At 46.2% G+C, this 57,440-nt stretch carries 54 protein-coding genes and 2 pseudogenes (2 of these 56 only partly in view); 39 read left to right on the forward strand and 17 right to left on the reverse strand.

Features of this window, described 5'->3' with window-relative positions:
- Positions 1-432: the start of a signal recognition particle protein gene (gene ffh, locus ICN14_RS07580; RefSeq protein ID WP_216225824.1), read on the reverse strand. It extends 951 nt beyond the left edge of the window; only the first 432 of its 1,383 coding nucleotides appear in the window; it begins with the start codon at positions 430-432; its stop codon lies beyond the left edge, outside the window.
- Between the two features lie 20 nt (positions 433-452).
- On the opposite strand from ffh, the gene ICN14_RS07585 reads away from it, so the two are divergent.
- The 5 genes and pseudogenes from ICN14_RS07585 (at position 453) to ICN14_RS07605 (ending at position 7,367) form a co-directional block, all read left to right on the forward strand.
- Positions 453-1,301: an inner membrane protein YpjD gene (locus tag ICN14_RS07585; RefSeq protein ID WP_216225825.1), complete on the forward strand. Its 849-nt coding sequence runs from the start codon at positions 453-455 to the stop codon at positions 1,299-1,301.
- Positions 1,255-2,121, forward strand: a complete 867-nt coding sequence (ampD, locus tag ICN14_RS07590; RefSeq protein WP_216225826.1) for a 1,6-anhydro-N-acetylmuramyl-L-alanine amidase AmpD — start codon at positions 1,255-1,257, stop codon at positions 2,119-2,121. Before ICN14_RS07585 ends, ampD begins: the two co-directional genes overlap by 47 nt.
- Positions 2,122-2,395: 274 nt before the next feature.
- The gene (locus tag ICN14_RS07595; RefSeq protein WP_216225827.1) at positions 2,396-5,362 is read left to right on the forward strand and encodes a ribonucleoside-diphosphate reductase subunit alpha; all 2,967 of its coding nucleotides are present in this window, start codon (positions 2,396-2,398) and stop codon (positions 5,360-5,362) included.
- A 46-nt stretch (positions 5,363-5,408) separates the two neighbouring features.
- Positions 5,409-6,593 (forward strand): ribonucleotide-diphosphate reductase subunit beta, encoded by a 1,185-nt coding sequence (locus tag ICN14_RS07600; protein WP_216225828.1) that lies wholly within the window; start codon positions 5,409-5,411, stop codon positions 6,591-6,593.
- A 334-nt stretch (positions 6,594-6,927) separates the two neighbouring features.
- Positions 6,928-7,367, forward strand: a pseudogene (locus tag ICN14_RS07605) (histone H1-like DNA-binding protein).
- Between the two features lie 81 nt (positions 7,368-7,448).
- On the opposite strand, the gene ICN14_RS07610 reads toward ICN14_RS07605, so the two are convergent.
- The 7 genes and pseudogenes from ICN14_RS07610 to ICN14_RS07635 form a co-directional block, all read right to left on the reverse strand.
- Complete coding sequence (locus tag ICN14_RS07610; protein ID WP_216225829.1) at positions 7,449-8,408, reverse strand: carbohydrate kinase family protein; 960 nt, start codon at positions 8,406-8,408, stop codon at positions 7,449-7,451.
- 57 nt (positions 8,409-8,465) lie between these two features.
- The gene (locus tag ICN14_RS10375) at positions 8,466-9,038 is read right to left on the reverse strand and encodes a DUF3426 domain-containing protein (RefSeq protein ID WP_370624830.1); all 573 of its coding nucleotides are present in this window, start codon (positions 9,036-9,038) and stop codon (positions 8,466-8,468) included.
- Between the two features lie 45 nt (positions 9,039-9,083).
- Positions 9,084-10,013 (reverse strand): annotated as a pseudogene (gene prmA, locus ICN14_RS10380) (50S ribosomal protein L11 methyltransferase); the annotation flags it as partial.
- A gap of 34 nt (positions 10,014-10,047) precedes the next feature.
- On the reverse strand, positions 10,048-11,412 hold the full coding sequence (gene accC / locus ICN14_RS07620) for an acetyl-CoA carboxylase biotin carboxylase subunit (RefSeq protein ID WP_216225831.1): 1,365 nt from the start codon (positions 11,410-11,412) through the stop codon (positions 10,048-10,050).
- Between the two features lie 52 nt (positions 11,413-11,464).
- A complete protein-coding gene (gene accB, locus ICN14_RS07625; RefSeq protein ID WP_216225832.1) occupies positions 11,465-11,929 on the reverse strand; it encodes an acetyl-CoA carboxylase biotin carboxyl carrier protein in 465 nt (154 codons plus the stop codon).
- A 36-nt stretch (positions 11,930-11,965) separates the two neighbouring features.
- Positions 11,966-12,415, reverse strand: a complete 450-nt coding sequence (gene aroQ / locus ICN14_RS07630; RefSeq protein WP_216225833.1) for a type II 3-dehydroquinate dehydratase — start codon at positions 12,413-12,415, stop codon at positions 11,966-11,968.
- A gap of 249 nt (positions 12,416-12,664) precedes the next feature.
- Positions 12,665-13,192, reverse strand: coding sequence for a TlpA disulfide reductase family protein (locus tag ICN14_RS07635; protein ID WP_216225834.1), 528 nt, complete (start codon positions 13,190-13,192; stop codon positions 12,665-12,667).
- 26 nt (positions 13,193-13,218) lie between these two features.
- Between ICN14_RS07635 and mpl the strand changes: the two genes are divergently transcribed.
- Genes mpl through mtgA form a run of 6 tightly spaced genes read left to right on the forward strand, consistent with a single transcriptional unit; the run spans position 13,219 to position 19,902 of the window.
- Positions 13,219-14,628 carry a UDP-N-acetylmuramate:L-alanyl-gamma-D-glutamyl-meso-diaminopimelate ligase gene (gene mpl, locus ICN14_RS07640; RefSeq protein ID WP_216225835.1) on the forward strand — a complete coding sequence of 470 codons (1,410 nt, stop codon included), beginning with the start codon at positions 13,219-13,221 and terminating at the stop codon, positions 14,626-14,628.
- Between the two features lie 2 nt (positions 14,629-14,630).
- Positions 14,631-15,359 (forward strand): 3-oxoacyl-ACP reductase FabG, encoded by a 729-nt coding sequence (gene fabG, locus ICN14_RS07645; protein ID WP_216179542.1) that lies wholly within the window; start codon positions 14,631-14,633, stop codon positions 15,357-15,359.
- Between the two features lie 2 nt (positions 15,360-15,361).
- Entirely contained in the window at positions 15,362-17,350 is a 1,989-nt protein-coding gene (locus ICN14_RS07650; RefSeq protein WP_216225836.1) for a ribonuclease catalytic domain-containing protein, read from the forward strand.
- Complete coding sequence (locus ICN14_RS07655) at positions 17,334-18,194, forward strand: cell envelope integrity protein TolA (protein WP_216225837.1); 861 nt, start codon at positions 17,334-17,336, stop codon at positions 18,192-18,194. Before ICN14_RS07650 ends, ICN14_RS07655 begins: the two co-directional genes overlap by 17 nt.
- A gap of 41 nt (positions 18,195-18,235) precedes the next feature.
- On the forward strand, positions 18,236-19,144 hold the full coding sequence (aroE, locus tag ICN14_RS07660; protein WP_216225838.1) for a shikimate dehydrogenase: 909 nt from the start codon (positions 18,236-18,238) through the stop codon (positions 19,142-19,144).
- A 17-nt stretch (positions 19,145-19,161) separates the two neighbouring features.
- Positions 19,162-19,902 (forward strand): monofunctional biosynthetic peptidoglycan transglycosylase, encoded by a 741-nt coding sequence (gene mtgA / locus ICN14_RS07665; protein WP_216225839.1) that lies wholly within the window; start codon positions 19,162-19,164, stop codon positions 19,900-19,902.
- Positions 19,903-19,930: 28 nt separating this feature from the next.
- On the opposite strand, the gene pyrF is transcribed toward mtgA, so the two are convergent.
- Positions 19,931-20,776: an orotidine-5'-phosphate decarboxylase gene (pyrF, locus tag ICN14_RS07670; protein ID WP_216225840.1), complete on the reverse strand. Its 846-nt coding sequence runs from the start codon at positions 20,774-20,776 to the stop codon at positions 19,931-19,933.
- A 74-nt stretch (positions 20,777-20,850) separates the two neighbouring features.
- Here pyrF and corA point away from each other — a divergent pair, with 74 nt between their 5' ends.
- Complete coding sequence (gene corA, locus ICN14_RS07675; RefSeq protein WP_015420400.1) at positions 20,851-21,822, forward strand: magnesium/cobalt transporter CorA; 972 nt, start codon at positions 20,851-20,853, stop codon at positions 21,820-21,822.
- An 18-nt stretch (positions 21,823-21,840) separates the two neighbouring features.
- Here corA and ICN14_RS07680 read toward each other — a convergent pair whose 3' ends face one another.
- The 3 genes from ICN14_RS07680 to thiL are packed head-to-tail and all read right to left on the reverse strand — an operon-like array spanning position 21,841 to position 23,962.
- Positions 21,841-22,365: a CinA family protein gene (locus tag ICN14_RS07680; RefSeq protein WP_216225841.1), complete on the reverse strand. Its 525-nt coding sequence runs from the start codon at positions 22,363-22,365 to the stop codon at positions 21,841-21,843.
- On the reverse strand, positions 22,362-22,943 hold the full coding sequence (locus ICN14_RS07685; protein WP_216225842.1) for a phosphatidylglycerophosphatase A: 582 nt from the start codon (positions 22,941-22,943) through the stop codon (positions 22,362-22,364). Before ICN14_RS07685 ends, ICN14_RS07680 begins: the two co-directional genes overlap by 4 nt.
- A complete protein-coding gene (thiL, locus tag ICN14_RS07690; protein WP_216225843.1) occupies positions 22,940-23,962 on the reverse strand; it encodes a thiamine-phosphate kinase in 1,023 nt (340 codons plus the stop codon). The genes ICN14_RS07685 and thiL overlap by 4 nt, the downstream gene beginning before the upstream one ends.
- An 84-nt stretch (positions 23,963-24,046) precedes the next feature.
- Between thiL and ICN14_RS07695 the strand changes: the two genes are divergently transcribed.
- Together ICN14_RS07695 and ICN14_RS07700 are read left to right on the forward strand one after the other, a co-directional pair.
- Complete coding sequence (locus ICN14_RS07695; protein WP_216225844.1) at positions 24,047-26,374, forward strand: NADP-dependent malic enzyme; 2,328 nt, start codon at positions 24,047-24,049, stop codon at positions 26,372-26,374.
- A gap of 138 nt (positions 26,375-26,512) precedes the next feature.
- Positions 26,513-27,133, forward strand: a complete 621-nt coding sequence (locus ICN14_RS07700) for a barstar family protein (RefSeq protein ID WP_015420405.1) — start codon at positions 26,513-26,515, stop codon at positions 27,131-27,133.
- 53 nt (positions 27,134-27,186) lie between these two features.
- On the opposite strand, the gene ICN14_RS07705 is transcribed toward ICN14_RS07700, so the two are convergent.
- A complete protein-coding gene (locus tag ICN14_RS07705; RefSeq protein WP_216225845.1) occupies positions 27,187-27,948 on the reverse strand; it encodes a 16S rRNA (uracil(1498)-N(3))-methyltransferase in 762 nt (253 codons plus the stop codon).
- Positions 27,949-27,991: 43 nt separating this feature from the next.
- Between ICN14_RS07705 and tkt the strand changes: the two genes are divergently transcribed.
- Together tkt and gap are read left to right on the forward strand one after the other, a co-directional pair.
- Positions 27,992-29,986 carry a transketolase gene (tkt, locus tag ICN14_RS07710; RefSeq protein WP_216225846.1) on the forward strand — a complete coding sequence of 665 codons (1,995 nt, stop codon included), beginning with the start codon at positions 27,992-27,994 and terminating at the stop codon, positions 29,984-29,986.
- Positions 29,987-30,042: 56 nt separating this feature from the next.
- Complete coding sequence (gene gap / locus ICN14_RS07715; protein WP_216225847.1) at positions 30,043-31,071, forward strand: type I glyceraldehyde-3-phosphate dehydrogenase; 1,029 nt, start codon at positions 30,043-30,045, stop codon at positions 31,069-31,071.
- A gap of 105 nt (positions 31,072-31,176) precedes the next feature.
- Here the strand turns inward: gap and fur are convergent, their stop codons facing one another.
- Positions 31,177-31,635, reverse strand: coding sequence for a ferric iron uptake transcriptional regulator (gene fur, locus ICN14_RS07720; RefSeq protein ID WP_216225967.1), 459 nt, complete (start codon positions 31,633-31,635; stop codon positions 31,177-31,179).
- Positions 31,636-31,678: 43 nt separating this feature from the next.
- On the opposite strand from fur, the gene ICN14_RS07725 reads away from it, so the two are divergent.
- The 10 genes from ICN14_RS07725 to hemL all read left to right on the forward strand — a co-directional run bounded on the left by ICN14_RS07725 (position 31,679) and on the right by hemL (position 42,545).
- Entirely contained in the window at positions 31,679-32,398 is a 720-nt protein-coding gene (locus ICN14_RS07725; RefSeq protein ID WP_216225848.1) for an outer membrane protein assembly factor BamE, read from the forward strand.
- Positions 32,399-32,465: 67 nt separating this feature from the next.
- The gene (gene dapB, locus ICN14_RS07730) at positions 32,466-33,266 is read left to right on the forward strand and encodes a 4-hydroxy-tetrahydrodipicolinate reductase (RefSeq protein ID WP_216225849.1); all 801 of its coding nucleotides are present in this window, start codon (positions 32,466-32,468) and stop codon (positions 33,264-33,266) included.
- A 64-nt stretch (positions 33,267-33,330) separates the two neighbouring features.
- Complete coding sequence (gene leuS, locus ICN14_RS07735) at positions 33,331-36,003, forward strand: leucine--tRNA ligase (protein WP_216225850.1); 2,673 nt, start codon at positions 33,331-33,333, stop codon at positions 36,001-36,003.
- A 35-nt stretch (positions 36,004-36,038) separates the two neighbouring features.
- A complete protein-coding gene (lptE, locus tag ICN14_RS07740; RefSeq protein ID WP_216225851.1) occupies positions 36,039-36,566 on the forward strand; it encodes an LPS assembly lipoprotein LptE in 528 nt (175 codons plus the stop codon).
- A gap of 19 nt (positions 36,567-36,585) precedes the next feature.
- Positions 36,586-37,647: a DNA polymerase III subunit delta gene (gene holA / locus ICN14_RS07745; RefSeq protein WP_216225852.1), complete on the forward strand. Its 1,062-nt coding sequence runs from the start codon at positions 36,586-36,588 to the stop codon at positions 37,645-37,647.
- 62 nt (positions 37,648-37,709) lie between these two features.
- A complete protein-coding gene (locus tag ICN14_RS07750) occupies positions 37,710-38,996 on the forward strand; it encodes a glutamate-5-semialdehyde dehydrogenase (protein ID WP_216225853.1) in 1,287 nt (428 codons plus the stop codon).
- Between the two features lie 45 nt (positions 38,997-39,041).
- A complete protein-coding gene (locus ICN14_RS07755) occupies positions 39,042-39,467 on the forward strand; it encodes a CopD family protein (protein WP_216225854.1) in 426 nt (141 codons plus the stop codon).
- 71 nt (positions 39,468-39,538) lie between these two features.
- A complete protein-coding gene (locus ICN14_RS07760) occupies positions 39,539-41,005 on the forward strand; it encodes a class I SAM-dependent RNA methyltransferase (protein ID WP_216225855.1) in 1,467 nt (488 codons plus the stop codon).
- A 22-nt stretch (positions 41,006-41,027) separates the two neighbouring features.
- Entirely contained in the window at positions 41,028-41,198 is a 171-nt protein-coding gene (locus ICN14_RS07765; RefSeq protein WP_011902084.1) for a rubredoxin, read from the forward strand.
- A gap of 54 nt (positions 41,199-41,252) precedes the next feature.
- On the forward strand, positions 41,253-42,545 hold the full coding sequence (gene hemL, locus ICN14_RS07770; protein WP_216225856.1) for a glutamate-1-semialdehyde 2,1-aminomutase: 1,293 nt from the start codon (positions 41,253-41,255) through the stop codon (positions 42,543-42,545).
- A 16-nt stretch (positions 42,546-42,561) separates the two neighbouring features.
- Here hemL and ICN14_RS07775 read toward each other — a convergent pair whose 3' ends face one another.
- Together ICN14_RS07775 and ICN14_RS07780 are read right to left on the reverse strand one after the other, a co-directional pair.
- The gene (locus ICN14_RS07775) at positions 42,562-43,401 is read right to left on the reverse strand and encodes a symmetrical bis(5'-nucleosyl)-tetraphosphatase (RefSeq protein ID WP_216225857.1); all 840 of its coding nucleotides are present in this window, start codon (positions 43,399-43,401) and stop codon (positions 42,562-42,564) included.
- A gap of 36 nt (positions 43,402-43,437) precedes the next feature.
- Positions 43,438-44,928, reverse strand: coding sequence for a deoxyribodipyrimidine photo-lyase (locus tag ICN14_RS07780; protein WP_216225858.1), 1,491 nt, complete (start codon positions 44,926-44,928; stop codon positions 43,438-43,440).
- A 79-nt stretch (positions 44,929-45,007) separates the two neighbouring features.
- On the opposite strand from ICN14_RS07780, the gene ICN14_RS07785 reads away from it, so the two are divergent.
- The 8 genes from ICN14_RS07785 to ICN14_RS07820 all read left to right on the forward strand — a co-directional run bounded on the left by ICN14_RS07785 (position 45,008) and on the right by ICN14_RS07820 (position 51,448).
- The gene (locus tag ICN14_RS07785) at positions 45,008-45,826 is read left to right on the forward strand and encodes a YdcF family protein (RefSeq protein ID WP_216225859.1); all 819 of its coding nucleotides are present in this window, start codon (positions 45,008-45,010) and stop codon (positions 45,824-45,826) included.
- Positions 45,827-45,939: 113 nt separating this feature from the next.
- Positions 45,940-46,524, forward strand: a complete 585-nt coding sequence (locus ICN14_RS07790) for a YqgE/AlgH family protein (RefSeq protein ID WP_216225968.1) — start codon at positions 45,940-45,942, stop codon at positions 46,522-46,524.
- Positions 46,517-46,942 carry a Holliday junction resolvase RuvX gene (ruvX, locus tag ICN14_RS07795; protein WP_216225860.1) on the forward strand — a complete coding sequence of 142 codons (426 nt, stop codon included), beginning with the start codon at positions 46,517-46,519 and terminating at the stop codon, positions 46,940-46,942. The genes ICN14_RS07790 and ruvX overlap by 8 nt, the downstream gene beginning before the upstream one ends.
- A 1-nt stretch (position 46,943) precedes the next feature.
- Positions 46,944-47,450 (forward strand): bifunctional pyr operon transcriptional regulator/uracil phosphoribosyltransferase PyrR, encoded by a 507-nt coding sequence (gene pyrR / locus ICN14_RS07800; RefSeq protein WP_216225969.1) that lies wholly within the window; start codon positions 46,944-46,946, stop codon positions 47,448-47,450.
- Between the two features lie 5 nt (positions 47,451-47,455).
- Positions 47,456-48,427 (forward strand): aspartate carbamoyltransferase catalytic subunit, encoded by a 972-nt coding sequence (locus ICN14_RS07805; RefSeq protein WP_216225970.1) that lies wholly within the window; start codon positions 47,456-47,458, stop codon positions 48,425-48,427.
- A gap of 24 nt (positions 48,428-48,451) precedes the next feature.
- Positions 48,452-49,792 (forward strand): hypothetical protein, encoded by a 1,341-nt coding sequence (locus ICN14_RS07810; RefSeq protein ID WP_216225861.1) that lies wholly within the window; start codon positions 48,452-48,454, stop codon positions 49,790-49,792.
- Positions 49,789-50,688 carry a DUF6492 family protein gene (locus ICN14_RS07815; RefSeq protein ID WP_216225862.1) on the forward strand — a complete coding sequence of 300 codons (900 nt, stop codon included), beginning with the start codon at positions 49,789-49,791 and terminating at the stop codon, positions 50,686-50,688. The genes ICN14_RS07810 and ICN14_RS07815 overlap by 4 nt, the downstream gene beginning before the upstream one ends.
- Positions 50,689-50,737: 49 nt before the next feature.
- Entirely contained in the window at positions 50,738-51,448 is a 711-nt protein-coding gene (locus ICN14_RS07820; RefSeq protein WP_216225863.1) for a hypothetical protein, read from the forward strand.
- A gap of 7 nt (positions 51,449-51,455) precedes the next feature.
- Here ICN14_RS07820 and ICN14_RS10440 read toward each other — a convergent pair whose 3' ends face one another.
- On the reverse strand, positions 51,456-52,832 hold the full coding sequence (locus ICN14_RS10440; RefSeq protein ID WP_216225864.1) for an O-antigen ligase family protein: 1,377 nt from the start codon (positions 52,830-52,832) through the stop codon (positions 51,456-51,458).
- A 107-nt stretch (positions 52,833-52,939) separates the two neighbouring features.
- Here ICN14_RS10440 and rfbB point away from each other — a divergent pair, with 107 nt between their 5' ends.
- The 5 genes in view from rfbB to waaC are tightly spaced (at most 40 nt apart) and all read left to right on the forward strand, a layout consistent with a single transcriptional unit that may run on beyond the window.
- Positions 52,940-53,998, forward strand: a complete 1,059-nt coding sequence (gene rfbB / locus ICN14_RS07830) for a dTDP-glucose 4,6-dehydratase (RefSeq protein WP_216225865.1) — start codon at positions 52,940-52,942, stop codon at positions 53,996-53,998.
- Between the two features lie 15 nt (positions 53,999-54,013).
- Positions 54,014-54,976, forward strand: coding sequence for a dTDP-4-dehydrorhamnose reductase (rfbD, locus tag ICN14_RS07835; RefSeq protein WP_216225866.1), 963 nt, complete (start codon positions 54,014-54,016; stop codon positions 54,974-54,976).
- A 25-nt stretch (positions 54,977-55,001) separates the two neighbouring features.
- Entirely contained in the window at positions 55,002-55,925 is a 924-nt protein-coding gene (gene rfbA, locus ICN14_RS07840) for a glucose-1-phosphate thymidylyltransferase RfbA (protein ID WP_216225971.1), read from the forward strand.
- Positions 55,922-56,497, forward strand: coding sequence for a dTDP-4-dehydrorhamnose 3,5-epimerase (rfbC, locus tag ICN14_RS07845; RefSeq protein ID WP_216225867.1), 576 nt, complete (start codon positions 55,922-55,924; stop codon positions 56,495-56,497). The genes rfbA and rfbC overlap by 4 nt, the downstream gene beginning before the upstream one ends.
- Before the next feature lie 40 nt (positions 56,498-56,537).
- On the forward strand, positions 56,538-57,440 hold the 5' portion of the coding sequence (waaC, locus tag ICN14_RS07850; protein ID WP_216225868.1) for a lipopolysaccharide heptosyltransferase I. Its footprint extends 129 nt past the window's final position; 903 of the gene's 1,032 nt are visible here — the first part of the coding sequence; its start codon is at positions 56,538-56,540; its stop codon lies beyond the right edge, outside the window.

The raw sequence follows: 57,440 nt of genomic DNA on the forward strand, positions 1-57,440 counted from the left end.
GCGATAGACGTCACAAGAAACGGTGAGAACTTTCTTTTTCTTCTTCTCTTGCAAAAACTTGGCCAACTTACCAACTGAAGTGGTTTTACCTGCACCCTGCAAGCCAGCCATCAGAATTACCGCTGGGGGTTGGGTGGCTAGATTGAGTTCACCACTTTGAGAAGTATCGCCACGCATGACTTGAGCAATTTCACGCTGCACAACGCCTACTAGCGCTTGGCCGGGGCTGAGGCTACCAACCACTTCTTCGCCAAGGGCTTTAAATTTAATTTGTTCTAGTAAAGATTTAACGACAGGAAGCGCAACGTCAGCCTCCAACAAGGCCAGACGGATCTCCCGCAGCATTTCTGCAGTGTTTTCCTCAGTAAGGCGAGCTTGCCCCCGCATTGTCTTAACAACACGAGATAGGCGGTCGGTGAGATTCTCTAGCATTTATCGATTAGACTTTCCAGATGGATATTTTAGGTTACTCAGGCTCGGGATGGCTCCCATCTGCACTTTATTTGCTTCTTTTGGTCTTTTTAAGTTCGCGGCCGAAGGGAAAAATTGAATCCCCAGCTTTTACAGGCTTGGTTCAGGCATTCATCCTATTGATTTTGCTGGTACACGGAATTCAGTTGCACGATTCGGTCTTTACGCCAGAAGGCTTTGTTTTTGGTTTTGCCCAGGATCTGTCGCTGATCGCTTGGGTTGGTCTCGCTTTTTATTGGTTTCAGTCTTGGTTTTTACCGATCTCGAGTTTGCGCTGGCTGGTTTTGTGTTTTGCGCTGATCTGTTCCGCATTGCCCGCCATTTTTTCTGGCACCCTGATTTCCCCAAAGGCTGTCTCTGACCCTTGGTTTAAGGGGCACTTTATTGTTGCCACTATTTCAGTTGGACTCTTGAGTTTGGCTGCGATGCATGCCATGTTAATGAGTGTTCAGGATCGAGCATTGCATCGTCAGCTGGCCATTATTCCCAATAGCCGGATAGCGCATTGGCTGGAGGATTTGCCTCCCTTAATGACAATGGAAAGCCTGCTGTTTAATTTGCTCTACGTGGGTGTTGCGCTTCTCACCTTGACCGTATTTTCCGGTCTACTCTTTTCGCAAACCTTATTTGGAAAGCCGCTTGTTTTTGATCATAAGACCATTTTTGCATTGATCTCCTGGTTCTTATTCTCTGGCCTTCTGATTGCGCGTTGGCGTGTTGGCTTGCGTGGTCGCGTGGCTGTTCGCTGGGTCTTAAGTGCTTATACCGCCTTGCTCCTAGCCTATGTCGGCAGTAGATTTGTTTTGGAAGTTATTCTTCAGAGAGCATGACGTTGTGATTAAGTGGCTTCTACTATTTGCTGGCGCAGGGGTTTTGTACCTTTGGATCAAAGGAAAAAAACAGGCAAAGCTCAATACGGATCAGGCTGCCAAGATCAAGGCTGAACACAGCAAGGTTGCTGAGCCAGAGGTGATTGTCCAGTGTCAGCAGTGTTCGGTGCACCTTCCAAAATCTGAGGCAACCAAACAAGTGGATCGCTTTTATTGCTCTCAAGAGCACCTGAATAGTTTGGATGCTCAGGGTTGGATAGGTTCTGCCGTTTGGCGAAGCTCACCCAATCAAGATGTTCGACCAGAAGGCCTTGCACCGGATCTGGTTGTGATTCATCACATCAGCTTGCCACCTAGCGGTTTTGTGGATCGTAGTTCCACCCACTTTATCGTTGATTTTTTCCAAAACAAGTTGGATTCTTCGCTACACCCTTATTTTGAAGAAATTGCTGACCAAAAGGTATCTAGTCATTTCTTGATTTCACGTAGTGGTGAGGTTTTTCAGTTTGTCTCCACCCAAAACAAGGCCTGGCATGCTGGTGTTTCATCCTTCATGGGTCGCGAAAAGTGCAATGATTTCTCGATCGGCATTGAGTTAGAGGGTGATAGCAACCATCCTTTTGAAGATATTCAGTATTCGGCCCTCGCCAAATTAAGCTCCCAATTAAGTGCTGTTTACCCCAATCTTCAATTTGCTGGGCATAGTGATATTGCCCCTGGCAGAAAAACAGATCCCGGGATTCAATTTAGTTGGCAAAAGTTTCAAACTAAAAGCAACACTCCAGCCAAAAAACTACCCTTTGGTTTAGACCCCCGCTAGATCTCTAAAGTAGTATGTGAGCACCCGCTCACTTTCTTGCCCTTTAGCTAAAAAGGGCTGAAAATTTCGCACCAAAATAGCCCCTAAATTGTTGGAATACCTAGGAAAAATACTTATAAATATTCGTGAGAAATGTCTTACTAAATTCAGAATATTTCCCTATACTTAGTGTCAAATGCACTTCGAGACACTAGATGTAGTGTTTGAATACAGCAATACCCTATTGTTTTTTAACGATTTTTTATCCTAATAACTATATATAAGCAGGAAAAATATGACATATGCCAACCCCCAGACAGCAGGACAGACTGCCGGCACAAATAACCCAGGAATGACACCCTCCGAAGCCATGAACCAAGCCCCATCTGCTGGCTTTGTAGCTGGTGGGGTAGGTGGCGGCCAGGCCACCCAGTTGTCTGACTACAAAATCATTCGCCGAAATGGCTCAGTAGTAGCATTTGAGCCATCCAAAATTGCCATTGCAGTTACAAAGGCATTTTTAGCTGTGAACGGTGGTCAGGGCGCCGCTTCTGCACGCGTTCGCGAGCAAGTAGAGCAATTAACGCACTCAGTAGTACGCGCTTTGTTGCGCAGCCGCCCAAATGGTGGCACTTTCCATATTGAAGATATTCAAGACCAGGTTGAGTTGGCATTGATGCGTAGCGGTGAGCACAACGTTGCTCGTGCCTATGTTCTTTATCGTGAAAAACGTAATCAAGAACGTGCAACACAACAAGGTATTACTCAAGAGACTCAAGCCGCAACTCAAGCAGGTGAGTCAGGTATCAAGGTAACTGACAACGGTGTAGAAAAGTGGTTGGATATGGCTGCCTTGCGCACCATCATCGAGGCAGCATGTGAAGGTCTCGGCAACAACATTGATGCAACTCCGATCATCACTGAAACCATCAAGAATTTGTATGACGGCGTGCCGATGGCGCAAGTGTATGACTCCGCAATTTTGGCCTCACGTACATTGATCGAAAAAGATCCTGCATACAGTCAAGTAACAGCACGCATCTTGATGCATGTAATCCGTAAAGAAATTTTAGGCCGCGAAGTTTTACAAGGCGATATGCAATCCGAATACAGCACTTATTTTGCTAAGTACATCAACGAAGGTATTTCTGCTGAGCTGTTAGATCCACGCATGCGTGAGTTTGATCTCCCGCGCTTAGCTGCTGCTTTGAATGCCAGCCGCGACTTGCAGTTCAACTACCTCGGTTTGCAAACTTTGTATGACCGCTATTTCTTGCACATTGAAGATCGCCGTATTGAAATGCCACAAGCATTCTTTATGCGCGTTGCAATGGGCTTGTCTTTGAATGAGTTGGATCGTGAGCGTCGTGCTATCGAATTCTATGAAATCCTGTCTACATTTGATTTCATGTCCAGCACACCAACCTTGTTTAACTCAGCGACAACACGTCCACAGTTATCAAGCTGCTACTTAACAACGGTAGATGATGACCTTGACGGCATTTACGAAGCGTTAAAAGAGAATGCACTCTTGTCTAAGTTTGCTGGTGGATTGGGTAATGACTGGACTAACGTTCGCGCCTTGGGTAGCCATATCAAAGGTACTAACGGTAAGTCACAAGGTGTTGTACCTTTCTTAAAAGTAGTGAATGACACAGCGGTTGCCGTGAACCAGGGTGGTAAGCGTAAAGGTGCAGTTTGTGCGTACCTAGAGACATGGCACTTGGATATTGAAGAGTTCCTCGAGTTGCGTAAAAACACTGGTGATGATCGTCGCCGTACGCACGATATGAATACTTCTAACTGGATCCCAGATTTGTTTATGAAGCGCGTGATGGAAGGTGGCGAGTGGACATTATTCTCACCTTCAAATACACCTGACTTGCATGACAAATTCGGTAAGGCCTTTGAAGAGGCATACGTTGCCTATGAGAAAAAAGCAGATGCTGGTGAATTGAAGCCATTCCGTCGCATTCCTGCACAACAATTGTGGCGCAAGATGTTGGGTATGTTGTTTGAAACCGGCCACCCATGGATCACATTTAAAGATCCTTGCAATATTCGTAGCCCGCAACAACACATCGGCGTAGTTCACTCTTCTAACTTGTGTACTGAAATTACTCTGAACACAAACGAAAGTGAAATCGCAGTATGTAACTTAGGTTCTGTGAACTTGACAGCGCATATGACTACCGATGCATCCGGCAAGATGATTTTGGATCACGAGAAGCTCCAGAAAACAATTCGCACTGCAATGCGTATGCTGGATAACGTGATTGATATCAACTACTATGCTGTTGCTAAAGCGCGTAACTCCAACTTGAAGCATCGTCCAGTTGGTATGGGCATCATGGGCTTCCAGGATTGCTTGCATATGCAACGCATTCCTTACGCTAGCGATGAGGCAGTGAAGTTTGCGGATTCATCTATGGAAGCAGTGTGCTACTACGCTTACCAAGCATCTAATGAGTTAGCTGAAGAGCGTGGCGTTTACAGTACATACAAAGGTTCGTTGTGGGATCGCGGCATTCTTCCACAAGACTCAGTAGCCTTGTTGGCGGCAGAGCGCGGTGGCTACCTTGAGGTAGATAGTTCTTCCACAATGAATTGGGATGGTTTACGTGCCCGCATCAAGCAGCACGGTATGCGCAACTCCAACTGTGTAGCGATTGCACCAACTGCAACGATTTCTAATATTATTGGTGTATCAGCTTGTATCGAGCCGACATTCCAGAACTTGTTTGTGAAATCTAACCTTTCAGGTGAGTTCACCGTAGTAAACGAGTACTTGGTACGTGATTTGAAAGATCGCGGCCTTTGGGATGAAGTCATGATTGCAGACTTGAAGTACTTTGACGGTACTTTGTCCAAGATTGATCGTGTTCCGCAAGATTTGCGTGATTTGTACGCCACTGCATTTGAAGTGGAGCCAAGTTGGTTGGTTGAAGCTGCTTCACGTCGTCAGAAGTGGATTGACCAAGCGCAGTCACTCAACATCTACATGGGTGGTGCATCTGGCAAGAAATTGGACGACACATACAAGTTGGCTTGGTTGCGCGGTCTGAAAACTACGTACTACCTCCGCACAATGGCTGCAACGCACGTTGAGAAATCAACTGTTGCTAGTGGGCAGCTGAATGCGGTATCCAGCGGTGGCGGCGTAAATGGTACAGATGCATCAGCAGCGCAAGAATTGGATGGCCCTGCCTGCACAATGCGCCCGGGTGATGCTGGATTTGAAGAATGTGAAGCTTGTCAGTAAGTATTTGCTTGCTGATTTATAAAAGAAAAGAATTTAGGAGATTGTTATGTTGAATTGGGAAGAAGAAGTTGCACCGGCACTAGCGAAAGCAGGTCTCGCACAGCAACCAGTTGTGGCAGCGCCGCAGCGCCCACAAGCAGACGAGGTCGCAATTGCCCCTCAAGTTGCTGCACCTGCAGCAACTGCGAGCGCAGCTTTATCTGGTGGCGCAGCTATGCGCGTCAACGCTGCTGATAAGCGTGTAATTAATGCCAAGACTGACGTGAATCAGTTGGTGCCATTTAAATACAAGTGGGCTTGGGAGAAATATTTAGCTGGTTGTGCAAACCATTGGATGCCACAAGAGATCAATATGAATCGCGATATCGCGCTTTGGAAAGATCCAAATGGCTTAACTGAAGATGAGCGTCGCATCATTAAGCGCAACCTTGGTTTCTTCACAACTGCGGATTCTTTGGCGGCTAACAATATTGTTTTGGGTACTTATCGCCACATTACCGCCCCAGAATGCCGTCAATATCTATTGCGCCAGGCGTTTGAAGAGGCAATTCATACTCACGCATACCAATATATCGTGGAATCTTTGGGTTTAGACCAGAGCGAAATCTTTAATGCGTACAACGAAATTGAGTCTATTCGTGCCAAAGATCAGTTCTTAATTCCATTTATTGATGTCTTGACTGATCCTAATTTCAAAACCGGCACATTAGAAACCGATCAAATGTTGCTCAAATCGTTGATCGTTTTTGCCTGCGTAATGGAAGGTTTGTTCTTTTATGTTGGTTTTACGCAAATACTTGCAATGGGTCGTCAAAACAAAATGACGGGTGCTGCTGAGCAGTATCAATACATCCTTCGCGATGAGTCTATGCACTGCAATTTTGGTATTGATTTAATTAATCAAATCAAGCTGGAGAACCCGCAGTTATGGACTTCTGCGTTCAAAGACGAGATCAAAGCTATCTTCGAAAAAGCAGTTGAATTAGAGTACCGTTATGCAGAGGATACGATGCCTCGCGGAGTGCTTGGATTGAACGCGCCGATGTTCAAAGGGTACCTAAGATACATCTGTAATCGCAGATGTTTGCAAATAGGACTTGACGCGATGTTCCCAAATGAAGAGAATCCATTCCCATGGATGTCAGAAATGATTGATCTGAAAAAAGAGAGAAACTTTTTTGAGACACGCGTTATTGAGTATCAAACTGGCGGTGCGCTAAGTTGGGAATAAGTAGTTAGTTAAAAGCGCATGGCCGGCTAAATAGGAGATTAGACGGTTGGATAGTTTTAAAAGTCAGCAAAACCAGACTCAAATCCGAAAACCCTTGTCCAAGGGTGTCTGGGCTATTCTCTCCGTTTTTTCCAGCAAATTTAAGAAGCCGTTGTCCTTTGGGGCCACGGCTTTTTTTCCAGGATTCATTAGCGTGCAGCACTTAGTATCAAGCCGCGCGCCGATGAATGGCTCGCTCGTCGGCTCCAAATGGTTGCAAAACCAGGCGGAAATGAATAGGTCGGGTCTTCTTAATCGGTAGTTTGTATTAATCCTCACGTGAAGGAGCATTACTATGGCAATCGCCAAGAAAAAAGTTGCTGCAAAGAAACCAGCTGCAAAGAAAAAAGTAGCTGCTAAGAAGCCTGCTGCTAAAAAAGTAGCTAAGAAGAAGCCTGCTGCTAAGAAAGTAGCTGCTAAGAAGCCTGCTGCTAAAAAAGTAGCTAAGAAGAAGCCTGCTGCTAAGAAAGTAGCTAAAAAAGCTGCTGCTAAGAAGCCTGCTGCTAAGAAAGTAGCTAAAAAGAAGCCTGCTGCTAAGAAAGTAGCTCGCAAAGCTGCTGCTAAGAAGCCTGCTGCTAAAAAAGTAGCTCGTAAAGTAGCAAAAAAAAAGTAAGTAAGCCTGCTGCGAAGAAAGCGGGCAAAGCTGTAAAAAAGCCCGTGGCTAAAAAAGCTGCCGCTTCAACAACGTTGAATCCTGCTGCTGCTTGGCCCTTCCCAACTGGCACACGCCCATAAGCTCTGATTGTAGACGTGTGAAGTTCAAAGGGATCTCTCACGAGATCCCTTTTTTATTGCTACTTTTAAGAATTATTGGCTTTAGAGGGTAAATCCAAACGCTGATTTGAATTGAGCCGCGATTTCATCTTTGCTCATTTGGTGATTTTGTGGTCCCTGGTGGGTAATTTTGATTGAACCCATTAAGCTGGCTAATCGACCAGTAGTTTCCCAGTCCATGCCATTTTCTAATCCAAAAAGCAGTCCACCTCGGAATGCATCACCACAACCGGTCGGATCAACCACTTTGGCTGCTGGTACTGGCGGAATCGCAATGCATTTACCTTCAAAGTAGATGTCTGCACCTTCAGCACCCTTGGTAACGATCAATGCTTTTACTCTCTCAGCCACTTTTGCCAAGCTCAGACCTGTTCTTTGGGAAAGCATTTCACCTTCGTAATCATTTACAGCGAGGTAGCTTGCAATATCTACGAGTTCTAGCAGTTCTGGACCGTTAAACATGGGCAAACCCTGGCCCGGATCAAATACAAATGGAATATCTGCTTCAGCTAATTGATGGCAGTGCTCCCACATTCCTTGGCGACCATCTGGGGCAACGATGCCGAATTTTGCTGCGCCTTTAGCATTCTTGCTACGTTCGGCAACCACAGTAGAAACTTGGTTTAGGTGGGATTCACCCATTGCACCAGGGTGAAAAGCGGTAATTTGATTATTGGCTTGATCGGTAGTAATCATCGCCTGAGCGGTGAATGCTTGTTCAATTTGACGAATGTGCGTTGCATCAATTTTGAGTTGCTTGAGGCGATCAAGATATGGCGCTGCATCACCACCTACCGTTGCCATGATGATAGGGTCGCCACCAAGTAAGCTTAGGTTGTAAGCAATATTGCCTGCACAGCCACCAAATTCACGGCGCATTGTAGGGACTAGGAATGCGACATTCAGGATGTGAATCTGCTCTGGCAGAATTTGATCGGCAAATTTGCCTTCAAAGTTCATGATGGTGTCGTAAGCGATAGAACCGCAGATCAAGCTGGCCATAAATAATTACTTTCTAATAATAATCAATTGGAATGAGTGTGAATTGGAGTTAGGAGTCTATTTTTCAGGGTAAAAAATTCTGACGCGATAGCCTGCTGCATTTTGCGGGAGGGAAATCGGCAATGCAGATGAAAAGATTTCACCAGAAGGAGCGCCTTGACGTAAAAAATCAGGATGCGATTCTTGCCAAGGTGTCGGCAACCATTCTTGGGGGGTAAATTGGATCGTTTTAATCTCCGATTCCTCTGCATCGGTGAGAGAAATTTCTAAATTTGGGAATAAAACAGGGATTGCAAGACGATTTTGTATTTCAACTTGCAGTACGGATTGGTTTAAAACGTTTTTAAGCCCCTCTCGCGCGTTTTCAGGCGAAAGGGTGACTGCAGTTATTTTCCAAGCGGCAAAATTGCTTACAGAGCGATTTACGCACCCTAGTGCACGACACAATTGCTCATCCAACTTCTGTAAAAGAGAAAAACTACTTGTTGCAATCACAGAAGAGCTGCCATCAACACGCGTTGCTAAGGTTGGTAGTAGGGAATTTCTAGAGAGATGCTCGCCGAAAATAATGAGCAAGAGGAAAAAAAGACTAAGAAAGATTAATTTAAGACTTTTTTTTTGAGCCGGCACTGAAGTCTCTGTGTTTTTAGCGGTCAAGCTCGCTTTATCAGTCTGTTCAGCTAGCGTGCCATGCAAGCAGACCCAACCTTCACTTTCTTTCCAAACTGAAAGAGTTAACCACTGGCTATAAGTTGCAATAACTTCCTCTGCTTGACGTGCAAGAACACCTGAGAGAACGATTTTTCCACCTGGACGCATCTTGTTTACCAAAGCTGGCGCTAAAACTTGTAGTGGGTTGGCCAAAATATTCGCCATCACGATGTCATATTTAGTTTCCGCAGCAAGTTCTGGAGCATTTTCATTGGGCAGAACGAAACGAATGGTCGTATTGTTGATTTCTGCATTGCAGCGAGCTGCAACCATGGCTTGTGGATCGATGTCAGTGCCCACAACTGGTTTGCATCCCAGTTTTGCGGCGGCAATGGCCAGAATTCCAGATCCACAGCCGTAATCAAGCAAGCTTTGATTTGAAAGTTGCGTATTTTGTTCAAGCCAAAGTAAGCAAAGGTGCGTAGTGGGGTGGCTGCCAGTACCAAACGCCAGACCAGGATCAACTGCTAAGCAAATTGCATTCGGGTCAGTAGGTGCTTCATGCCAAGAGGGCACTACCCAAATACGCTTACCAATTTGGATTGGGGCAAATTGACTTTGCGTTAATCGAACCCAGTCTTGTTCTTCAACAATTTTTTCTTGCGGAGCTGGAAGACTGAATCCTGCCTCTTTGAGCGATGCGAGGAGCTCGGGGATGAAGTTCACCGCATCCGAATCATCAATCTCTGGATTAAATAAGGCGGTTACTGAAGAGCGATCCCAAGCCTGAACTTCCGGTGAGAGGCCTGGCTCGCCATAAAGTGGATTTTCATCGTAACCACCAGCAGCATCATCTTCAACGGTGACGGAGAGTGCGCCCACCTCCAGCAATGCGTCACCTAAAGGCTCTGCAATTTCTGCGGGTACCGTGAAAACGAGTTCACGATAGGACATGCTGATTCCAAATCGACATCAATTGACCTAGAGCTTAAGGCTTGCCGCGACTGGCGGCTTGCTCTTCGAGGCGATGTTCCAGATAGTGAATGCTGGTGCCGCCCTCTATAAAGTTCGGATCGAGCATGAGTTCGCGATGTAGAGGTACGTTGGTTGTAATGCCATCAATCACCATTTCAGAGAGCGCAATTTGCATACGACGAATCGCTTGTTCGCGAGTATTGCCGTAAGAAATCAGCTTACCGATCATGGAATCGTAATTAGATGGCACAACATAACCACTGTAGGCATGTGAGTCGACACGAATTCCAGGGCCACCTGGCATGTGGAACGAACCAATTTTTCCTGGGCTTGGTGTGAACTTAAACGGATCTTCTGCATTCAAACGACATTCAATGGCGTGACCACGGAAAACAATGTCTTTCTGGCGATAGCTGAGTTTTAAGCCTGCAGCAATACGAATTTGCTCCTGAACAATATCCACCCCAGTAATCATTTCGGTGACTGGGTGCTCCACTTGAACGCGGGTATTCATCTCAATAAAGAAGAATTCACCATCTTCGTACAAGAATTCGAAGGTACCAGCGCCACGGTAGCCAATTTTTCTACAAGCTTCTGCACAGCGCTCACCAATCTTTGCAATCAAGCGACGATCAATGCCCGGTGCTGGAGCTTCTTCAATCACTTTTTGGTGGCGACGTTGCATTGAGCAGTCACGCTCACCTAACCAAATGGCATTGCCATGGGTGTCGGCCAAAATCTGGATCTCTACGTGGCGTGGCTTCTCAAGAAACTTCTCCATATAGACTTCTGGGTTGCCGAAAGCGCGACCTGCTTCTTCTTTGGTCATGTTGACAGCATTTAGTAATGCGGCTTCGGTGTGTACTACGCGCATACCGCGACCGCCACCACCGCCTGCAGCTTTAATGATGACTGGGTAACCCACCTTTTTTGCGGTAGCAATAATTTCTTTTGGATTGTCAGGCAATGCGCCTTCAGATCCAGGAACGCAAGGAACGCCCGCTTTGATCATGGCGCGCTTAGCTGAAACCTTATCGCCCATCAGGCGAATTGAGGCAGCAGTTGGGCCAATGAATGCAAAACCTGATTTCTCAACACGTTCAGCAAAGTCGGCATTCTCAGAGAGAAAGCCATAGCCTGGGTGAATCGCTTCAGCATCCGTTACTTCCGCCGCAGAAATGATGGCGGGCATATTGAGGTAGCTTAGTGGTGAGGGGGCAGGCCCGATGCAGACAGCTTCGTCTGCAAGCTTCACGTATTTGGCTTCTTTATCTGCGGTTGAGAACACCACCACAGTTTTAATTCCCAACTCGCGACATGCGCGTTGGATACGGAGAGCAATTTCTCCGCGATTGGCAATCAGAATCTTATCGAACATGTCGGCTCTGAGTTAAGTAACAGTGGATTGGAGTAGATCTAAGGGAGATCTATTAAGCGATGATGAATAGCGGCTGATCAAACTCAACACCTTGGCCGTTTTCACACAGAATTTGCTTGATGACACCGGCTTGCTCAGATTCGATCTCGTTGAGGAGCTTCATTGCTTCAATGATGCACAGCGTTTGACCAACTTTGACTGTATCGCCAACTTTGACAAAGTCTGGAGACTCAGGATTTGGAGCGCGATAGAAGGTTCCCACCATTGGTGAGCGAGCTACAAAGCCAGTTTCAGCAGGCGCTTCTTCGGCAGCTGGTGCAGCAACAGCTGGTGTAGCTGCAGGAGCGGCTTGCATTGCCTGAACCGGTGCTGGATTAGCGTAAACCACTTGACCGGCAGGAGCTGGAGATCCGGCATTCACAATGCGAACACGATCTTCACCTTCATTCACTTCTAATTCAGAAATTCCTGATTCAGAAACGAGGTCGATTAGGGTTTTTAGTTTTCTCAAGTCCATGGAAAGGCTTCCTCTCTTGTAATTCTTAATTAATCTTTATTTTTGCAAACGCGCAATTGCTGCCTGCAAGGCTAATTCGTATCCAATCGCTCCCAATCCACAGATCACGCCAGTAGCGATATCGGATAGATAAGAGTGTTTGCGGAATTCTTCACGCTGATGAATATTGGATAGATGAACTTCCGTGAATGGGATAGCAACCCCAGCCAAGGCATCGCGTAAGGCAACACTAGTATGCGTAAAGGCACCCGGATTGATGATGATGAAATCCACCCCATCTTGTTTGGCCTTTTGAACTCGGTCAATCAGCTCGCCTTCGTGATTACTTTGGAAGGTGGATAAATCGACAGAGTGAGACTTGGCGATCGTGCCAAGCTTTGTATGAATATCTTCTAAGGTGGTTTTACCGTAAACCTCTGGCTCACGGGTGCCCAACAGATTGAGGTTGGGGCCTTGGATAACGAGAATTGAAGTATTTTTCGACATAAATCGATATTTTTAGAGGCAGTTAGGTTTAATTACGTTAATAAAGTGCTTCTCTAAAACTGTGTACTTCATGAAGAATCCTCTTCACCAAGTACTGGGAAAGTATACCCCCAGACTCTGGTGAGAAGTCCAAAAAATGGACCATCAATCAGCAATTTTTAGGATTTTAAGAGCAGATATTGCAAGGTTTGGGTAAGAAATGCCTAATTCTTACCCATATTCTGAATGCTCAATGGCATTTAAAATATCTTATAAAGCCGATTTAATGGCTTTTCTGAGCTCTTCTTCGCTTATCTTGCCTAATTTGCTGCTTGTAGCTTTACCTTGGGTATTAATGATGATGGTGTATGGAAGGGCGCCTTGGCTATTCCCCATTTGCTTGGATAAATTACTGCCCTCTAGCCCGCCAATGACGATAGGATAAGAAACTGGGGTTTTTTCTAGGAATTCGCGAATATTAGAGGGTGAATCGATACCGATGCCGACAAATAAGACATTTTGAGCCTTAAACTCCGCCTGCAATTTGTCTAAAGTCGGCATTTCTTCAACACATGGAGGGCACCAAGAGGCCCAAAAGTTCACTACCAGGACTTTTCCTCGCCATTGTTCAGTATCAGCTGATTTTCCATCAGGCGTTTGCCATGGGTTGGCAAAAAAGGCTTTGATAGCGGGGTCACTTGCGAGACCTGTTTTGTAAATCCATTGCGAAGTGAGGACTCCCGCAACGAGCGCTGCGAGACTAATTGCGATGATGCTAATCCACTGTCTTCGGTTCATTGCTACTCCTTAGCTAAAATTCCCCAATGCATATTCATATCTTGGGCATTTGCGGTACTTTCATGGGCGGCATTGCCGCAATCGCTCGGCAGGCCGGACATCGTGTAACTGGCTGTGATGCCAACGTGTATCCACCAATGAGTACTCAGCTTGAGGCGCAGGGCATTGAGCTCATCGAGGGATTCTCGCCCGACCAATTATTACAGTTTGAGACGATGCCGGATTTATTTGTAATCGGCAACGTCGTTTCTCGTGGCAATCCGTTGATGGAAGCCATTCTTAATCAGGGACTTCCTTACACATCTGGACCACAGTGGCTAGGTGAGCAAGCATTGTTTGATAGACATGTATTGGCTGTGGCTGGTACGCACGGTAAAACAACCACCTCTGCCATGTTGGCGTGGATTTTAGAATTCAATGACTACAAGCCGGGTTATTTAATTGGTGGAGTGCCATTGAATTTCACGGTATCTGCTCGCTTAGGTGAGAGTAAATACTTTGTGATCGAAGCAGATGAATACGACACCGCGTTTTTTGATAAGCGTAGTAAGTTTGTTCACTATCGTCCGCGCACTGCGTTATTAAATAATCTTGAGTTTGATCACGCTGATATCTTTGCTGATCTTGCTGCAATCGAAACACAGTTTCATCATTTGGTACGTACGGTACCGGGTAATGGTCTTGTTGTGGTCAATGGTGAAGAGCCCGCTCTGGAGAGGGTGATCGCGCGAGGTGCTTGGGCGCCTGTTGAAAAGTTTGGGCAAGATAAAAACAATGCCTGGTCTTTAATTTCTCAAGCGGCGGATGGCTTCATTGTTTTGCAAGATGGCAAAGAGCTTACAACGGTTGCATGGGCTCCGGACTCCGGCGTCATGGGCCGACACAATCAACTCAATGCATTGGCAGCCATTGCATCCGCAAATCACATTGGCATTGCACCGACTGATGCAGCGCGTGCGCTTGCTGAGTTCAAAAATGTGAAGCGCCGTTTAGAAACAATTGGTGTAGCAAATGAAGTGACGGTCTACGATGATTTTGCACATCACCCCACAGCGATTATTACTACGGTAGATGGATTGCGTCGACGTGTGGGTGAGTCCCGAATTTTGGCGGTGCTGGAGCCACGTTCTAATACGATGAAACTCGGAGTGATGAAAGCTCAGCTACCCAATAGTCTGGAGGCGGCCGACAAGATTTTTGCTTATGGCGCTAGTGCCGGTAAAGATTCTTTGGGTTGGGATTTAAACGAAGTTTTAGCCCCATTAAATACAAAGAGTGACGATCGTGCTGCAGCCTTTGATGACCTATCCGCTTTGGTTAAGGCGGTTGCAAATGAAGCAAAGCCAGGAGATCACATTTTGGTGATGAGTAATGGCGGTTTTGGTGGCGTGCACCAAAAAATATTGACCGCAATACAAAAGAAAGCAAAGCAATGAGCATGAGATTAAAAGATAAAGTAGCCATCATTACTGGGGCCGCAAAAGGCATTGGTTTCGCAACGGCAAAGCGCTTTGCGCAAGAAGGTGCGAAAGTCATGATTGCAGATGTGAACCCTGAGGCAGTGAAGGCTGCAGTCGATCTCATTCCAGGCTCAGAAGCCTATGTTATGAATGTGACTGATCGCGCAAGTATTGAAGCGGCTGTTGATCAAATCATGCAACGTCACGGGCGCATTGATATCTTGATTAACAATGCGGGCATCACACAAGATGCCCGCTTAGTCAAAATGACGGAAGCACAATTTGATACGGTGATTGATGTCAATTTGAAGGGTGTATTCAATTGCACGCAATTAGTAGTGCCGCACATGTTGGAGGCAGGCAAGGGCGCTGTCGTCAATGCTTCAAGTGTTGTCGGTATCTATGGAAACTTTGGCCAGACAAATTATTCCGCTACGAAATTTGGTGTCATTGGTTTTACTAAAACTTGGGCGCGTGAATTGGGTGCAAAAGGTATTCGGGTAAATGCAGTGTGCCCAGGCTTTATTGCTACTGAGATGGTCAAAGCCATGCCAGAAAATATTCTGAAAGATATTGAAAGACGCAGCTGGTTAGGCCGCTTAGGTACTCCAGAAGAAATGGCGAACGTGTATTTATTCTTAGCGAGCGATGAAGCTAGCTATGTCAATGGCGTTGCACTTGAGGCCAGCGGCGGGATTTCTCTCTAAGCATGCATCTTTTATATGAAGAGGGTGGTGACATCAAGGTCGCCACAGTCCAGTCCGCCTCGGGTGCTGGAGATGCTGAATCTTGGCAGGCGACGAGCCTGTCCGGGAAAAAGATCAAACTAAAAGCCAAAGAAGTTTGGCTACGCTTTGAAAAGCCAGAACCACAAGCATTAATGGATGAGGCAAATACTTTATCTAAGGAGATTGATCTGCAGTTCTTATGGGATTGCGCGCCTGAAGAAGAGTTTGGTTTGGTTGATGTGGCACATGAGTACTTTGGTGCACAAGCCAGCATCCCGCAACAGACGGCATTAGCTATCGCTCTGCAAGGAGCGCCAGTATTCTTTCGTCGCAAAGGGCGTGGGCGTTTTCAAAGGGCGCCGTTAGAGCAGCTGCAGGCTGGTCTGGCTGCGCTCGAGCGCAAGCAAAAAGAATTAGAGCAACAGGCTGCATGGCAAAAGGAGTTGATAGCGGGCGTGTTTCCAGAAACACTTCAGCCTCAAGCAAATCAACTTCTGTTTTCTCCGGATAAAAATACCACTGCCTACAAAGCATTGATTGCTGCCTGTACTGAATCAGGAGAATCACCTGCCCAATTGATGATCCGTTGTGGTGCGATTGATTCACCTTTGCAATATCACCAGGGGATGTTCTTAAAGGCGCACTTCCCTCGGGGCGCTGAACATGACCAGAGTTTGGTTGTTGAGCAAGCTGCATTAGATGCCGCTATTTCAGAATTACCTTTAGCTGAAGTGACTGCCTTCTCAATTGATGATTCAGGTACTACTGAAATTGACGACGCTTTATCGGTGACTGCTCTTGAGGGTGGTGGGCATCGTATTGGCATTCATATCGCAGCGCCTGGTTTGGTGATCACTAAGGATGACGCTTTAGATAAGGTCGCGCGCACTCGTATGTCTACGGTGTATTTCCCTGGCGACAAGATTACGATGTTGCCCGACACAGTGATTTCGCAGTTCTCATTGGATGAGGGTGCCGCTCGCCCAGCTTTATCGATTTATGTGGACATCGATGCGGTTGGAGTCGTAGACAAAGAGACGCTGCAGTTGCGTGCTGAGATGGTCCCTATGGGAGCAAATCTACGCTTAGAGAATTTAGAGCATCTAGTAACGGAAGAAAGTCTGGCTGATGAATCGTCTGACTATGCGTATCGTCAAGAGCTCGGTGTGCTGTGGGCCGCAGCAAAGCTATTGCATGCAGGGCGCCAGGAGCAACGAGTAGTAAATGGATTGCGTGCGGAGCAATTAGGTGTCTTGGATCCCAGCGCCTTAGCGAGAGACTTTCATTTTCAAATCAAAGAAATTGATGGTTCACAGCGGGTAGAAATTACTCCGCGCCAACGCGGTTCGATCTTAGATACCATCGTTGCTGAGTGGATGATTTATTGCAATAGCGCTTCAGGGCGTTTGTTGGCAGATCATGGGATACCTGGTTTGTTCCGCACTCAAAAGGGCTGGGGTCCTTTGCGTACACGTATGCAGACCACCCCTGGTCCTCATGAAGGATTGGGCTTGGATTACTACGCCTGGTGCACTTCACCACTGCGTCGTTATTCAGATTTAGTGAATCAGTGGCAGTTGATTTCGATAGCTAAGCATGGCATCACTGCCAAGATGGTGGCACCATTCCCACCTCGAGATGCCGCTTTAATGGGTATTGCCGCCGATTTTGAAGCTTGCTATTCAGCTTACGGTGAATACCAGGATCGCCTTGAGAAATATTGGTGCTTGCGCTGGGTTGCTCAGGGTGAAGCTCCTAAGCAAGTCTTTGTGAGACATCTTAAGGAGGGTATGTCCCGAGTAGAGCCCGTGCCATTGCATCTACCGGTTCCAGAGTTGGCTACCCACCCACGTATGACTCGAGCTGAAGTGAGTATTGCTGATGTGGATCTTCTGCAGCTCACTGCGGGAGTACGAGTGCTTCATATCGAAACACCAGAAGTACCTGAGAGTGATGCAAATCCCACCTAAGCTGACTCAGTTAGTTACTCGTTTAGATGGTAGTTGGCGCCGCTACCCATTTGGCTATGCCTTAGGACTCTCGATTTTGGCCCACCTGATCTTTTTATCGTTTCGCTGGGGGATGGGAGAAATAGAGAATCGTCGTTTAAATACGCCCCTAAGCGTTGTCTTAGTCAATGCTAGCAATCAGGTAGCGCCTAAGCAGGCGAATAAATTAGCTCAGGCAGATTTGCATGGGGGCGGCAATACCCCTAACCAGGATGCAAGCGCATTACACCGAGCAAGGCTTGGTGCAGATGCTCGCCTTGAAGTTTTGGAGAAACAACAAAAACAAATGCTGGCCAAGCTCGAAGCAGATCGGGCACTAGCGGGTGGTCGCAAAAGTGGTGATGAGAAAAAAACCATGTCGCAGTTGAATTCTTTAGAAGCTGAGTTAGCGAAGCGTTTGCAAGTCAATGGCCGAGAGCCTCGTCGTAAGGTCTTGACGGGAGCTAGTACGAAGGCGGTTGTCTTTGCGCAGTATTACGATGCTATGCGTCAAAAGATTGAGGCTTATGGAAGCGCATTTTTCCCACGGGCTAATGGTAGGCCGCTGTATGGCAGCTTAGTGATTGTGGTGAGTGTAGATGCGCAAGGACGCATTGCCAATAATGGCCAGGGTAAAGATGGCTTAAGTATTGGGCGCAGCTCTGGCAATCCTGAGTTAGATCGCCAGGCCTTAGCGATTGTTCGAGCTTCCGCTCCCTTTGGAGTTTTCCCTGTGGAAATGCGCAATCAGATTGATATCCTGGATTGGGTGTCGACTTTTGATTTCACAAGAGATGGATCCGATCGCTTGGATTTGCGTCCTTAATTCAGCAGGCATCAATCAATTTCGCTTATCCTGTAGTCACTATGAGTCAAGCTACTTCCGCTGAGTTGCATACCGATCCCACTCAATTTCCTGGTGTGGACGTCTATGCGGTCGCGGGTAATCCGATCTCACACAGCAAATCGCCTGCTATTCATAAACGGTTCGCTGAGCAGTCACATCAAAAAATGTACTATGGACGTTTGCAGCCTGCGCTTGATGAATTTAAAACCGCTGCGCAATCTTTCTTTGCTGCTGGCGGTAAAGGTATGAATGTCACTGTTCCATTTAAGTTGGATGCCCAGGCACTGGCAGATGTATTAACGCCGCGTGCGCAGCTGGCTGGCGCTGTAAATACTTTGCGTATTGAAGATGGAAAAATCTTTGGTGACAACACCGATGGGTCTGGTTTAGTCAGAGACCTATTAGCACAGGGCATTCAGATTAAAGGCTCCCGAATTCTATTATTGGGGGCAGGTGGTGCTTCGCGTGGGGTGCTGGGTCCATTGCTAGAGCAATTGCCGAAAGAATTAATGATTGCCAATCGATCCAATGCCAAGGCTGATGAATTGGTTCGCTTGTTTGGTAGCTTGGCTGGCTCACTGGGTGTTGCATTACGGTCAGTTTCTTTAAGTGATCTTGAAGATGCTGGGAAGACTACATCTCCTTTTGATCTCATTATTAATGCCACTGCTGCTGGTCTATCTGACGCATCACCAATTAGTGATGTGGCGGCAAGCAATATTTTTACTCCAAAATCTTTTGGCTATGACATGGTCTACGGCAAAGCTACTGCGTTTATGCAACAAGCATTACATCGCGGTGCACGGGTAAGCGATGGCTTGGGCATGCTAGTAGAGCAGGCTGCTGACGCCTTCTTGATTTGGCATGGCGCTACGCTTGCTGATGCGATTGATCCTCGCGCCGTATTGGCAGAGCTTCGCACTTCATAGTTTCTAGCTAAGCTTCGATGCGCTGGCTTTCTTATCTTCTGAAATGTTTGCTGGGTGGTTTTGTTGCCATGCAAATGTACTTTGTCATTCAGATTGGATTGTGGGTAGTGCTAGATCCAAGTAGCACTGCATTTCAGAGGGCGGAGCGTTGGCGGCTTTGTGGCTTGTCTTGGTCTTGCCCGGTACAGTCTTCTTGGGTTCCTTACGACAAAATCGCGGCTAATCTCAAACGTGCGGTTTTGGTGAGTGAAGATGACATCTTCTTTCAGCATATGGGTGTGCGAGTGGAGGATATGCAAAAGGCATGGGCTAAAAATTCACAGCTAAATCAAAATGGCGGTAAAGCCAAAACTGCTTTACGTGGTGGTTCCACAATTACCCAGCAACTAGCGAAGAATCTTTTCCTCTCTTCAGAGCAGAATTATTTTCGCAAAGCTCAGGAGCTGATTATTACGGGCCTGCTTGAAGTAATACTGTCTAAGCAGAGGCTGTTCGAGATTTATCTCAATTCAGTAGAGTGGGGTGAGGGCATCTTTGGCATTGGCGCTGCCTCTCAACATTACTATGGAGTGAAGCCAGCATCGCTTGATCGCGAACAGGCGGCAGCATTAGCCTCTGCATTACCAGCTCCAAAGTGTTTCGACAAAGCGCAGTACTGCCGCAAAGCCAATATTCATTTCCCTACAAGACAAGACTTTATTTTGGAAAACATGGATAGAGTGGCTTTAACGCCCACCCCAAAACCAAAAGCGCGATAGGTCTGCCGTAACTTGACCCAACTCCTTTTTATTTACTAGCTGCAGCTCTCAATGCATCTCTCGTTGTGATGGCTACTTTTCTGGCTACTTCAGCAAAATCATTGCCTGAGCTTGCGTATAAGATTGCTCTAGAAGAGTTAATCATCATGCCGGTACCTGGTTTATTGGGAATGCCGCCAGCCTCAATAGTGGCATCGATATCGCCGCCTTGGGCGCCGATACCCGGAATAAGCAAAGGCATCTCACCCACAATCGCACGTACTTTGGCAATTTCTTCAGGGAAGGTTGCGCCAACTACGAGGCTAATTTGACCGGAGCTATTCCATTTCTGTGCGGCCAGCTTGGCAATATGCAGGTAAAGCGGTTCGCCATTGGGGGTCACATTCAAGAACTGAAGGTCAGAGCCTCCTGGATTTGAGGTGCGGCATAAAACAATCACGCCCTTGCCAGCGTGCTTTAGGTAGGGCTCGATTGTGTCAAAGCCCATGTAGGGGTTCACGGTCACCGCATCTGCACCGTAGCGCTCAAAGGCTTCTAATGCATAGTGGTCTGCTGTACTACCGATATCCCCACGCTTGGAGTCCAGGATGACGGGGATATGGGGATATTTATCTTTGAGGTATCGAGTCAGTTTTTCTAGTTGAGCTTCGGCTCTTTGAGAGGCGAAGTAGGCGAACTGGGGCTTAAAGGAGCAAACAGTATCCGCGGTGGCATCAGCGATCTCGCGGCAGAACTCAAAAATCCCCTCAGGCTTACCCTGAAATGCAGTGGGCAAGCGCTTAAGATCTGGATCAAAGCCCACACACAACATACTGCCTTGGGAAGCCCATGCGGACTGGAGTTGTTGGGTAAAGGTATTTGGACTGGAGTTCATTGGGATTAAGCTTATTTTAGTGAAACTGTCATGAGCTATAGGATAAACTAGCGACCATTCCTTAGGAGTTCACCATGATCAACTTGTTCGTCCTGCAAAATGGCCGCCTCTCTCAAGAGCAAGTGGAAGATCGCAATGAATTGTTGCAATACTCCAACCCTATCTGGATCGACGTTGTTGACCCTGAAGAGGAAGAGCTCCTATGGATTAAAGAGGCTTTTGGCGTTCTTTTGCCTGAATTAGATGATTTGGGTGACTTAGAAGCTTCTGCGCGTTATTTCGAGGCAGATGACGGCCACCTCCATATTCGTACCGATTTCCTATTGGATGAAGAAGAAACTTCTCGTAACGTGCGAGTCGCTTTCGTGATGACCAAGCAAGTTTTGTTCTCTATTCATGATGAAGATTTACCGGTTTTCCGCTTGGTGCGTTTGCGCGCCCGTTTGCGCCCAGGTTCAGTGAGTAATGCAAAAGACGTTTTGCTGGACTTGTATTCCACCGATGCTGAGTATTCCGCCGATGCTTTGGAAGAGGTTTATGAAAACCTTGAGCAAGCAGGTAAGCGCGTACTGCAAGATGACATCACTGATAACGATGCAGAAGAAGTGCTCGAAACAATTGCTAAGGAAGAAGATACGAACGGACGCATTCGTCGCAATGTAATGGATACCCGTCGTGCTTTGTCATTCTTAATGCGTAGCAAATTATTGTCCGACGAGCAGCAAGAAGAAGCGCGTCAGATTTTGAGAGACATTGATTCACTGGAAAACCATACCGCGTTCTTGTTCGATAAGATTAACTTCTTGATGGATGCGACAGTCGGTTTTATTAATTTGAACCAAAGTAAGATCATCAAGATCTTCTCGGTGGTATCAGTTGCCTTAATGCCACCTACTTTATTAGCTAGTGTGTGGGGCATGAACTTCCGCTACATGCCTGAGCTAGAACAGACTTGGGGTTATCCAGTTGCCATTATTTCTATGGTGATTTCAGCGATGATTCCATTGGGCTACTTCCGCCACAAGGGTTGGTTAAGCTCACGCTAATTCTGTAGCGCTACCTTGTTAGGCGTTTTTGGGTTTGATCAATTCCAGAAATTGAGAGAGCGCAAAGTCGCGGGCTTGTTCCCGCACGATTTGACGATCACCGTTGAAATGCCTGGTCAGTGTGGCGGTATTGATTACATCATTTCCAATGCTCTCTTTAATTGCCCAGCCAAAGCAGACAGTGCCAACTGGTTTTTCAGGTGAGCCACCTGTTGGGCCAGCGATGCCAGTGATGGAGATGGCGGCATTGACGTTTGCATTGCGTAGTGCCCCCTCAGCCATCGCTTTAGCAACTGGCTCACTTACTGCGCCAAAAGATTCAATTGTTTCTGCTGGAACATCTAAGCATTCGGATTTTGCGGCATTGCTATAGGTGATGTAGCCTCGCTCAAGCCAATCGCTTGAGCCTGCTAAATCCGTCAGGGTTGCGCAGACAAGGCCGCCGGTACAGGATTCAGCTAAGGCAATTTTCCAACCTCGACCCATGAGAAGTAGGGCAACAGCTCTCGCTAGTTCATGCTGAGGATCGTTATTATTTTTCATGAGATATAGCTCAATCCAATAAGTAAAAGCGTCATGGTGAGTAGGGTGAAAAATGCTGCAGCTAAATCGTCGGCAATAATTCCGAAGCCGCGCCAAAGTATTAAACCAAAATTGGATGGAGAGGAATTATCGCCACCTTCTAAATGTTTAAAGTGTCGATCAATCATTCCAATCGGACCTGGCTTGACCGCATCAAAAAATCGGAAGAGTGCAAAAGCCAAAATTTGTATCCATAGGCTTGCTGGCATGATGAAAATCAATACGAGCCAGAATGCAACTATTTCATCCCACACAATGCCACCAAAATCTTTTTTTCCTAACTCCTCACTGACTTGTCCGCAGATCCAACAGCCCAGCAATATTCCAATTCCGATGACCCATAACCAAGCTTCAGTAGATAGAAAATATTCGCCTATCAAGAATGCAGCCCAGGCCCAGAGAGTTCCGACGGTACCAGGTGCAAATGGCGCCAAACCACTACCCATACCGAACGCCAGGGCGCGGCTGGGTTTGCTAAATACCCACTTGAGATTTGGAGTCAACATGGAGGAGTCTGGTGAATTGGTTTGTGTATTCATGCGAAGTGATCAAAAGATTTCAGCAGCAAACCTGCTTGCTGAGAATTTAATTCTTTCCCATCGCTATCGATGATGCATATCTCAGGTGCTGAGTGTTGCATGGATTTGATGCTACCAATTTGAGTGAGTGGAAGATTTAGGTCTGCACTTATTTTGGTAATGACATCCCGTTTGCTACTGGGGACAGTAAAGCACAGCTCGTAATCATCTCCACCACTCGCAGTGTACTGATTCTGGATGGTTTGTGATTGTTTGAGTAGCGTGTTGGATTTTGGAATTCGGTCTAAAAAGATTTCTGCATCTTTGTTTGATTGTTTGAGGATGTGTCTCAGATCGCCCAAGAGGCCATCAGAAATATCTAAAGCGGAATTAGCTACATTTCTTAAGGCAATACCTAAATTCAATCTGGGGGTGGGTTGGTGCATGCGTGCCTCAACAAGCGCTAAATCATCTTTTGATAATTCAATTTCATGACGCAGTGCAGCAAGAGTAAGTCTTGCATCACCAACGGTTCCTGAAACCCAAATGTCGTCACCTTCCGATGCCCCCGATCTTCGAATGGCTTTGTCTCTTGGAATGCTGCCAAAGGCGGTGACGCAAATATTGAGTGGGCCAGCAGTGGTGTCGCCACCAATCAGTGGGCAGTCATATTCATTGGCAATGGCAAATAAACCTCTACTAAAGGCCTCCAGCCAGCTTGGATTTGGGTCTGGCAATGCCAGTGCCAAAGTAAAGCCCAAAGGCTTGGCACCCATGGCTGCCAGGTCTGAGAGGTTGACTGCTAGGGCTTTCCAGCCCAGCCACTCTGGATTAGCATCTGGGAAAAAGTGTCGCCCGGAGACCAGCATATCGCTGGTGATCGCAATTTCTTCAGTGGGGTCGATTTTGAGTAGAGCGCAGTCATCACCAATCCCCAGCTTCACCTGGCCAGGATTGTTTGCAAGCATGAGCTCTGACTGCGTTTTGAAGAAACGCTGAATCAAGTCAAATTCGCCGAGTGGGGATGTTTGAGATTGCATGCCCCATTTTATGGCTCTTGGGAGTCTTCCATCCGAGAGGAATAGAATTAGAAGCTTGAACACGCCTGATTGATGAGTGAACTGATGAGTAAACCAAGTAATAGCAGCAAAGAACAGCAAATAGCGGATTTAAGAGCGGCTGCTCTCCACTATCACGAGTTTCCTACCCCGGGAAAGATTGAGATTGCCCCCACAAAGCAACTAACGAATCAGCGAGACTTGGCGCTTGCGTATACGCCCGGTGTGGCTGCTCCTTGCGAAGAGATTGTTAAGGATCCTGCAAATGCCTTCAAGTACACGGCGCGCGGTAATTTAGTTGGTGTCATTACTAACGGCACTGCAGTCTTAGGTTTGGGAAATATTGGACCATTGGCAAGTAAGCCAGTGATGGAGGGTAAAGCAGTTCTCTTCAAGAAATTTGCTGGCATTGATGTTTTCGATATCGAAGTGAATGAAAACGATCCAGATAAATTAGTTGAAATCATTGCAGCACTTGAGCCTACTTTCGGTGGCATCAATTTAGAAGACATCAAAGCGCCAGATTGTTTTGTGGTTGAGCGTAAGTTACAAGCTCGCATGAAGATCCCCGTCTTTCATGATGATCAACATGGAACTGCGATCGTAGTTGCTGCTGCAATTCTCAATGGTTTAAAAGTGGTTGGTAAAGATGTCGGCAATGTGAAGTTAGTTACCTCGGGTGCTGGCGCTGCTGCTTTAGCTTGTTTAGATTTATTGGTTGACCTTGGTATCCCGCGTAAGAATATTTGGGTTACTGACTTGGCTGGCGTTGCTTATAAAGGTCGTAAAGAATTAATGGATCCTGAGAAGGAGCCATTCTGCCAAGAGACAGAACTACGCACACTAGATCAAGCAATTGAAGGCGCCGATATTTTCTTAGGTCTTTCTGCTGGTGGTGTGTTGAAGCAAGACATGGTTAAGAAGATGGCGCCTAAGCCATTGGTCTTTGCCTTGGCAAATCCAACACCAGAGATTCTTCCTGAAGAAGTAAAAGAAGTTCGTCCTGATGCAGTCATGGCAACTGGCCGTACTGATTATCCAAATCAAGTGAATAACGTATTGTGCTTTCCGTTCATCTTCCGCGGTGCATTAGACGTTGGTGCAACCACCATTACTCGCGGCATGGAAGTCGCCGCAGTGAGGGCTGTAGCGGAGTTGGCGCAAGCTGAGCAGAGCGAAGTAGTGACCTCTGTGTATGGCATTGAGAACTTATCTTTTGGTCCTGAGTATTTAATTCCGAAACCATTTGACCCACGCCTGATTACTGTCATCGCACCCGCGGTTGCTAAGGCGGCAATGGATGATGGTGTTGCTCAACGTCCGATTAAAGACTTTGATGCATACCGCAATCAGTTGCAACAATTTGTGTACCACTCCGGTACTTTGATGAAGCCACTATTTAGCATTGCTAAACGTGTGCCTGCCGCACAAAAACGTATCGTGTTTGCCGAAGGTGAAGATGAACGAGTATTACGTGCCGCACAAATCATCATTGATGAGCATTTAGCTACCCCGATTTTGATTGGTCGTCCAGCAGTGATCGAGCATCGCATCGAGAAGTTTGGTTTGCGCATTAAATCAGGCGAAGACTTTGAGATTGTGAATCCCGAGAACGATCCACGCTATCGTGATTTCTGGCAAACCTATTTAGCCTTGACTGAGCGTAAGGGCGTTACCGAATCTTTTGCCAAGCTAGAGATGCGTCGTCGTAATAGCTTGATCGGTTCGATCATGATCAGCAAAGGTATGGCTGATGGCATGATTTGTGGAACGGTTGGTAATTCAGCTACGCATTTGAAGTATGTAGATGAGGTAGTTGGTCACGAGCCTGGTGCGAATGTTTATGGCGCGATGTCGGGCTTGATCTTGCCCGGCCGCCAAGTATTCTTGGTGGATACCCATGTGAATATCGATCCTACTGCTGAACAGTTGGCTGAGTTGACCTTGATGGCTGCGAGCGAAATGCGTAAGTTGGGTCTTGTACCGAAAGTGGCATTACTTTCACATTCCAACTTTGGCTCAAGTAATGCGCCATCCGCAATCAAAATGCGTGAAGTGTTGGCTTTGATTCAAAAAGCAGATCCAGCACTTGAGGTGGATGGTGAAATGCATGGCGATAGCGCTTTGGATGAAAGTATTCGTGCCAGTGCAGTTACTTCATCTTCTTTAAAGGGTGATGCGAACTTGCTCGTGCTGCCTAATATTGATGCCGCTAACATTTCTTACAACCTGTTAAAGACTGCTGCTGGCAATGGTATTGCCATTGGACCGTTGCTCTTAGGCGCTGCTGAGCCAATTCATATTCTCACGCCATCGGCTACTGTGCGTCGTATTGTGAATGTGACCACTTTAGCGGTAGTTGAGGCAGCTAGTAATGCCAGGGGCGTAGCTTAATCCTTTAAGTAGGGCTTTTATTTATGTTAGTTAGCAATAACTAACATAAATAATTATTATATAAATCAATGGTTTATATAAAATGCACTGTAATTGGGCTTGATTTGATGGCGTGTTAAGGGTAACCTAGCACCCATCATGAATAATCGCTCTGAAAACGGCACTACAGTAGGCTTCGACGAACACAGTCGAGCTGAAAGTTGGGATAGCAACGATCGACTTGAAACCGAGTCATCCGCTGCCAACATCTATGCTGAGGGTGGTTTATCTCGTTTACAAACCTATGCAGCAAATCAAGTTTCGGGGAAAAAAGTGACAGCTTCTTGGCGTGCCGCTTTGGCCGTTCGCGATGCCGGACCGCCGGCAATGTTGCGCAGTGTGCGCCCTAATATCGTGCAATCTATTCGCGCTTTCCGCACTCCTGACCTTCAGGAAGCCGCTACAGAGCTTGGCCAACATTTCATTTACGCCAACTGTGCAAATGCGATGACTAAAGGTGAAGTTTTGGAAGCGATTGCGATTGCCTACACATTTACGAAGCAACAAGCGAAGAATTTCGATCCCTTGTTGGATGCTTTGACGACTACTGTTGATAAATCTGGCCCACAGCCAGGTTTCGTAGTGGTGCTCGAAGGCTTGCCTTGTACTCAGAAGTTTGACAAAGAAGCTCGCGAGACCCTATTAGATGTGTTCCGTGATGCTGTGGACTTCTGGTCTGAGCGCCGCACACCGTATCGCGTGTTCTACTCCTTCGCCTAATCACTCGTTATAAGTAACGAAGCGGTAAGGTAGTAAATCAGCATAAATCGCCTCTATTTGAGGCGATTTTGTATTTCTGGATCCCAAATGCTGTGAACCGCGGTGATTGCCACAATTCCAGCAGTCTCAGTTCGCAATACCCGGTCACCTAGAGAAACAATCTGATACCCAGCGGCTTGAGCTTGAGCCTCTTCTTCTGGCGAATGCCCGCCCTCAGGTCCAATCATCAAAATAATATCCTGCGGCGGACTTTCAATTAATACTGAATACAGGCTTTTATCGCTATCAGGGCTTAAAAGTAGTTTAAGTTTGGCTTTTTGTGGCTTCTGTAGATAACTTTCAAAACCTTGCACAGGTTCTACGGTGGCTAAGACCGTGCGATCACATTGCTCACAGGCCGCCTGAACAATGCCCTCCCAGTGAAGAAGGCGTTTTTGAGCGCGTTCGGCATCGCTAGAGCGCGTCAATTTAATCACTGAGCGCTCACACTGCAGTGGTGCAATGACTTGAGCACCGGTCTCTATAGCCTTCTCTACGACCCAATCCATCTTGTCCCCACCAGCCAAGCCTTGTGCCAAGGTAATGGCATAAGGACTCTCGCGATGGGTGTCTAGACGAATATCACTTAACTCCGCTTCCCCGGATTTATTGCTCAGGGAAAGGAGTTTGGCTTTGGCAACTTGCCCTTTGCCATCAAAGATGGGGAAGAATTCACCCACTTGGATGCGGCGGACGCGCAAGTGATGTGCAAGCTCGGGGGTGAGGGTATTTGGCTTTTGGGTTTCCCATGGCCCGGGAAGATAAAATTGAGGCATTACTGAAATATAGCTAATTAATTTCCTAGAGACCTAATTTACGATGTCAAACCTTCAAATTCGTATGGCAAATGCCATTCGTGCTTTATCCATGGATGCAGTTCAACAAGCCAATTCCGGTCACCCTGGAATGCCAATGGGTATGGCTGACATTGCAGTTGGTCTTTGGAATGAGCATTTGCAACATAACCCAACAGATCCGCATTGGATGAATCGCGATCGGTTTGTTTTATCAAATGGTCACGGCTCGATGTTGTTGTATTCCTTATTGCATCTCACGGGTTACGACTTACCGATGAGTGAGTTGAAAAACTTCCGTCAGTTACATAGCAAAACTGCAGGACATCCTGAATACGGAATTACTCCTGGCGTAGAAACAACTACTGGCCCATTAGGCCAGGGGATTTCAAACGCAGTGGGTATGGCGCTTGCTGAAAAATTATTAGCGCAAGAATTTAATCGCCCAGGTCACGATATTGTTGATCACTACACCTATGTATTTTTGGGTGATGGTTGTTTGATGGAGGGTATCAGTCATGAAGTGTGTTCATTGGCTGGCACACTCAAGCTGAATAAGCTGATTGCGTTGTGGGATGACAATGGCATCTCGATTGATGGCAAGGTGGTTTCTTGGTTTAACGAAGATACGCCAAAGCGTTTTGAGGCTTATGGTTGGAATGTTCTGCGCGATGTGGATGGTCATGATGCAGAAGCTGTATCTAGTGCAATTGCTAAGGCGAAGAAGAGTGATAAGCCAACTTTGATCTGTTGCAAAACAGCGATTGGTCAAGGCTCACCGAATATGGCTGGCAGCGATAAGGTGCATGGCTCTCCATTGGGTGCAGCAGAAATTGCAGCTACTCGCGTTGCGTTGAACTGGCCATATGCCCCGTTTGAAATTCCAAAAGACATGTACGATGCTTGGGATTTCAAGAAACGCGGTCAAGCTGCTGAGCATGAGTGGAACAAAGATTTCCAGAGCTACAAAAATAAATATCCAGAGTTAGCTTCTGAATTACAGCGCCGCATGCAAGGCGACTTATCTAAAGACTTCTCCAAAACTTTAGATGCATATTTGAAAACTTGCGAAACCAAAGCAGAAACCATTGCTACTCGTAAGGCGAGTCAAAATGCCATCGAGGCATTAGCTCCTGCATTGCCAGAGTTCATGGGCGGCTCTGCTGACTTAACGGGTTCTAATTTAACCAATTGGTCTTCATGTAAAGCTGTACGTGGTGACCAATGGGGTAATCACATTAATTACGGTGTGCGCGAATTTGGTATGAGCGCCATCATGAACGGCATCGCTTTGCATGGTGGCTATATTCCATTTGGCGGAACGTTCTTAACTTTCTCTGATTACAGCCGCAACGCATTGCGTATGGCTGCACTGATGAAGTTACGTAGTATCTTTGTCTTTACACATGACTCCATTGGCTTAGGTGAAGACGGCCCAACTCACCAGTCTGTCGAACATGTAGCGAGCTTGCGCCTCATTCCGAATTTGATGGTTTGGCGTCCATGCGACACCACTGAGAGTGCAGTTGCATGGGGTGCTGCGATTGAGCGTAAGCATGGCCCAAGCGCTTTGATCTTCAGTCGTCAAAACTGCCCATTTGTGTCGCGCAATAGTCAACAAGTAAAAGATATTGCACGCGGTGGATATGTTTTGCGTGATCCAAAGAAATCCAAAATTGATGCAGTGATTATTGCTACAGGATCTGAGATTGCTTTAGCACTTCAAACTGCGGAGCGTTTAGAGGGTGAAGGTTTTGGAATTCGTGTGGTCTCGATTCCATCAACTACCGTGTTCGATCAACAAGATGCTGCGTATAAATCAAAAGTCTTGCCGGCAGACATTCCGCGCATTGCTGTTGAAGCAGGTGTGAGTGATTTCTGGTGGAAGTATGGTTGTGCAGCAGTGCATGGCGTTGATACCTTTGGTGAATCAGCTCCAGCACCAGTGCTCTATGAATATTTTGGTTTAACAGTCGATCAGATTGCTAAAACTGTGAAGCAATGCATCGCAAAGAAATAGAACAGACAAGAAGCAAAGTATTTATTAAAGAATTCAAAATTAGTAAGGGGAATGGAATGACAATTCGTGTCGCAATTAACGGTTATGGTCGTATTGGTCGCATGGTCTTACGTGCTTTGTATGAAGATCAAGTCAATGGCAAGCCAAGACGTGATATCAAAATCATCGCAATTAACGCGATGGGTGATATCGACATCAATGCACACCTGACGCAATATGATTCCGCGCACGGCCGTTTTCCTGCTGAAGTAAAAGTGGATGGTGATTGCATGGTAGTCAATGGCGATCGCATCAAGATGTTCTCTACCCGCAATCCTTTAGAAACCCCTTGGGGTGAGTTGGGTGTGGACTTGGTGCTGGAGTGCTCAGGTAAATTCACTTCAAAAGAAAAAGCCATGGTGCATATTTCTCAGGGTGCTAAGAAGGTATTAATCTCTGCCCCAGGTGAAAAAGATGTGGATGCCACAATCGTTTACGGCGTAAACCAGCAAGTTCTCAAACCAAGCGACGTAGTGGTTTCTAACGCAAGCTGTACGACTAACTGTTTAGCGCCGCTAGTTAAGCCATTGCTAGAAAAGATCGGTATCGAGTCTGGCTTGATGACTACGATTCATGCCTTTACTAATGATCAGGTTCTGACTGACGTGTATCACAAGGATATGCGCCGTGCGCGTTCTGCCGTGACCAGCATGATCCCAACCAAGACTGGCGCTGCAAAAGCGGTTGGCTTGGTATTGCCAGCTTTGGCAGGACGCTTCGATGGTTTTGCAATGCGCGTGCCCGTCATTAACGTTTCTGTTGTGGATTTAACCTTTGCTGCCAGCCGCGCTACTAGCGTGGACGAAGTCAACTCCATCCTCAAAACAGCAAGTGAGGGTGAATTGAAGGGTATTTTGGGTTTCAATACTTTGCCTTTGGTTTCCATCGACTTCAATCATGATCCACGCCCAAGTATTTACGATGCTTCCCAGACTCGCGTGTCAGCAGATGGCAAGTTGGTCAAAGTCTTGGCTTGGTATGACAATGAGTGGGGCTATTCAGTCCAAATGCTCAATGCCGCTGAAGCATTAATGGCTGTAAAGTAAGTAATTGATCGGGTTTTAAGGCTAAAATCCCTTAAATTCTTGTTTTAGATGTAAAAAAGACCTCAATTGAGGTCTTTTTTCATTATCTGCGCCTATCTTCTTAAATTAGGGCTTTGTCTTATTCCGGCAACCCTTCTTTTGGCAGTGGCCATACATCGCCAGAGAGTGCTCCTGGAGCTTAAAACCTAGGTTTTTGGCAATATCGCGCTGTCTTTTCTCAATTGCTTCATCGACAAACTCTTCAACATGACCGCAATCTAGGCACACCAAGTGATCATGGTGTTGACCCTCATTCAGCTCATAAATAGCTCTGCCATCACCTTTGCTTGACTCAAAATGACTGCGGAGCAATAGCCCTGCTTGCTCAAACTGGGTGAGCACCCGATATACCGTGGCCAAGCCAATTTCTTTGTCATCCTTGGCTAAGGCCATGAAGACGTCTTCAGCACTAAAGTGCGTGCCACCATTTTGGTGAAAAAAGTCCAAGATTTTCATGCGTGGACCGGTCGCCTTGAGGCCAATGTCGCGTAAATCTGCTGGAGTTGGGTTTTGGTTCATATTCATGGGTTTGGGAGCTAAAATCAATGTCTTAATGATACGGCCTGCCATGCAAAATTGCCCTCAACTTTTTACTCGTCTATTGAACTCCATTTTTGGGGTTTTTGGCCTCGCTCGGTCTGGGCTAGTCATTGCCACTGTTAGTTCAGTAATGATCGCTACTGGCTGCACAAGTGCTGTAGATGAAACCCAGCGCGCCTGGATGAATAAAGTCTTTAGACCTTACGTTCCTGATGTGGTGCAGGGCAACTTTATTTCTAGTGAGCAATACGCCAAGTTGCAAGTCGGTCAGAGTCGCGAACAAGTTCGCCAAATTCTGGGAACACCTTTGCTAGCTAGTTATTTCCATGCCAATCGCTGGGACTACGTTTTTGAATTTAAGCGTTCTGGCCAGGTGATGGGTAAAGAGCGTCGCGTCACCGTATTTTTCGAAGGCGATAAATTAGTTAAGTTCCAGGGTGATGCCTTGCCAACTGAAGTGGAGTTGGTTGCTGAGATTGATGGCTACGCAAAAACCAAGCGTTCGTTCTGGGATGTCATGACGGGCTCGAATAAGCCTCCAGTAACTCCACCCTTGCAGCAGCCTGAGTTGCTAGTGCCTAGTCCAACAGATAATTTACCGGCTGGGACCCCTGTACCTGTCGCTCCCGCTAGCAGTTCTTTTTGGGACTTTTTTAGTTTTTCAAAAAAATCACCAGATGCCCAGCCTGAGCCTCAACCCTTAGGCCCAGGTGCCCTCAATATTCCGCAGGCTACTGAAGCGAAGTAAAGATAAAGTTGTGTTGATGTCGAGTGATTTTTTCGACAACCTTGAATAAGAAATGAAGATATAAATGATGAAAATCGCAATCGCTGGTGCAACCGGCCGCATGGGAAAAATGTTGATTGAGGCTGTGCTCAATTGCGCAGATGCTGAGCTAGTTGGCGCCTTGGAGCATGAGTCTTGCCCGCTGCTGGGTGAAGATGCTGGTGCATTCTTGGGTAAAAAAACTGGTGTAGCTATTACATCGGATATTACGAAGGCTTTGACTGGCGCTGAATTCTTAATTGATTTCACACGACCAGAAGGCACGATGGCCCATTTAGCTGTGGCGCAAAAGACTGGTAGCAAAATGATTATCGGTACCACCGGTCTGAGCCCAGAGCAAATCGACAGCCTGAAGAAAGCTTCTGCAGGTTTAGCCATCGTATTCGCGCCAAACATGAGTGTGGGTGTGAATGCCACATTCAAATTATTAGAAATTGCTGCAAAGATGTTGAACGAAGGTTACGACATTGAAATCGTTGAAGCCCACCATCGTCATAAAGTAGATGCCCCATCAGGTACCGCCCTCAGAATGGGTGAAGTGATCGCGGATGCACTTGGTGAGAAATTAGATGATGTTGCTGTGTATGCCCGCGAAGGTCACACCGGTGAGCGTAAAGCAGGGTCAATTGGTTTTGCCACTATTCGTGGTGGAGATATTGTGGGTGATCACACTGTTTTGTTTGCGGGCGAAGGCGAGCGCATTGAGATCAGCCATAAGTCTTCTAGCCGTCAGTCTTATGCGAAAGGTTCATTGCGCGCTGCACGTTTCTTGCAGGCTCAGAATTCTGGCTTCTATGACATGCAAGATGTTCTTGGTCTGCGTAAGTAAGCGAAATAAGTAAGTGAAGTAAATCGGTTTGGTAAAACAGAATAGAAGAAAAGAGTTGTATTGAATGAGTAAGGATTACGACCACCGCAGTATTGAAGCTGCAGCACGAGCTGATTGGGAAAGTGCGCAAGCCTATAAGGTTTCTGAGAATGCTGTAGACGCTTCCGGTAAGCCGAGACCAAAATACTACGCTTGCTCTATGTTGCCTTACCCATCCGGTAAGCTGCATATGGGGCACGTTCGTAACTACACGATCAATGATGTGATGGCACGGCAGTTGCGCATGCAGGGCTACAACGTACTCATGCCAATGGGCTGGGATGCGTTTGGCATGCCTGCTGAAAACGCAGCGATTCAGAATAAAGTGCCGCCAGCTAAATGGACCTACGACAACATTGCTTATATGAAAAAGCAAATGGCAGCGATGGGTCTAGCAATTGATTGGTCGCGCGAAGTTGCTACTTGTAGTCCTGATTACTATCGCTGGAACCAATGGCTCTTTTTGAAGATGCTTGAAAAGGGTATTGCTTATCGCAAGACTCAAGTCGTGAATTGGGATCCAATCGATCAAACAGTTTTAGCAAATGAGCAGGTGATTGATGGGCGCGGTTGGCGCTCTGGCGCTTTAGTAGAAAAGCGCGAAATCCCAGGCTACTACTTCAATATCACTGCCTATGCAGAGCAATTGCTTTCTGGTTTAGATGGCTTAGGTTGGCCAGAGCGCGTCAAGACCATGCAGCAAAACTGGATTGGCAAAAGTCGTGGTGTGCGTTTTGCCTTCAAGCATGAGATCCAGGATGCACATGGCAATTTTGTTCAAGATGGTCAGTTGTACGTATTTACAACACGTGCCGACACCATTATGGGCGTTACATTCTGCGCAGTCGCTGCAGAGCATCCATTAGCAACATTGGCAGCCACCAATAATCCAGAGTTGGCTACATTTATTGAGAAATGCAAAACGGGTAGCGTGATAGAAGCTGACCTAGCGACTCAAGAAAAAGAAGGCATGTTCACAGGCCTATATGTGACACATCCACTCACTAATGAACCTGTGCCGGTCTGGGTAGGCAATTATGTGTTGATGTCCTACGGCGATGGAGCTGTCATGGGTGTACCTGCACATGATGAACGTGATTTTGCCTTTGCACTCAAATATGACTTGCCGATTAAGCAAGTCATTGCTTTGCGCACTCCATCAGACATGTTCAATACTAGCAAGTGGCAGGATTGGTATGCCCAGAAGGATGACGTCGTTTGTCTGAACAGCGGCAAATATGACGGCCTATCGCATGAAGAGGCGGTTGATGCAGTAGCCAAAGATTTAGGGCAAATGGGTATCGGAGAAATCAAAACCACATACCGTTTGCGTGATTGGGGTATCTCCCGTCAGCGTTATTGGGGTACACCAATTCCGATTATTCATTGTGGCGATGAACACAGTCCTGGTTGTGGCGCAGTTCCAGTTCCCGAAGCAGATTTACCGATAGTATTGCCCGAAGATTGCGTGCCAGATGGTAGCGGCAACCCGCTCAATAAGCGGGCTGATTTCCTAAATGTGAAGTGTCCAAAATGTGGCAAGCCTGCACGTCGCGAGACTGACACCATGGATACCTTCGTGGATTCTTCTTGGTACTTCATGCGTTATACCGGTCCAGATGCGAAAACCATGGTTGATGGACGCAATGAATACTGGATGCCAATGGATCAATACATTGGCGGTATTGAGCATGCGATTTTGCATTTACTCTATGCGCGCTTCTGGACAAAGGTCATGCGCGATCTCAATCTCATTACTTTTGATGAGCCGTTCCAAAACTTGCTAACGCAAGGCATGGTGCTTAATGAGACTTATTACTCTGAAGAAGCATCCGGCAAAAAAACTTGGTTGAATCCTCTAGATGTAGAGCTCGAGTTAGATGACAAAGGCCGCCCTCAAAGCGCTAAGCTGAAAGGCGATACTTCTGGCACCCCCGTCATTATTGGTGGTGTTGAGAAGATGTCTAAGAGTAAAAATAATGGCGTCGATCCCCAGGCATTGATTGATCAATATGGCGCGGATACTGCGCGTCTCTTTGTGATGTTTGCTGCTCCTCCTGAACAGCAGCTCGAGTGGTCTAGTGCCGGTGTAGAAGGGGCATCACGTTTCTTGCGCCGTGTATGGATGTATTCCAGTAGTCAGGCCGATGCAATCCGTGCGGCTAGTGAAGTATTGCCAAACGATTTAAATGATGCTGAAAAAGAATTCCGTCGTGAAGTACACACTATTCTGAAGCAGGCTAACTTTGACTATCAGCGTCGTCAGTACAACACCGTAGTTTCTGCGGCAATGAAGATGCTGAACGTCTTAGAGCCTGTGAAATTAGGTGACAAGACTGTGGTGCGACCCGCCGTATTGCGTGAGTGCCTCAGTATTTTGATTAGGGTGCTTTACCCAGTCGTGCCTCACTTAACGCATGCCCTCTGGAATGAGATTGGTTGCGATCAATCTTTCGGCACTCTTTTAGATGCGCCATGGCCGGTCGTTGATGAAGCTGCACTGATTCAAACTGAGTTGACTATTATGTTGCAAATCAATGGCAAGTTACGTGGTGATATCCGTGTGCCTGCGGATGCCACTAAAGAGCAAATTGAGGCCTTGGCGTTACAAAGCGAGCCTGCTGTGAAAGCATTAAATGGCGCAGCACCTAAAAAGGTGATTGTGGTGCCAGGTCGCTTAATTAATGTTGTTGCTTAGATCCTTGCAAATTACTTTAAATAGAAACTAAACACATGCTCGTAAATCACCTTCGACGTACCATGCTTGGATTTCTGGCCTTGGCTCCAGTCAGTGGTTTGATCGCTTGTGGCTATCGCTTACGTGGTATGGTTGATTTGCCATTTAAGGTTATTGCAATTACCGGTAACCCATCGCCACCATTACGAGCTGACTTGCAAACAGCCATTTTGACTGGCACCGATGCAAAGGTTGCTATTAATCCTAAAGACGCTGACTTAATTCTGGAGATCACCAACGATCTTAACGGTCGTGAGATCTTGGCTTATAACTCGAATGGTCAAGTCTCTGCCTATCGCTTAAACATTCGCGTTGGGTTCAGGGCTTATGACAATGCTGGAGCTGACGTCGTACCTGAAGCTGAAATCTATCTGACTCGCGACATGGACTTCTCGGTATCTACCGTTTTGGCGACTGATGTCCAAATGCAGCAATTCCTGAGTCAGATGCGTAGAGATCTTGCGGTACAGATCCTGCGTCGTGTTTCTGCTTCTGCTCGAGCACCACAGGCTAAAAGCTTTTAAAGAATGACGAGCAAATCGCATGGTTAAGAGCGATGCCCTGCAGGTTCATTTGAAGTCACTTAATTCAGCGGCTTCCTTAAAGCCTCTTTATATTTTTAGTGGAGATGAGCCTCTCCTCATGATGGAGGCAATGGATCAGCTACGTGCCACTGCGAAAAAAATGGGTTACACCGATCGTGAAGTCTTATTACAAGAGCGTGGATTTGATTGGAGCGCTTTGTTAAGTGCTGGTCAGACCATGTCTTTATTTGGAGATAAGCGCTGGGTTGAGTTACGCATACCGACAGGCAAGCCTGGTCGTGACGGTGCGGATGCACTTAAGCAATTCTCTGCTCAAATCGAGTCTCAGTCAGTAGGGCCTGAAGGACCGGACACTATTTTTTGCATCATTCTGCCTAAATTGGACGGCAAGACTAAAACCTCTGCCTGGTTTAGTGCATTGGATGAAGCAGGCATGGCCATTCAATTAGATTCCTTAGATCGCACGCAATTGCCGCAATGGATTGCGGGACGCCTCAAGAAGCAGGGGCAAGAAGTGCAGTCAGGTCCAGATGGACAGCGCGCCTTGGCTTTCATTGCTGAGCAAGTAGAGGGTAACCTTATCGCTGCTCACCAAGAGATTCAGAAACTAGGTTTGTTACATCCTGCTGGTGTACTGACGGAAGAGCAAATTCGGTCAGCCATTTTGAAGGTGGCACGCTATAACGTCTTTGAATTGACTGAAGCGATGCTGGCTGGTGATCTGCCTCGCCTCAATCGCATGCTAGATGGTCTCAAAGGTGAGGGTGAGCCTTTGGTCTTGATTCTGTGGAGCGTAACTGAAGAGCTTCGGATACTATCGAAACTGAAAGCGGCGAGTGATGCAGGGGAATCAGTGCAGAACTTAATGCGTGCTAACCGGATCTGGGGCAATAAAGAGCGTTTATACCCTATGGCTCTCAAACGGGTGCAGCCTTTGAGGTTGCGCAGAGCGATGCAGGTGGCTGCAGGTTTGGATCGTCAGGCCAAAGGATTGTATGCGGCGGAATTACCGGCAGATCCTTGGGATGGCTTGCGTTTAGTGGGTAACTTACTGCGCTAGATAAATCTAGGGTGAAGATTGAAGTTGAGACGAAACAATATTAATTTAGACACAACATAGATATGAGTAATTCAACAAATACTATTCAGCACATGATGCAAGATATTGGCCGACGTGCTCGTCAGGCTTCACGCGCAATGGCGCGGGCATCAAGTGAACAGAAAAATCAGGCGCTATTACATATCGCTAAGTTGGTACGTGATCGCTCGGAGGAAATTCAACGCGTGAATGCACTCGATGTTGCTCGAGCAAAAACTAATGGTCAAGATGCTGCATTTATTGACCGACTCACCATGACTCCAAAGACCATTGAATCTATGGCATTGGGTTTAGAGCAAATTGTTTCTCTGGAAGACCCGATTGGCAAAATAACGCCATTGCAAAAACAGGCTTCCGGGATTGAGCTTGGTCAGATGCGTGTGCCGCTCGGTGTGATTGGCATCATTTATGAGTCCCGCCCTAACGTCACAATTGATGCAGCCGCACTTTGCTTGAAGTCAGGTAATGCGGTGATTTTGCGCGGTGGCTCAGAGGCGATTGACTCAAATGCGTTGTTGGCGCAATTGATTCAAGAGGGTTTGGACGCTGCTAATTTACCGATGGATGCGGTGCAGGTTGTGACCACTACAGATCGCGCAGCTGTTGGTGCAATGATCACCATGACTGAATATATTGATGTGATCGTGCCACGCGGTGGCAAGAGTTTGATTGCCCGCTTGATGGCAGAGGCTCGCGTACCTATGATTAAGCATTTGGACGGCATCTGCCATACCTATATTGATGCTGACGCAGATATCGCAATGGCGATTAAGGTTTGCGATAACGCCAAGACTCAACGCTATGCCCCTTGCAACGCGATGGAAACACTCTTGGTCAATAAAACCATTGCAACTCAAGTTTTACCAGCTCTTTGCAAGATCTACCAAGATAAGGGTGTGGAGTTGCGCGTTGATGACCAAACCCGACTGACTCTTGAGGCGGCGGGTTTTAAAGACTTAGTCAATGCCACTGAAGAAGATTGGCAAACAGAATATTTAGCTCCGATTTTATCGATTAAGACGGTTGCAGATATGGATGAGGCAATGAGTCATATTGAGCAATACGGCAGTAAACATACCGATGCCATCATCACCAATAATCAAGCGCAAGCTAAGCGCTTCTTGCGTGAAGTTGATAGTGCCAGCGTGATGGTCAATGCCAGCACTCGTTTTGCCGATGGCTTTGAATACGGTCTAGGTGCAGAGATTGGTATTTCCAATGACAAGTTGCATGCTCGTGGCCCTGTGGGCTTAGATGGCCTCACCTCTCTCAAGTACATCGTCATGGGTCATGGCGAAATTCGCACTTAAATGCGCACTTAATCTAGCTTCATTACAGAACGGAAATTATTCATCATGGGCAATGCATATTTATGGACCAAGACCCTTCATATTGTCTTGATTGCCTCTTGGTTCGCAGGCTTGTTTTATCTTCCACGTATTTTTGTGAATTTGGCAGATGAGAAGAATCCCGAAGTGTATGCACGCCTTCTTGGGATGGCAGACCGCCTCTTTCGTTTTATGACTATTTTGGCAGTACCGGCAGTCTTATTGGGTTTAACCCTTTGGTTGCATTTCAAGATTGGTGCTGGTGAGGTTTGGATGCATGCCAAGATGTTCTTTGTCATCCTAGTCATTGGTTATCACCATGCTTGTTGGAGCTTGCTGAAGAAGTTTCGTAATGGCGTTAATACCCGTTCAGGTGTTTGGTATCGCTGGTTTAACGAAGTGCCTGTAATCCTTTTATTGGTTGTGACAGCCTTGGTAGTTATTAAGCCTTAACGCTGATCCTCGGCCATTTGTTTAATTCTTCTTACTATTTTTTATTCCCCCTTTTTTAGATTGCTAGCCTCATGAGATTTTTTGTTGTTTGTCCAGGTGGATTGGAAGTGCCTCTTGCACAAGAGCTGGCAAGCATTGCGCAGCGTCCGGACTGTAAGGCTTTGGGCGCTTGGGTAATCGATCCTACGCCTACCAGTCCAACTGGTGGGGTTGGCTTAGCGGCACCTATTTCCGCTGCAATGGCCTTGAACCTGCATTCACGTATTGCAAGCCGAGTCTTGCTGCAAATGGCTGAATCGCCATACCGCCAAGAGGAAGATCTCTATAAATTAGCTAGCGGTTTGGCATGGGAGGAGTGGTTTTCCTCTAAACAAACTCTGCGCGTTGACGTGACTGCCCATCGTTCCCCGCTCAAGAGCTTGAATTTCGCGACCCTAAAGATCAAGGACGCGATTGTGGATCGCCTGCGTGATGTCACTGGCGATCGCCCTAGTATTGATACCGCGTTTCCAGATGTGCGTGTACAAGCTCATCTAACTGCAACGCATGCCACGATCTATTTGGATACTTCTGGTGAGGCCTTATTTAAACGCGGCTGGCGTGATGAAAAAGGTGACGCTCCATTAAAAGAAAATCTCGCAGCAGGCATCCTATCAATTACTGGCTGGAAACCTTCGCAATCCTTATTTGATCCGATGTGCGGTAGTGGTACTTTTTTGATTGAGGCTGCACAAATGGCTTTGACCATTCCTCCAGGAGCTATTAGGGCGGGGATGTATGGTGATGATGCAAAGCCAAGTCGCTTGGCTTATCGTCCGCTGATTACTTCAGCCCATGGCTTTGGTTTTCAAAGACTGAAGCCCTTTAACGAGGCTGCTGAGCAAAAGCGATGGGTCTCTCTGAAAGACGCAGCACATGCTGAAATGATGGAGAGGCGTAAACAGTTCCCAGATTCAGAATCATTAGGCATTAGTGGTGGCGATATTAATGAGCGCCTTGTAGCGATGTTTAAGGGTAACTGGCAGCGCGCTCAATTGCCTGGCCTGCCGGTGACTCGCCAGATTGATGCTTTGGCCAGCAAGCCGCCTGCAAATGCTCAAGATGGTGTGATGTTATTGAACCCGCCTTATGGTGAGCGCTTAGTGATCAAGGGTGGGCGAGGTCAGGATCGTGCTGCGGGCGGAGATATGGAGCAAGACTCCTACGAGCAAGCGGAGGAGCCAGAAGACCGCTATGCTTTTAATCTGGAAACCGGCCGTCAGAGCGCTAAACGTTCTAGCCGTGAGTCTCTCAAAAAGTTGCAAGCTCAAGAAGAGCAAGACCCCAAGTTTGTCGAGTTCTTGAGACAGTTTGGTCAGCACCTTAAAGATGCCTTCGGTGGCTGGAATGTCTTTGTATTAACAGCGGACATGGCGTTGCCGGGGCAGTTGCGTATTAAAGAATCTAAGCGCACCCCTTTATTTAATGGCCCGCTAGAATGCAGGCTGTTTAAGTTTGAGATGCATCAAAAACGCGATGCTGCAGCAGATTTAAAATGAAAAATATATAAGGGAGACGGCGATGGAATTCAAAACATATATGTGTTTAATTTGCGGTTGGGTTTATGACGAAGCTGCTGGTTTGCCTGAGGAGGGTATTGCGCCGGGCACGCTTTGGAAAGACGTGCCTATGAACTGGACTTGCCCTGAATGTGGTGCACGCAAAGAAGATTTTGAAATGATGGCGATCTAATCGCTCCAAATTAATTAATTACTAAAAATACTTTAGCGAAAGTAGGGCAGCATCTTGGGACAAAACGACATCTTATTTGAGCGCGCGCAAAAAACGATTCCTGGAGGGGTTAACTCTCCAGTACGCGCTTTTCGTCAGGTGGGTGGCACACCCCGTTTTGTTGCTAAGGCTAAAGGCCCTTATTTCTGGGATGTTGAAGGCACGCGCTATATTGATTTGATTATGTCTTGGGGCCCGATGATTGCCGGCCATGCGAATCCGGAAGTGGTTGAGGCGGTTAAGCAGGCTGCAGAAACCAGCTTTAGCTACGGCGCTCCTACCGAGGGTGAGATTGAATTAGCGGAACGCATCTGCCAGTTGGTCCCTAGTATTGAGCAAGTGCGGATGGTATCGAGTGGAACAGAAGCCACTATGAGTGCACTGCGTCTTGCACGTGGCTATACCGGTCGTGATCTTATTATTAAGTTTGAAGGTTGTTATCACGGGCACGCAGATAGTTTGTTGGTAAAGGCAGGCTCTGGGCTTTTAACCTTTGCAGATTCCACTCAAAATGCACCATCATCTGGTGGTGTCCCACATGATTTAGTGAAACATACTTTGGTATTGCCATACAACGATGTGGCAGCCCTGAAGGAAGTATTTGAGAAGCAGGGTGACCAGGTGGCTGCGGTGATTATTGAGCCGTTTGCTGGCAATATGAACCTCATTAAACCTTCAGCAGAATTTCTCTCGACTCTTCGTCAGCTAACTAGCCAGCATGGCAGTGTATTAATTTACGACGAAGTGATGACGGGCTTTCGGGTGGCATTAGGTGGTGCCCAATCCCTGCAGGGTATTACTCCCGACCTCACTTGTCTTGGCAAAGTGATGGGTGGTGGTATGCCGATGGCTGCCTTTGGCGGTAAAAAAGAAATCATGTCTAAGCTAGCTCCGCTGGGTAACGTTTATCAGGCGGGTACCTTATCAGGCAATCCGGTAGCCGTAGCTGCAGGCTTAAAGACTTTGGAGATTATTTCTAGAGAAGGTTTCTATGAGTGTCTGACTGGCCAAACTGAAAAACTGATGGCCGGCTTAAAGCTCGCTGCGGATGAAGCTGGTGTGCCATTTTCAGTAGATAGTGTTGGCGGCATGTTTGGCTTTTACTTTGCCAATGAAGTGCCAACTTCTTTTGAGGCAGTAACTAAAACTGATATCGAAGCGTTTAAGAAATTCTTCCACTTGATGCTCGATCAAGGGGTGTACTTAGCACCCTCGGCTTATGAAGCTGGATTTACCTCTATCGCTCATGACAATGCCGTACTTGATGAGATCATCGCCGCAGCAAAATCTGCATTTAAAAAGTTATAAGAGGCAGATGTCGAAATTACATTCTGAGTGGATGGTCATAACCATCTACTTGAATAATTTCCAGCCCCTTACTGGATTTACCTGATTCGGGAATTTCCATGGCAGTCAGTTTGCCACCCCAGACGCAGCCTGTATCTAGCCCAATGACATTTCCATGTTGGAGCAACCCTAGAGTTGACCAGTGTCCAAAGTAAATCAGGGAATCTTGCGTTTTTCTCTTGGGGGTTTTGAACCAAGGGATATAGCCCTTCGGACCATCTTCGAAACCTTCTTTACTTTCAAACTCCATGGTGCCTGTTGGAGTGCAAAAACGAATACGGGTTAGCGCATTGGTAATGACGCGTAAACGCTCGTAACCTTTTAGTGAGTTACTCCACTTATTTGGAGTATTGCCATACATATTCGCCAAAAAATCTTTATAGGATTTTTTGCGAAGTACTTTTTCTACTTCTTGTGCACATTCAATCGTTTGCTGCAGATCCCATTGAGGCAGAACTCCGGCATGAACAGTGAGCACTTTTCCATTGCTCAGAGCCATCGGCCTGTGTCTAAGCCATTCAATGAGCTCAGCTCTATCAGGAGCATCCAGGATGGGTTGGACGGTATCTAGCCCCTTAGTTTTACGAATGCCTGCATCTACAGCCAGCAAATGCAGATCGTGATTTCCAAGAATACATTCAATGCGCTTTTCTTCTTGTAATTTCTTTAGATAGCGGAGGGTGCCTAATGAGTAGGGACCTCGATTCACAAGATCACCCAAAAAAATCATCTTAGATTGGGTGGGGAGTTTTTTGACGAGCGCCTTCAAAGATGGTGCACACCCTTGAATATCACCTACGGCATAGATCTTGCTCATGCCCTATCTTAAAGCGGAACTAACCAAAGTCCGTAATTAAGTTGCAGAATCCTCAGAAGTCACTTTTTTAACTACGCTGTAGCGCACCAAGGTCTTTTTGCGTGCCTCATCGTGATTAACAACCGGTAGGGGATAGTCGCGTCCTAAAAGAATGCCTGCCGCTTCTAGCTCGATATGACCGGCTTCCCAAGGTGCATGAATGGATTTCTTGGAAAGCTTATCTAATTGAGGTAAGTAGCGACGGATAAATTTTCCTTCGGGATCAAACTTCTGGGATTGGGTTATCGGATTGAAGATGCGGAAGTAGGGTTGCGCATCGCATCCCGAAGAGGAGGCCCATTGCCATCCACCATTATTGGAGGAAAGCTCAAAGTCATTGAGGTGTTTTGCGAAATACATTTCGCCCCAGCGCCAATCAATTCCTAGGTCTTTGGTGAGGAAGCTGGCAACCACCATGCGTAAGCGGTTATGCATATAGCCACTTTGGTTGAGTTGGCACATGGCAGCATCTACTAATGGATAACCTGTTTTTCCATCGCACCAAGCTTTAAATAATTTCTTGGCAGTAGCACCACTTTCCCACTCGATATTGTCATAGTCTGGTTTAAAGGCTGCACCCTCAGCCAGGCGTGGATGATTGGCCAGAATCATGAAATAAAAATCACGCCAGATCAGTTCACTTAACCAGATTGTTGCACCCATGCTGCCAGCAAGCATGCGGCGATGAGCTTCACGTACCAAACCTCGTATTGAGAGCATGCCAAAGCGCAGGTGTGTGGACAGATAGCTCACACCTTTAATGGCAGGGAAGTCTCGACCGATTTGGTATTGATCAATGCGGTGGAGGAAGTCTTCTAAGAAACTCTGGCCACCCTCTGATCCTGGTGGAAGGTAGGCTTCAATCCCAGTTGGGCTAAAGCCCATGGATTCTAGAGATGGAAAGGGTGTCTGTAGTGATTTGGGGATAGCACCTAACTGACCCTTTTTAGGATCGCAGTCATAGGCAGCAATATCTTTTTCTTGCAACGTCTTGAGCCAATTATTTTTATAGGGCGTAAAGATCGAGAACACGGTGTTGGAGTTGGTGAGAATTTCTTTCTTTTCAAAAATCACTTGATCTTTGAAAGTCTCCAATTCAATGCCAAGTTTCTCTAGAGATGCGGCAACAGAGGCATCGCGTGCAATTGCCGATGGCTCATAGTCATGATTGGTGTAAACGGTATTGACACCCAAAGCCTCTGCAATCTTTGGAATGCACGTGGTGGGCTTTCCAAACTGAACAATGAGTCCGCCACCTAGTTTGCGTAATTGCTCATCGATTTGTTCTAGACCTTGCCAAATGAAGTCGACGCGTCGATCATGTTTAAGGCCGCTTGCATGTAAATCTTCAGACTTCAGTGGATCCAGAATTTCGGTATCGAAGATAAATACTAGCCAAACTTGGTCATTATTTTTCAGGGCATGATGAAGAGCGGCATTGTCATATAGACGTAAATCACGGCGGAGCCAGACGAGAGCTTTTTTCATAGCCCCTATATTAGGGCCAAATAGACGGACTCGCTTGGCTTGCGAGTAATATCCTGCTTATTAAATAGACTGATCGCCAATGGATACTTTATTTTTCATTTTTTCAAAAGTAGTGCAGTTTTGCATTGAGCCACTCAATTGGGTGATCGTTTTCGTGGCACTCAGTCTGTTATTTCTGAGTCTGAGAAAACCCCATCTTTGTAAACGATTCTTGCTTTTCGCTTTGGCAGACTTATTGCTGGTTGGATGGTTGCCAACTTCCGAGGTCTTTTTAAGGGTTCTTGAAGATAGCGTGCCTAAGGTTCAGCTTGCGCAGATGTCAGAAGCAGACTTTGGTGGAATCATTATTTTGGGCGGCGCTATTGAGGGCGGTGAAATCGCTATTGATCGTGGTGAGGTATCAATTTATTCCTCAGCTGAGCGTGTTACCAAAGCCTTTGAGCTCATTCGGAAGTATCCCGATCTACCCTTTATCTTTACTGGCTTTTCTGGGCGCTTATCACCGGTCGGCATGTCCGAGGCAGATGCATTTAAGCAATTGGTTTCTGAGCAGGGTTTGCCAGACAAAAATGTCCATTATGAAAATCAGTCCCGCAATACCTATGAAAATGTCATATTGATGAAGCCGATGATCTTGGAGTTGGGGGCTAAGAGCGCCAAAGAAGCTGATGTGCCCCCAAAACCTTGGCTAGTGATTACTTCGGCATCACATATGTACCGATCACTCAAGATTTTCCAAAACAAAGGGATTGCGGTAATTCCTGTCCCAGTGGATTACCAAACGGGCAATCGATTGCGCTGGGCTAGGTTCGATTTGGAGGATGGTGTCCAAAATTGGAATAAGGCGATGCATGAGCTAATTGGTATTTTGGCCTACTGGATCACCGGAAAGATCTAACTCCGGCATAGAATTCGGTAAAATAAACCCACATGAACATGGCTAAAAAAGCCCCTGTGGGTCAAGCTGCAAAACCCACCCAGACCTCCCAAGCTTCTGCTTCTGGGTCCCCAATTGCTTATTCCGCTGATCATCTAGCAAACCAATTCCTCATTGCTATGCCAGGCATGGTCGATCCCAATTTTGCGGGTTCAGTTATCTATCTTTTTGAGCATACCGAACGGGGTGCGATGGGCTTAGTAATCAATCGCCCAACCGAGCTCGATATGGGTGCCTTATTTGAAAAAATTGAAGTCAAGCTAGAAGCTGAGCCAGTATCTGAACAGCCGGTCTATTTTGGCGGTCCAGTGCAAATCGAGCGTGGTTTTGTACTGCATGAGCCCACCACAGAGGTGGCTTACAGTTCTTCCTTGGCCGTCCCGGGCGGTTTGACCATGACGACATCAAAGGATGTGCTTGAGGCAGTGGCAACAGGTTCTGGACCCAGTAAATTCTTAATGACCTTAGGTTATGCGGGCTGGAGTGCTGGACAGCTCGAGGAGGAAATTACCCTTAATGGCTGGATCAATGTTCCCCTATCCCAGAAGCAAATGATTGAGATTATTTTTAATACACCCTCTAGCCAGCGCTATGAGCGGACGATGGGTCTTTTGGGGTTTGACCCATCCCATCTATCTGGCGAGGCAGGGCATGCCTGAGGGCATTAAGAAGAGCGCAGAGTTGACGGTCATGGCCTTTGACTTTGGGACACGACGTATTGGTGTTGCCGTTGGCAATACTCTGACCAAAGCTGGTCAGCCTTTGAAGGTTGTTGCAGAGCCATCTGAGGATGTGCGCTTTAGCGCTATTCAGGCCCTCATCAAAGAGTGGCAGCCAAATCAGCTGGTTGTGGGACTACCGTGTCATCCCGATGGTACTGAGCATGAAATGAGTGCCAAGGCGCGCCGCTTTGGCAATCAGTTGCATGGACGCTTTCAGTTGCCGGTGGAGTGGGTGGATGAGCGCTATACCTCGGCTGTTTTAGAGGGTGATCCCGATATGCGAGACAATTTGGATGCCGAGTCTGCGGCCTTAATTTTGGAGCAGTATTTTCTTGAAAAGAATTGGATTAGTTGAGATGAATGCAGAGCAGTCCTATCTGAAATTACTAGAGACTTTGAGTCAGCGTAAAAAGGCTGGCGATTCATTTGAGTTGGCTGGTCTTGCAATGGGTGGAGCTTGGATCGCAGAGCGTTTAGCTGCGGATTTAAATCTTCACCACTTTGGCGTGATTAATGTGGCTTTTCATCGAGATGACTATGCCGAGAAGGGAATGACAGCGCTTCGTACTGCCAGCACGATGTCTACCCATCTTCCTTTTGAGGTGAATGGCGCAAACGTAATTTTGATTGATGATGTTTTGCTAACGGGTCGTACGGTTCGTGCAGCGCTAAATGAGTTATTTGATTTTGGTAGACCTGCTCAAGTGGAATTGATGGTTTTGGCGGATCGCGAGAGCCGTGAGCTGCCGATCTCAGCTGACTTTGTAGGCGAGCAAGTGAGTGTTCTAGATAATCAAATATTGGTTTTAGAAAAAAATGACGCTGGCAAGTTCAGCTTCCAATTGGAGGAGCGCGCAGCATGAGCGGAATGAATGGCTTATTAAACGACCCAGTAAATCAATTTAACGCTGCCGGTGAGTTAACTCACCTGTTAACTTTAGAGGATTTGCCGAAAGAGCAAATCCTCCATATTCTCGATACTGCACAACAGTTTGTGAGTGTCACGGATCCTGCGAGAGAGGTAAAAAAAGTACCGCTCCTTCGTGGCAAGAGTGTCTTTAATTTATTCTTTGAAAACTCCACTCGCACTCGCACTACTTTTGAGATTGCTGCTAAACGCTTATCGGCAGATGTGATTAACTTAGATATCTCCACTTCTTCAACTGCTAAAGGTGAGAGTCTTTTAGATACGATTGATAACTTGGTTGCGATGCAAGCGGATATTTTTGTTGTGCGACATGGCGTTTCAAGGGCGCCTATCGAAATTGCACAACATGTGCCACCGCACGTGCACGTAGTCAATGCTGGTGATGGTAGTCATCAGCATCCTACTCAAGGCTTGTTGGATATGTACACAATGCGCCACTTCAAGAAAGACTTTAGTGGTTTGAAGGTAGCGATTGTGGGTGACATTGTTCATAGCCGTGTAGCGAAATCGAATATCTGCGCTTTGAGAACCTTGGGTTGTACAGACATTCGTACGATTGGCCCTGAGAGTCTTTTACCAAGCGATTTAGACATGCTGGGAGTCAAGGTATTTCACAGCATGGAAGAGGGTTTAAAGGGCGTCGATGTTGTGATGACCTTGCGCATTCAGAAAGAGCGCATGGAAGCGGGACAAGTTCCAGAAGGCGATGCTTTCTTTAAACACTATGGGTTAACTCCTACACGATTAGCCTTAGCTAAGCCTGATGCCATCGTGATGCATCCAGGCCCTATGAACCGCGGCGTAGAAATTGATTCTGCTGTGGCTGATGGTCCTCAGTCAGTTATTCTCAATCAAGTGACCTTTGGTATTGCGGTGCGCATGGCCGTTATGTCGATCGTTGCTGGTAACTAGTCACTATTGCGAACTGCTACGCAAATGCAAAAAAAGAACTGGTTAATCCTGTCGCATGGTTTCAATATGGATGGGCGAGCATCTAGCCTTACCATCACCGACAAGATCCCGTATCTATTGGATGCCGGTATCAAGCCGTATGTCTTTAGCGCAATTACCGGCATTAAAGATACCCGCTTCCCACATCGGCAATTTCTAGCTTGGGGCCCAGCAGCTTTCCGTTTTGATTTTCGTCATTGGATTGCAAACCAGTATGGTCGTGGACCATTCTATAAAGTTGCTACAGGTTTAGTTTCTTTATTGCTCGCGCCATTTATCGCACTAGAGAAATCCTTTCTTGGCTACTCTAGTCAGTGGTCTTGGGCGATGCCAGCCTATATGCACGGCTTAAAGCTAATCAGAGATGGTAAGGTTGATTTAATTTATTCGACTGGGGGTGCTTGGTCTGCGCACTTAGCAGGTTTATGGCTCAAGAAAAAAACTGGCCTACCTTGGATTGTGGAAATTCATGATCCACTGGTAATACGCCAAAGTCCAATTGATCCCGGATTTGGCAAGCCAAAAAACCGAGACGCACAATTTCGTCAATATCTAGAAAAGCAGATTTGTAAATATGCAGATTTGGCTTGGTGGTTTACAGATGGTGCTTTGCATTACGCAAAGGTGCGCAATACCAACCTCAACACACCAAATAATGCGCATGGTTTTATGGTTCTTCCGGGCGCTGAGCCACCAGGAGGATTAAGTAAGTCGAAGATGCATCAGTATTCAGACCATCTGAATTTATGCCACTTTGGATCGCTAGCCAATGATCGCTCACTCTCAACCATCTTGAAAGCCCTTGTACCATTATTCAAGAAATTTCCTGAGGCTAGGCAGCGGATTCGGGTTCATGCTTATGGCGCGCCTTTAGATCCATTGACAAGCGAGTCAATTAAAAATCTTCAGTTCGAAGATGTATTGCTAGCCCATGGTAGATTGGAGAGAGATCCAGTAACCGGTAAATCGGGTAGAGAGCGCGTAGTAGAAAAGATGCAGTCAGCTGATGTATTGATTCTTCTGCATGGCAATGATGAGTGGTGTGCTGAGTACATACCTTCCAAGCTCTACGACTATCTATGGACTGGGCGTCCGATTTGGGGTATCACACATCGCAATCCTCAACTTGATCAGATGTTACTGGAGCGGTCGGCTTATTTGAGCCCTCAAAGCGATATCGAGGCCGTTGAACTTGCTGTGGAAAGAATTTGGTTGGACTGGAAAAATAGAAGACTAATTGAGCCTAAGTGGTTGCCAGTGGGTGTGAATCAGGCTGCGTATAGAATACTTTTAGAAGTTCAAGAAAAAACCGAAAGAAGCATTTGAAAGATCTAGTTCTCTATTGCAAGTCTTATAGCCAAGATTTTCTGCGCTTAAAGCGGTTGCTGGCTTCAATTGATAAATACAACGTCGATCGCATACCATTTTATATTTCGACGCCAACTGCCGAGAAGGCATTATTGGAGGGTGTAATCGGTCAGGTGGGTTACATCTGGGTGGCGGATGAGCAAATCGTTGCCTCTAATCCTCGCGCTGATTTAGTTCGTTACCGTGAAATGTCCGGAAGACTCTCCCAACAGATTATAAAAGCAGAATTTTGGAGATTAGGTTTAGCTGAAAACTATCTTTGCTTGGATTCTGATAGCAAATTTATTCGTGATTTTAAAAAATCGGACCTTGTTACAGATGAGAATACCCCTTACACCGTCCTGCATCAAAATAAAGAGCTATTTCAAATTGCAGCTAATCGTGGGCACCTTCAACTGAAGCGAAATCTCGGGATGGAAGCTGAGCGTGTTCAGAAATTATTCAATCGAGTTGGCCCCAGTTTTTATTGCGCGCCAGCCCCATTCAACTGGTCAGCTAGAGTCTGGCAATCTTTGGATCAAGAGTTTTTACAACCCAAAGGCATTGGCATTTGGGATCTCATTACCTCGGATCACCCAGAGTCTTTGATATATGGGGAGGCGGCCTTGAAATATCACGCTATCCCCTTAATTGCAATTGAGCCTTTATTCCGAACATATCACTATGACTGGCAGTTTTTTTTAATGAAGCGTTTGGGTGAAACTGAAACTAAATTAGCAGAAAATTATTTCGGCGTGATTTATCAGTCTGCTTGGGATGTGGATAGCCATTTTGGTGCCTCAAAAAAATCACTGCCATCTCAACTATTGAGACGTATTAAGCGTTTTGCTAGATATTTGCAAAGCTATTTTTAGTTTTATGCATAACTTGCCACCAATCATTCTCACCTCAAGTGTTATTGCGATGGATCAATCGGTCCATCTCAAAGATGAAAAATTAAGGATATTCCATACTTTAGAATCAATTAAAAAGTGGTTGAATATATCCCCTAAAAACAAGTATGTATTGTGTGATGGATCGGGATTTGATTTCTCTTCGTTAGTAGCGGAGCACTTTCCAAATGCAAATATTGAATGCTTATCGTTCAACAATGATCCTGCTTTAATTAAAATCCATGGGAAGGGGTTTGGCGAAGGGGAAATTATTCGTTATGCTCTAGGGCATTCAGAAACTCTACATGAATCCCAATGGTTTGCAAAATGTACTGCAAAACTGTGGGTCGATAATTTTTTGGGATGCACTGAAAAGTGGGACGGGAGATTTCTGTGCCAAGCATTTTTTTCAAATGCATTCTCTTTGAAGAAATCTCGACTTGAATATATTGATACACGTTTTTATTTGGTGGAAAAACAGTTTTATCAAAAATATTTTTTAAATGCCCATATTGATATTGGGGGGGGTAGTGGAATTAGCATCGAGGATAAATTCCTTGATATCGCTAGGGGCGCGCAACTAGAGGGCTTTATTTTTTCTACTCCTCCCGTAGTTTGTGGTGTAGGGGGAGGCTCTGGAAAATATTACAAAAACTCTTCAATTCGAAGAATCAAGGAGAGACTTCGCTCCTGGATTGTTTCTCATCATTCAAAATTTCAATCTCTTTTTTATAGGCCTTAACTAAGTTTTACCCTTGGCTTAAGCCCTTCTTTCTAGCAACAATTATTCCCAATAACATTGCCAACACAAAGGCTTGCATTTCCAGCATTTGATCTCTTTGAACGGAATCCAGTAAACCTCTTATTGTCCAGAGAAAAGAAGTGGCAAAAAGAGCCATTCCATAAGGAGCTATGGGGGAGATATTTGTGTTGAGTGCATTACGTCCGCGGACCATGTAAGTAAGTAGGGTTATGAAAAGTAATGCTGCCCCCGGTATTCCAATCGCTAGAGCGGTATCTATCCATGCATTATGCGTATGAGATATAAAAATAGCTGGTGCTCCATTGCACTGTTTCGTAATGGCCTGTTGGTAGGCTTGTTTAGATTGATCAATTCCCATCGGTGATTGAAGAGTCAATTCTGCGCCTGATCTAGCAGCCATTACTCTGGCACCATCACCATCAACTATGCTGTCTAAAGATTTTTGTATGGAGGTGGTTATTTGGGTGCCCTCGCGCTTAAGGGTATCTTCAAGGGAGCCTATACCCTGACAGTAAATTTCACCTGGATTGCCCTTGAGGCTTAAAGATACTCTTGAGGCTACTCCATTCCAGCGGGTTGGATCAGTATTTACGCCAATTAAGTAGACGGATAGACATAATGTTAACGCTAGTGCGCCTCGTGCTAAAAACTTAAAATACTGCACCTTACCCTTGTTTTGATTTATGGAATCAACTATAAAAATGAAAATAATTGTTGCTATGACAAAGAGTATTCCACCTCTACTTTTCGCTAAAACAGGGGAGACTATGCAAGGAATTAATAGAAAAATCAGAGATAATTTTCTTAAATTAAACTTTTTTTGGTACACGCATAGCGTCATTAAGAAGATAGTTGCTTGGAGGGCTGTATAGCCAAGATCTCCATGTATTTCACTTAAGCCTAAATATCTCCATGGTATTTCGTGGGTCGCAATTGCTTTAATTGCGAAAAGTATTAAATGAATATAGAGCGGAATGGAAAATGCTACTCCTAAAAAGAGCAGGGTTTTATTAGAATCTTTCTTACCCAGAAAAAGTCCTGCGCCGGCTCCAATAATCGAGAAGAGAATAAAGTGCATCCACTCCGCACGAAAATTGCTAAAAGCAGCCTGATAATCTCTGGAAAAAAATATGAGCTGCAAGAATAGATAGGCGAAGAAAAGCGCTAGAGCCTTATTTTCTTGGAAAAATAATTTCCAATTTAATTTATTAGTAAAAACTAAGACTAAAAGAAGCCCTTCGCAAATATATCTTCCGGCAATGGTGTGGGGAATATTCCAAAGGGGAATGAGGATGAAAAGCAGAGAAAATAATGCAGTTGTTTTGAATCGTTCTAAATTTAAGCTCATTTTCTGCTGATCCACAAAATATTCGTATGATTATCACTCAGAATGTAGCCCATTACTTGATTGCTCGCGTGCTGAGGGTAAAATCCACTCATGCTCATAACCCATAGTTAAAGAGAGTATTCATGATATTAGTAACTGGTGGTGCTGGCTTTATTGGCAGTAATTTTGTGCTTGATTGGCTAAAAGTGCCTAGCAATAAAGGGGTGATTAATCTCGACAAGCTGACTTATGCTGGTAATTTAACCACGCTCGAGTCTTTGAAAGATGATCCACGCCATATTTTTGTTCATGGAGACATCGGCGATAAAGAGTTAGTCGCCAATTTATTAAAAGAGCATCGGCCTCGCGCTATTGTAAATTTTGCAGCTGAGAGTCACGTAGATCGATCAATTCATGGACCTGCTGAATTTGTCAGTACTAATATTGTTGGCACTTTTAATCTTCTTGAGTGCGCTCGTGAGTATTGGAGTGGTCTGGATGAGTCCGCCAAGAAGGCTTTTCGTTTTCATCATGTATCTACTGATGAAGTCTACGGATCTCTTTCTGCTGCTGATCCTGCATTTACCGAAACGAATACATATGAGCCTAATAGCCCATATTCCGCCTCTAAAGCCGCCTCTGATCACTTGGTCCGCGCTTGGTTTCACACTTACGGCTTCCCGGTCGTCACCACTAATTGCTCTAATAACTATGGCCCGTATCACTTTCCAGAAAAGTTGATCCCTTTGGTTATTTTGAATGCGCTCAATAGTAAGCCATTGCCAATTTATGGCGATGGTCAACAGATTCGTGATTGGCTCTATGTTGGCGACCACTGTTCTGCAATTCGTGAAGTGCTGGCTAAGGGCAAATTGGGTGAGACTTATAACATTGGCGGCTGGAATGAAAAAGCCAATATTGATGTTGTGAAAACTATCTGCACGATTTTGGATGAGCTAAAGCCCCGTGCCGATGGTAAGCCCTATGTTGACCAAATCACTTATGTCAAGGATCGTCCTGGCCATGATCGTCGCTATGCCATTGATGCTAGCAAGGTCGAACGTGAATTAGGCTGGCGACCTGCCGAAACTTTTGATACCGGTATTCGTAAGACGGTGCAATGGTATTTAGATAACCCAGCTTGGGTGGAGGGTGTCGTTAGCGGCTCTTACCGCGACTGGTTGCAAAAGCAATATAACTAAGGCCAAAATCATTCCATGAATGTCTTGGTATTTGGTAAAGATGGTCAGCTTGGTAAAGCCTTTCAGGCCTCACTCGGTCCCCTGTTAATTAAACCTGCCGATGTGTCTCATATTCAGTATGTAGGCCGCTCTGAATGTGATCTTGCGGATGAGGTGGCATTGAGTGCGCTTTTAAATGTATTTCAGCCAAACCTCATTATTAATGCCTCCGCCTATACGGCAGTTGACAAGGCTGAGACTGAGATAGATCTTGCCTTTGCAATTAATGCCAAAGCTCCTGAGATCATGGCGCAATATGCGGCAAGTCATGGCACTACCTTTTTGCATTATTCGACAGACTATGTCTTTGATGGCGAAAAGTATGGCTATTATCTAGAGAATGACATGCGCAATCCTTTGGGTGTTTATGGCAAAAGTAAAGCCGCCGGAGAAGAAGCGATTGCCAAAGCCTTTGCCAATAGCGGTGCTAATGGTCAATATGCGATCTTCAGAACGAGCTGGGTTTATGGTGATGGTGGCAACTTTATTAGAACCATTTTGCGTTTGGCTAAGGAGCGAGAAGAGCTTAAGGTTATTTATGATCAATCTGGCGTGCCAACGAGTGCATCTTGGTTAGCTCAATTAAGTTTAGATTTGGCTGTGGATGAGAATTTCCAACCTCGAGGGTTCCCGTCAGGGATTTATCATGCTGTGCCTGCAGGGGAAACCACATGGCATGGTTTGGCTATCCTGGCTTCCCAAGCGGCCTTAGATGCAGGGCTACCTCTGAAGGTGCAGCCTCAAGCTATTAAGCCCATCTTAGCTGTTGAATATCCCTTACCAGCCCCTAGGCCTATGAATTCAAGAATGTCGACCGATAAGCTGCGTCAAGTATTTGAGGCTCGAGACGATATGTCAAAATCGGACCTACTCAATCAGCCTTGGGACTTAGCCGTTAAGGCATATGTTTCTCAATTGGCTCAAGATGGACTTATTTAGAAGGTAGGAAATGGCTGCAAATCCCATGAATCGTAAAGGCATTATTTTGGCGGGCGGCTCTGGCACTCGCTTATACCCAGTGACCCAGGCTGTTTCTAAGCAGCTTATGCCTGTATATGACAAGCCGATGGTGTACTACCCATTAACCACCCTGATGCTTGCAGGCATTCGAGACATCTTGTTAATTTCTACGCCGCATGACACGCCACGCTTTGCGGAGTTACTTGGAGATGGTTCTCAATGGGGTTTAAATATTGAGTATTGCGTTCAGCCGTCACCCGATGGTTTAGCTCAAGCGTTTACTCTTGGTAAAAACTTTATCGGCAACAACCCAAGCGCTTTAGTGCTGGGCGACAACATTTTTTATGGTCATGAATTAGTCGATCAACTAGATAGTGCTAATGAGCGTAGTGCTGGTGCGACTGTATTTGCTTACCATGTCACTGATCCAGAGCGTTATGGCGTAGTGGAATTTGATAAAGCTTACAAAGTGCTCTCGATTGAAGAGAAACCGCTAAAGCCGAGAAGTAGTTATGCCGTTACTGGCCTTTATTTCTATGACAATCAAGTATGTGATATCGCGTCATCGATTAATCCTAGTGCACGTGGTGAACTCGAGATTACCGATGTTAACCGCGTATATCTTGAAAAGAATGAGCTCAGTGTAGAAATTATGGGCCGTGGTTTTGCTTGGCTCGATACTGGAACGCACGATTCCCTATTGGATGCTGCGGGCTTTATTGCTACCTTACAAAAGCGTCAAGGCTTGATGGTGGCTTGCCCCGAAGAGATCGCATATCGCCAGGGTTGGATTAGCGCAGAAACAGTTCAGAAGGTAGCCTCACAACTCAGTAAGAACAGCTATGGCCAGTACTTAAGTAGAATTTTGAATGAGCTCAACACCTCTGCTCAGCCTGTTTCCCTTTCTCATAAGAAGATGATTGGATGAGTGAGATTTTGAAATCCTCCAAACTTTTGATAACTCCCACCGCCATCCATGATGTCTTGGTGATTGAGCCCAAGGTCTTTGGTGATGAGCGCGGTTGGTTTACTGAGTCTTTTAACGCTCACGATTTTTCTGAGGCGACCGGTCTGAGTGTTGAGTTTGTTCAGGACAACCACTCCTTTTCTCGTCAATGGACTTTGCGTGGTTTGCATTATCAGTTGGAGCAAGCGCAGGGCAAGTTAGTGCGCGTTGTGGCTGGTAGTGTTTTTGATGTAGCTGTGGATACTCGCGAGGATTCGCCAACGTACGGCAAGTGGGTTGGTGTTGAATTAAGCGCTCAAAATCATAAGCAATTATGGATTCCTGCAGGCTTAGCCCATGGCTTTTTAGTTTTATCGGAGACTGCAGAGTTCCTTTACAAAACTACAGATTACTATCACCCGCAAAGTGAGGCCTGTCTGGCTTGGAATGATCCTCAGGTCAATATCAAATGGCCTTTGCCAGAAGGCGTTAGCCTAAATATGAATGCCAAAGACTCTGCTGGCTTATCGTGGGATGCTGCCCCTAAGTTTTAATTAAATTCAGGGCTTTTTTAAAAGATAAGATAATGCTCGCATGAGCACTTCCTCCAAAATCCTGTTGGTAAAGTTATCCTCTCTTGGGGATGTATTGCATAACTTGCCGATTATGTGGGACTTACGTGCACGTTTACCGGACGCTCAAATTGATTGGGTGGTCGAAGAAGGGTATGTCCACTTACTTGAGCCCTTATTATCTCGAGATGGTTTTCGAGGAATTGATCGCATCATTCCTTTTGGTTTACGCCGGTGGAAAAAAAATCTCCTTAGGCTGGCAACATGGCGAGAGTTTTTTGCGTTTAGAAAAACACTTCAATCTACTACCTACGATGTATTGATCGAAACACAGGGCCTACTTAAGTCCGCCATCGTATGCTCCCTGGCCAAAAAAAGTTCTGGCGCCGTGATCGCAGGTCTTGCTAATGCAACAGAGTTTTCTGGATACGAGCCTTTGGCTAGATTTTTCTATAACCAGTCAGTGCAGGTTCCTATGCAGTGCCATGCGGTCGATCGTTCACGTTGGGTGATGTGCTCAGCATTGGATTGGTCTTTGATAGAACGAGGTGATGCGCCTCAGTTTTATCCCGCAGAATTTATTGCCAGTATTTCAAAAAGTTCCGTTGCAGGTTTGCGCTCTCCTTATGTCCTATGCTTTCATTCGACAGCTAGAGAGGCTAAGCGTTGGTCTAATAACAATTGGATTGCGCTCGGAAAAGATTTATCTGCCAAGGGATATCAAGTAGTTTTCCCTTGGGGGAATGCCGCAGAAAAGGCCGTTAGCCAATTACTTGCCTCTCAGATTCCAAATGCTTTTGTCCCACCAGCTTTTTCTATTGAAGAGGGATTCTCGGTAATTTCTGGTGCGGCTTTAACGGTTGGGGTCGATACTGGCCTGACACATTTGGCAGCGGTACTTAATAAACCTACTGTCGAAATCTAC

The sequence above is a fragment of the Polynucleobacter sp. MG-27-Goln-C1 genome (genome assembly GCF_018881905.1).
In the GTDB taxonomy this organism is placed as follows: Bacteria; Pseudomonadota; Gammaproteobacteria; order Burkholderiales; family Burkholderiaceae; genus Polynucleobacter.

Excerpts from the sequence above, each read along its gene's own strand:
- ICN14_RS07585 (WP_216225825.1), top strand. The coding sequence starts at position 453 with ATGGATATTTTAGGTTACTCAGGCTCGGGATGGCTCCCATCTGCACTT.
- ampD (WP_216225826.1), top strand. The coding sequence starts at position 1,255 with ATGTCGGCAGTAGATTTGTTTTGGAAGTTATTCTTCAGAGAGCATGAC.
- ICN14_RS07595 (WP_216225827.1), top strand. The coding sequence starts at position 2,396 with ATGACATATGCCAACCCCCAGACAGCAGGACAGACTGCCGGCACAAAT.
- ICN14_RS07600 (WP_216225828.1), top strand. The coding sequence starts at position 5,409 with ATGTTGAATTGGGAAGAAGAAGTTGCACCGGCACTAGCGAAAGCAGGT.
- ICN14_RS07610 (WP_216225829.1), bottom strand. The coding sequence starts at position 8,408 with ATGGCCAGCTTGATCTGCGGTTCTATCGCTTACGACACCATCATGAAC.
- accC (WP_216225831.1), bottom strand. The coding sequence starts at position 11,412 with ATGTTCGATAAGATTCTGATTGCCAATCGCGGAGAAATTGCTCTCCGT.
- accB (WP_216225832.1), bottom strand. The coding sequence starts at position 11,929 with ATGGACTTGAGAAAACTAAAAACCCTAATCGACCTCGTTTCTGAATCA.
- aroQ (WP_216225833.1), bottom strand. The coding sequence starts at position 12,415 with ATGTCGAAAAATACTTCAATTCTCGTTATCCAAGGCCCCAACCTCAAT.
- ICN14_RS07635 (WP_216225834.1), bottom strand. The coding sequence starts at position 13,192 with ATGAACCGAAGACAGTGGATTAGCATCATCGCAATTAGTCTCGCAGCG.
- mpl (WP_216225835.1), top strand. The coding sequence starts at position 13,219 with ATGCATATTCATATCTTGGGCATTTGCGGTACTTTCATGGGCGGCATT.
- fabG (WP_216179542.1), top strand. The coding sequence starts at position 14,631 with ATGAGATTAAAAGATAAAGTAGCCATCATTACTGGGGCCGCAAAAGGC.
- ICN14_RS07650 (WP_216225836.1), top strand. The coding sequence starts at position 15,362 with ATGCATCTTTTATATGAAGAGGGTGGTGACATCAAGGTCGCCACAGTC.
- ICN14_RS07655 (WP_216225837.1), top strand. The coding sequence starts at position 17,334 with ATGCAAATCCCACCTAAGCTGACTCAGTTAGTTACTCGTTTAGATGGT.
- aroE (WP_216225838.1), top strand. The coding sequence starts at position 18,236 with ATGAGTCAAGCTACTTCCGCTGAGTTGCATACCGATCCCACTCAATTT.
- mtgA (WP_216225839.1), top strand. The coding sequence starts at position 19,162 with ATGCGCTGGCTTTCTTATCTTCTGAAATGTTTGCTGGGTGGTTTTGTT.
- pyrF (WP_216225840.1), bottom strand. The coding sequence starts at position 20,776 with ATGAACTCCAGTCCAAATACCTTTACCCAACAACTCCAGTCCGCATGG.
- corA (WP_015420400.1), top strand. The coding sequence starts at position 20,851 with ATGATCAACTTGTTCGTCCTGCAAAATGGCCGCCTCTCTCAAGAGCAA.
- ICN14_RS07680 (WP_216225841.1), bottom strand. The coding sequence starts at position 22,365 with ATGAAAAATAATAACGATCCTCAGCATGAACTAGCGAGAGCTGTTGCC.
- ICN14_RS07685 (WP_216225842.1), bottom strand. The coding sequence starts at position 22,943 with ATGAATACACAAACCAATTCACCAGACTCCTCCATGTTGACTCCAAAT.
- thiL (WP_216225843.1), bottom strand. The coding sequence starts at position 23,962 with ATGCAATCTCAAACATCCCCACTCGGCGAATTTGACTTGATTCAGCGT.
- ICN14_RS07695 (WP_216225844.1), top strand. The coding sequence starts at position 24,047 with ATGAGTAAACCAAGTAATAGCAGCAAAGAACAGCAAATAGCGGATTTA.
- ICN14_RS07700 (WP_015420405.1), top strand. The coding sequence starts at position 26,513 with ATGAATAATCGCTCTGAAAACGGCACTACAGTAGGCTTCGACGAACAC.
- ICN14_RS07705 (WP_216225845.1), bottom strand. The coding sequence starts at position 27,948 with ATGCCTCAATTTTATCTTCCCGGGCCATGGGAAACCCAAAAGCCAAAT.
- tkt (WP_216225846.1), top strand. The coding sequence starts at position 27,992 with ATGTCAAACCTTCAAATTCGTATGGCAAATGCCATTCGTGCTTTATCC.
- gap (WP_216225847.1), top strand. The coding sequence starts at position 30,043 with ATGACAATTCGTGTCGCAATTAACGGTTATGGTCGTATTGGTCGCATG.
- fur (WP_216225967.1), bottom strand. The coding sequence starts at position 31,635 with ATGAATATGAACCAAAACCCAACTCCAGCAGATTTACGCGACATTGGC.
- ICN14_RS07725 (WP_216225848.1), top strand. The coding sequence starts at position 31,679 with ATGCAAAATTGCCCTCAACTTTTTACTCGTCTATTGAACTCCATTTTT.
- dapB (WP_216225849.1), top strand. The coding sequence starts at position 32,466 with ATGAAAATCGCAATCGCTGGTGCAACCGGCCGCATGGGAAAAATGTTG.
- leuS (WP_216225850.1), top strand. The coding sequence starts at position 33,331 with ATGAGTAAGGATTACGACCACCGCAGTATTGAAGCTGCAGCACGAGCT.
- lptE (WP_216225851.1), top strand. The coding sequence starts at position 36,039 with ATGCTCGTAAATCACCTTCGACGTACCATGCTTGGATTTCTGGCCTTG.
- holA (WP_216225852.1), top strand. The coding sequence starts at position 36,586 with ATGGTTAAGAGCGATGCCCTGCAGGTTCATTTGAAGTCACTTAATTCA.
- ICN14_RS07750 (WP_216225853.1), top strand. The coding sequence starts at position 37,710 with ATGAGTAATTCAACAAATACTATTCAGCACATGATGCAAGATATTGGC.
- ICN14_RS07755 (WP_216225854.1), top strand. The coding sequence starts at position 39,042 with ATGGGCAATGCATATTTATGGACCAAGACCCTTCATATTGTCTTGATT.
- ICN14_RS07760 (WP_216225855.1), top strand. The coding sequence starts at position 39,539 with ATGAGATTTTTTGTTGTTTGTCCAGGTGGATTGGAAGTGCCTCTTGCA.
- ICN14_RS07765 (WP_011902084.1), top strand. The coding sequence starts at position 41,028 with ATGGAATTCAAAACATATATGTGTTTAATTTGCGGTTGGGTTTATGAC.
- ICN14_RS07775 (WP_216225857.1), bottom strand. The coding sequence starts at position 43,401 with ATGAGCAAGATCTATGCCGTAGGTGATATTCAAGGGTGTGCACCATCT.
- ICN14_RS07780 (WP_216225858.1), bottom strand. The coding sequence starts at position 44,928 with ATGAAAAAAGCTCTCGTCTGGCTCCGCCGTGATTTACGTCTATATGAC.
- ICN14_RS07785 (WP_216225859.1), top strand. The coding sequence starts at position 45,008 with ATGGATACTTTATTTTTCATTTTTTCAAAAGTAGTGCAGTTTTGCATT.
- ruvX (WP_216225860.1), top strand. The coding sequence starts at position 46,517 with ATGCCTGAGGGCATTAAGAAGAGCGCAGAGTTGACGGTCATGGCCTTT.
- pyrR (WP_216225969.1), top strand. The coding sequence starts at position 46,944 with ATGAATGCAGAGCAGTCCTATCTGAAATTACTAGAGACTTTGAGTCAG.
- ICN14_RS07805 (WP_216225970.1), top strand. The coding sequence starts at position 47,456 with ATGAATGGCTTATTAAACGACCCAGTAAATCAATTTAACGCTGCCGGT.
- ICN14_RS07810 (WP_216225861.1), top strand. The coding sequence starts at position 48,452 with ATGCAAAAAAAGAACTGGTTAATCCTGTCGCATGGTTTCAATATGGAT.
- ICN14_RS07820 (WP_216225863.1), top strand. The coding sequence starts at position 50,738 with ATGGATCAATCGGTCCATCTCAAAGATGAAAAATTAAGGATATTCCAT.
- rfbB (WP_216225865.1), top strand. The coding sequence starts at position 52,940 with ATGATATTAGTAACTGGTGGTGCTGGCTTTATTGGCAGTAATTTTGTG.
- rfbD (WP_216225866.1), top strand. The coding sequence starts at position 54,014 with ATGAATGTCTTGGTATTTGGTAAAGATGGTCAGCTTGGTAAAGCCTTT.
- rfbA (WP_216225971.1), top strand. The coding sequence starts at position 55,002 with ATGAATCGTAAAGGCATTATTTTGGCGGGCGGCTCTGGCACTCGCTTA.
- rfbC (WP_216225867.1), top strand. The coding sequence starts at position 55,922 with ATGAGTGAGATTTTGAAATCCTCCAAACTTTTGATAACTCCCACCGCC.